We start from the raw sequence: 57,671 nt of genomic DNA, 5'->3' as shown, positions 1-57,671 counted from the left end.
CATGCTTATCCATTAATTTTTCTAAAACTTCTTGATTAGTTGAATATCCTGTCTTTGTCTTTTTAATCACTGGTAAATCTAACTTTTCAAATAATATCTTACCTAACTGCTTAGGTGAACTTATATTAAACTCTTCTTCTGCTAATTTATATATATCACTCTGAGTTTCTTCAATTTCTTTTTTAAATTTTATCTGTAATTCATCTAACATACCTTCATTTATGTTAAATCCAATACTCTCCATGGATGATAGCACATAAATAAGAGGATGTTCAACTTCATAATAAAGTTTATCCATATTTTCTTTATGAAGGCTTTCTTTTAATTCTTCATAAATCACTGGTAAATAGCTGCAAAGAACTCCTTTTATATTTGGATCATTTTCATTTGGATTTTCTCCAATATAATGATTAACAAGTTCTAATATTTCATACTTACTCTTAGATGAATCAATTAAATAAGCCGCTATTGCAGTATCAAAATCAAAGCCTTTAATTTCAATATTATTTTTATTTAAAAAGGTAACTAAATTTTTTCCGTTATGTATTACCTTTTTAATACTTTCATCTTCCATTAAAGCTTTTAATACATCTAATGCTTCTTCTTTATTTTTAGAACTTATTTCTTTAAAATTTATTATATTTCCAATGTTCTCTTCTCCAAGAATCAAAAGATCAAGTTCTAATTTTGAAAATACAGATGCATCACTTAAAGAATAATCAATATAAATTCTATCCTTTTTCTTTGAAAATAATTCCTTCATATTTTCAATTGTATCTATAGTTTTTACTTCAACCTTTGATTCTTCTGAAACTGTATCATCTTTAAACTTATTTAAAATTGATTTCATTTCCAGCTTCATAAGCATCTTTTTTATTTCTAATATATTTTCTTTTCCATTAGAATTTATATCTTCTATGGTCAATTCAATTGGAACTTCCCTCATTATTGTAGCAAGCCTTTTAGAGAATACTGCCTGCTCAGTATTACTTTCCAAATTTTCCTTTAGTTTTTTTCCTGCAATATTATCTATATTCTTTAGAACTTCCTCTATAGAACCATATTCCTTAATTAACTTAAAGGCAGTCTTTTCTCCTACACCTGGAACTCCTGGAATATTATCTGATTTATCTCCCATAAGCCCTTTAACATCTATAAATTGATGTGGAGTTACTTCAAACTCATTTATAAATGCTTCTTCATCATATACGGCTGTCTCACTAACTCCCTTTTTAGTAATTACAATCTTAGTTCTCCCAGATGCCAGTTGAAGTGCATCTTTATCTCCTGTAACTACAAATACTTCTGAATCATTATCTTCAGCGAATTTAGAAACTGTACCTATAATATCGTCTGCCTCAAAACCTTCTATTTCAAAAATCTTTATTCCCATAAGCTTAAATAATTCTTTAATAATCGGAAATTGTTCAGCAAGCTCTGGAGGCATTTTATTCCTTCCTGCCTTGTATTCCGAATACTCTTTATGCCTAAAAGTTGGTGCCTTTAAATCAAAGGCAGCAATTATGCTGTCTGGATTAATTTCTTCCTTCATTTTAAATAACATATTCATAAAGCCATAAATGGCATTAGTATTTATTCCATCGCTATTTGTAAGAGGAGGCAAGGCATAAAACGCCCTATTCATAAGTGAATTTGAATCTAAAAGTAATAATTTTTTCATTAAAAACCTCCTTGATTTATCATAAAATTTATTTAAACAAAAGATATGTTCTCTTTATTTCAAACATCATTTAGATTTATTATACTATATTGTTTAACTTAAAGTATACCTATATCCCTTGTAATATGGAATTTCTCTAATATTATTTCCTTATGTTCTTTTGTGCATTCTTACTTTAACATATATTTGAAATTTTTATGTTAGGTGCATGAAAATACATTATAGATGCAAAATTTTCTTGGATATTTTCATCATACAAAAAGGCAAATGGAATTATTATTTTTTTAATTGTGCCTTAATCACTTATAAATATATTAAAAATAAATAATGCAGGATTATCCTAAAATAAAATATCTCAAAATAATCCTGCATTATTTATTTTCGTGTATTATTTCTTTGCCTTACTTCGTTCTAAATTGTTAAAATAATTCTTTAACTCATTATCTAAAGATTCAATAATACCATTATATCTCGCTTTAAAGTTACGTCTAAACATAAACCTTTGAACTAATAATGACATATATCCAAAAAACTTTTCTGATGTTTGAGTTTCTTCCACTTGCATTTTAGTTGTTCCATCTTTTTGACCTTTAAAAGTATATGTTGAAACACATTTTGAAAAGCTCGTTATGGTAGTAATTTGATATTTCCCGTTTTTCTCATAATCCGTTATTTCAACAGTGCATTTTACTGGAGTTGGTCTTCCAGTATCTATATTTTTTTCAATCTTACATCCTATAGCATTTTCTTCATTAAAATCTGAAAAATCTCTTCCAGCACTTTTTATAAAAATACGAAACACATCTTCAACTGGATAATTTAATACGCCAATAGCCTTCATTTCGGTTTCCCCCTTAGCGAACTTCTCTTATTTTCCTGTGAAATACTCTATTCCTATTGCCTGACGAACATCCTTTAAAGTATTCGCTGCTACTGCCCTAGCTTTATCACTGCCATCTTTTAACATCTTATATACGGCATCAATGTCCTTTTCAAACTCTAATCTTCTGTTTCTTATTGGTTCTAATTCAGCTTGTAAAACTTCATTTAAATATTTTTTTACTTTTACGTCTCCAAGTCCACCACGTTTGTAGTGCTCCTTCATTTCTTCAACTGCCTTTTTATCAGTTGCAAAAACATCTAAATAAGTAAATACTGTATTTCCTTCTATCTGTCCTGGATCTTCCACTCTTATATGATTAGGATCTGTATACATTGACATGACTTTCTTCTTAATTGTATCTGCATCATCAGATAAATATATACAATTTCCTATTGATTTACTCATTTTAGCTTTACCATCAGTTCCTGGTAATCTCCCAGCATTAGAACTTGGCAATACTGCTTCAGGTTCAACTAAAACCTCTCCATATATTGAATTAAAACTTCTAACAATTTCCCTAGTTTGTTCAATCATAGGCAATTGATCTTCTCCAACTGGAACTGTATCTGCCTTAAATGCAGTAATATCAGCAGCCTGGCTTACAGGATAGATAAGAAATCCTGCTGGGATGCTGTTTTCAAAGTTTTTTTGCTGTATTTCTGCTTTAACTGTTGGATTTCTCTCTAATCTAGATAAAGTAACAAGATTTAAATAATGCATAGTAAGTTCATTTAACTCAGGTATTTGCGATTGTACAAATATAGTAGATTTACTTGGATCAATTCCAACTGCTAAGTAATCTAAAGCAACTTCTGTTAAGCTATTTCTTATTTTTTCTGGATTTCTTGCATTATCAGTTAATGCCTGCTGATCTGCAATCATTATAAAGCTTTCATATAATCCTGATTCCTGTAGTGCTACTCTATTTTTCAAAGAACCTATATAATGTCCTATATGTAACTTTCCAGTTGGCCTATCTCCTGTTAATATTATTTTTTTGCCCATTAAATTTTCACTCCTAAACTATATAAAGCAAATTAAGATTCTAATTTTGCTTTACTTTCAACTACGTTGTTAATGATTTCTGCTCTTCTTTCACCTAAGACATTAGCTATTTTTACTGACATACTTTTATCCTTGTAAATCGAATCCCTATTTGCATCGACAATTTTTATGATTCTTTCTTCCATTTTTTCATATGAAATTAAATCATCATAATATGTATCCACAATATCCTTTAAACATGTTGCTAATTCTCTTGGGTTTCTATAAACTGCTCTCATCTCTTACTCCTTAATATTAAAAAATAATTTTTATCTGTTGTTCAGCTTTTCTAAATTCTAACTACGAGTATTTATACACAAAAAATAGCAAGAATCTAAAAAGCTTAACTGAATTCAGCTGGAATATTAATTTCCACTGATAAATTTAGATTTTTAAAACTTATTCTTTTCTTATTATTGCCTATTTACTGAAATAATAGCAAATAATCCTCGTTTTATTATATCATTATATAATATAAAATTCTATATTCAGAAATATAGACTATCTCAAAATATCACTTTAAGATAATCTATAAAAAATTCATATTATACTTATAATTACTTAATACTAATTGTGAAATCATTTGGAACTATCATTACAATGCATTTAGCACGTTTTACAACATTAGTTGTTACCGATCCTATAATCCTATTCAATCCCTTTCTTGTGGATTTCGTCATAACGATTACACCAATATTTTCTTCTTGAGCTTTCTTTACAATTTCATCTCCCGGATATCCAAAAGTAAAGAATGTCTCAACTTTATAGTCTTTCATCTTTTCTTTTGCTGCCTCTAATATTTCTTCGCCTAGTTCTTCAGCAAATTTTATTTCATCAGCAACAATCATTTCATTGACCAATATCAATTCTTTTACATTCATTATCATGATTTCAATTGAGTCTTTGGGAAATATCTCTTTTACAAAATCTAAAGAATGCATACTGCTCTCTGTTCCATCTACTGGTATTAATACTTTTCTCTTGTTCATAATATACTCCCCCTCTTAACCTATCTTTTATATTATATAGTATTCTACACAATGCTATTAATATCCTCTTTTATCAGTGTTTAATCTATGATTTTTACTATATATATTCTAATTAACAATGAATGTTGAAAGCTCACAAGGAAAATCCTACTAATTAAATACAAAATGTACACAAGTTGAAAGTTCGAGAACCCAAATAATATAAAAAAGATAGGGTATATTCATATATAAATTTATATACAAATACACCCTAATAATTTCATTTCTACTCAAGAATTTCTCCATCTCTTGAAATAGTCACTATCTGCCATGGAATCATTTTATCACTAAGCTTTAATGCATTTTTGACTGCATTTTCTATTCCTCCGCAGCAAGGTACCTCCATTCTTACTACTGTGACACTTTTTATATCATTCATCTTTAGGATTGCTGTAAGCTTTTCTGAATAATCAACTTCGTCAAGTTTTGGACAGCCTATTACTGTAATTCTATTTTTAATAAATTTATTATGGAAATCCCCATATGCATAAGCTGTGCAGTCTGCTGCTACAAGTAAGTTGGCATTCTTAAAATATGGAGCATTTGGTGGCACAAGTTTAATCTGCACTGGCCATTGATTCAATTGTGAGGTTACTTCTCCATTATTTGTATCTCTCTTAATTTCCATTGGGCCACGCTTTATTGCTCCGCCTTGTGTTCCTGGACATGTAAACTGCATATTCCCCTTCTTATTTTCTTCTGCTTTTTGCTGCTCTATCTTTCTTTTCTCCATATTTATCTTTACAGCTTCTTCATCATAAGCCGCTGCTTCACGTTCTTCAAAAGCAATAGCACCTGCTGGACATGAAGGAAGGCAGTCTCCAAATCCATCACAATAATCATCACGCAATAATTTTGCTTTTCCGTTTACCATTCCAATTGCACCTTCATGGCAAGCTGCTGCACAAAGTCCACATCCGTTACATTTTTCCTCATCAATTTTAATAACTTTTCTTATCATAAAGTTCACCATCCCTATTATTTTCATACTTAAATTATGTTCATGCTCAAATAAGCTTGTCTTCTTAAATAATTTATCTTATGATGTCATTATACTAAAATTACAGTTTCCATTCTGTTTCATTTGTAACAGACTTGAAACTATAAAAAAATATTTTTAACCTGCTAAGTAAAATTGGCTTATAAAACATTAAACATCAGTATTTTCTCTAAAGTACCTCTATGATTTTTTAAAGTATCAATCTGAACAAAACCATATTTCTCATATAGATTTTCTTCTTGTGTTGAAATATATACTTTCTTAAAATCTTTCGTTTTGGCATATTTTAATGCTTTCTCAATCATTTTCTGACTTGTTCTATTACCACGATATTTTTCATCAACAAACACAAAGCCAATCCATGGTGTATATAAGCAATTTGGTATGCAGTCTGTTTTTGTAATCGTGCAAAAACCAACAACCTTATCAATTTCTACAGCCGCAAATACACATTCAAAATCCTCAAATTTATTTGAACGCATCTTATATCCAAGGTTTGCCCCTGCATGCCATGAGCAATTTTCAGACATTTCAATTGTTTTATTCCAATAGTCATCATGAATATCTAAAATTCTTACTTCCATTAATCCCTCCTGAATACTGAATTATCTCCCAGCCCTTGATCCAAAAAGAATAACTTTATTAATATATTCATGTTTTCTTGATATCTCTATTATTTCATCAATTATTCTCTTTTCTAAATTCAAGTTATTTCCTCCTAATAAATCTAGACTTACAATCTACTCTTCTCTTATTAATTCAACCTCTGAAAGATCGATTTCTAACGCCTCAAATCTGATAGATCTAAGTCTATTATTTACATTTTAAATTCAAAGCTAAATTTATTTTTATTATAGCATCTCCATATATAAAATGAAATCAAACTAATTTATGCTCTTATATTCTTATATTCTTATATTCTTATATTCTTATATTCTTATATTCTTATATTCTTATATTCTTATATTCTGGGCATTTTAACTTATCCTTAATCAAAGTAAATGTATATAACTTCAGTATTTGCATGTATTATTTTTTACATAAATACAATTATGGTATAATATGCATAATCGTAGATTAAGAGGATGTTTATAGATATTAAGTATATGTGGAGGTAACTTTATGAGTAGTGTTATATATAGAAAATTAACATTAGAAGAGTGTCAGTGTATAAATGAAATAAACCCATCTCAATATATAGGAAAAGCGTGGAGAGAAGTAGATGGAAAATGCCAATTAGTAGAAATAAATTACCAAGATTGCGACTGGCCGAATGGTTATGAATATCACATCAGCCATTTAAAAGAAACTGTTTTAAATAAGGGAAGTGCAATTGGTGCTTTTAATAGCAATAATAAATTATTAGGCTTTGCAACAATTAATCGCCAGTTCTTTGGTGAAATGCATAATTATGTTTTATTAGACCAATTGTTTATAACATTAGAATGTAGAAATGAAGGAATAGGCAAAAAATTATTTATGCTTTCTGCAAATGTAGCAAGAGAATGGAACGCAGATAAAATTTACATTTGTGCTGGTTCTGCTGAGGAAACAATTGCATTTTACTTTGCAATAGGATGTAAAGAGGCCGAAGAAATAAACAAAGAACTATATGAATGTGACACAAGAGATTATCAATTGGAATTCTCTTTATAAACATAATTAGTATTTAAATGTAGTTCACAACATTCCTAACTGGTGTATTATATATATAAATTAATGAATAATATATTCTTCTTAAACTTTTCTATCCATCTATACTAGAAATCACATACATATTTGTACAATCTGAATTTGAAATTGAGCTGTTTCAAAGTTTCTTAACGAGAGATTGTTCCAATTGTTGCTTATCCTTAACCTGTGTGAGTAACATGCATAAATGGATGCGAGCTCCCATTTATGACTTTCCAGCGAAAATTTCATAAGTCCGCTAAAACAAATATGTATGTAATTTCGGTAATTGTTGCATAAATCTAATTCTTGTTTTGGATATATATTAAACCAAAGTCAAATTCTTCATACTTAAATCAAGTATTTTTGCAGAATGCGTTAAAGCCCCAACTGATATATAATCTACTCCTAATTCTGCTATTTTTTTAATATTACTTAATTCCACGTTTCCTGAAAACTCTATTAAAGCCCTTTTATTTATAAGCTCTATTGCTTCTTTTGCTAAACTTAAACTCATATTATCAAGCATTATTATATCAGCTTTTGCTTCCAATGCTTCCTTTACCATTTCAAGATTCTCAGTTTCAACTTCAATCTTTCTTACAAATGAAGAATTCTCTCTTGCAAGCTCTACAGCATTTTTTATTCCTCCAGCTGCACTTATATGATTATCCTTAAGCATCACTCCATCAGATAAATTAAATCTGTGATTGCAGCCTCCCCCAACTTTCACTGAATATTTTTCTAAAATTCTAAGATTAGGTATTGTTTTTCTTGTATCTAATAATTTCGTATTTGTTTTACATATCTCTTGAACAAATTTATTTGTCAAGGTAGCTATTCCACTCATTCTTTGCAGCAGATTTAATGCTAATCTTTCTCCCATCAATAAATTTCTAGTGCTTCCCTTTAAAAAAGCTACCTTTTCTTTTGGAAAGACTTTATCTCCATCGCCTTTGTAAAATTCTACTTCTACATTCCCTAATATCTCAAATACCCGTTTAAATACCTCAAGCCCTGCAATTATGCCTTCTTCTTTGCATAACAATTCCACAGTCGCTATGCTTTCTTCGTTTATAATTGAATTAGTTGTTATATCTTCATTTGGAATATCCTCAATAAGTGCAGCTTTTATTATCTTATCTACAACTAAGTAATTGATCATCTAATATGCCACCTCTTTCTCTTATAACTGCTTTTACAAGCTCTTTATTCTCAATAGATATTTCTTCTACAGATTTATTTAAGTTATCCACAGTTAAAACTTTATTTTCCATTTTATCCACAATATTGTTGATAAATTTTGCAGCTCTTCTTGAAAATACAAGTCCTTCAAGGAGTGAATTACTCGCAAGCCTGTTAGCTCCATGTACTCCTGTACAGCTTGCTTCACCTACTGCAAATAAATTTTCCATGGAGGTTTTCGAATTCAGATCTACCTTTATTCCTCCCATAAAAAAATGTTGAGCAGGTGAAACCTTAATATAATCCTTGGTAATATCAGTACCTCTCTTTAAACATTCTTTATAAATAGTAGTAAATCTATTTTTTATATAATCCTCTCCTAAAAATCTTATATCTAAATTCACATAAGGCGTCTCGGTTTCCTTAATTTGCTCATATACAGCTTGAGATACCACATCTCTTGGCAAAAGTTCATTTATAAACCTTTTTCCATATACATTAGTAAGGATTCCACCTTCCCCTCTCAAAGATTCAGATATCAAGAATCTTCTTTGATTTTTTTCTTCCTCATAAAAGGCAGTTGGGTGAATTTGAATATAATTTATATCTTCTAATTCTATATCATGTTTTACTGCAGCTGCTATTCCATCTCCAGTTAAAATTCTTTGGTTTGTTGAATTATTATATAAGCCACCTATGCCTCCAGTAGCAAGTACTACAGCCTTTGCATAAATGTTTATCTGCTCATTTTCTCTTATAAGCACTGCACCAATGCATATACCTTCTTTTTCTATAATATCTACGAAATAAGTATTTTCATAAACATTTATATTATCCTCTTGTTTTACTTTTTCAATTAAAATTTTCGCAGTGCTCTCTCCTGTATTATCCTTTGTGTGAACTATCCTATTTAAGGAATGAGCGCCTTCCTTTGTATAATTTAAACTTCCATCCTCATCTCTATCAAAATAAAGCCCCATTTCTATCAGCTTATTTATATTTACTCTTGATTCAGCTGCTAGAACTTTAACAGCTTCTAAATTATTCTTATACTGTCCTGCTTTTAATGTATCTTCAATATATAAAGGAATGTCCTCTTCATCCCTGGCAACTGATATTCCTCCTTGTGCCAAATAAGTATTGCTGCAATCTATTTTATCCTTGCATACAACTAAGACATTTAAATTATTATTTAAGTTTAATGCACAATAAAGGCCTGATACCCCTGAACCTACTATTAATACATCAACAAATTTATTCATATATAACCTTCTTACTTATTTACAGCCTCTAAAGATCCTAGTTTATGCATATTTTCTAAAGATCTTAGAGCCTTTATTCTAGTTTCTTCATCTAAGGTTATTTCGTTATTCATGTTTAATAGGGCATCATATATGTTCTCAAGGGTTGTCTTCTTCATATCCTGGCAACATATTCTATCTCCAGGAATGAAAAAACTTTTGTTTGGATTTTTCTTCTTTAGTTCATGTAAAATCCCTTCTTCTGTTCCTATGATAAATTCACTTCCCGTATCTTTAGTTGCATAATCTATTATTCCGCTAGTACTTCCTATATAATCTGCCATATCCCTAATTCCTTTTGGACATTCAGGATGAACTAGTACCTTAGCATCCTTATGCTCTGCTTTTACTTTTAATATGTCTTCCCTGCTTATTTTGTTATGGCATCTGCAGAATCCATCCCATAATATAAATTCTTTATCTGGAAAAAACTCCGAAACATATTGTCCTAAATTTCTATCTGGTAAAAACATTATCTGTTTATTTTCAACATTTTTTAATATCTTTAAGGCACTTGAAGAAGTTACTGCTACATCACAATGTGCTTTTACGTTGTAAGTTGAATTTATATAACATACAACATAGGCATCAGGATATTTTTCTTTAAGTTCTAGTAACGCCTTACCACTAGCCATATCTGCCATAGAACAGCCAGCACTAGGACATGGCATTAAAACTGTTTTCTGCGGAGATAGTATCTTTGCACTTTCTGCCATAAATCTTACTCCACAAAACATTATAACTTCCTCGCTGCAATCTCTGGCTACTTCACTTAAATAATACGAGTCCCCTACAAAATCTGCTAATTCTTGTATGATTCCTGGCTGATAATAATGAGCAAGAATAACTGCATTCTTCTCTTTTTTCAGTTTTAATATTTCGTTTACTAAGTCTGCCTTCATATTTACACTTCTTTCCGATTCGTATTACAAGTGTATATACACCTGTAACTTTAATTATATCAGAATTTTTTTTATCTTCAACTTAATTAATTACTTAATGCCATATACAATAAAAAGTCTCTATGCTACTTCTCAATTGTTCATTGTAAATTGTCAATAAAAACCTGCCTAGCTCCTTATTTTATGAATTTTCCAGTCTAATATAATTCTATAACTTTCCATGCAAATAAAAAAAAGGTACTGTGCTAATTTCTGGCACAACACCTCTAATACTTATATATATTTAATGATTCTTTAATCTCTTTACAATCATATTTTATTTTTCTTCAAATAAAGCAGTTGATAAGTAACGTTCTCCTGTATCAGGTAATAATGCTACTATTGTCTTTCCAGCGTTTTCTGGACGTTTTGCAAGTTCAGTTGCGGCAAATATAGCAGCTCCTGAAGAAATTCCAACAAGTAATCCTTCTTTTTTAGATAACTCTCTAGATCCTGTAAATGCATCTTCATTTTTTACTGTTATTATTTCATCATATATTTTAGTGTTTAAAACATCTGGAACAAATCCTGCACCAATGCCTTGTATTTTGTGTGGGCCTGATTTACCTTCAGATAATACTGGTGAATCTGCTGGCTCTACTGCTACAATCTTAACGTTCGGATTTTGAGATTTTAAATATTCTCCAACACCTGTTACAGTTCCACCTGTTCCTACACCTGCAACAAATATATCAACTTTTCCATCTGTATCTTCCCAAATTTCAGGTCCTGTTGTATTTTTGTGTATTTCAGGATTAGCTGGATTTACGAATTGTCCTGGTATAAATGAATTTGGAGTTTCACTTGCTAATTCATCAGCTTTAGCAATTGCTCCTTTCATTCCTTTAGCTCCTTCTGTTAAAACTATTTCTGCACCATAAGCTTTTATAAGACTACGTCTTTCTACACTCATTGTTTCCGGCATAACAATTATAACTTTATAACCTTTTGCAGTACCTACAGATGCAACTCCGATTCCTGTGTTACCACTAGTTGGTTCAATTATTACTGATCCTGGCTTTAGTACGCCTTTCTTTTCAGCGTCTTCAATCATAGCCTTTGCAATTCTATCTTTAACGCTTCCTGCTGGATTAAAATATTCTAATTTAGTTAATATAGTTGCTTTCAAATCTTTTCCTGCACTATAGTTTGCTACTTCTAATAATGGTGTTCTTCCTACTAATTCAGCTAAATTCTTATATATCTTTGACATTTAAACCACTCCTTCAGTTTCCGTATAATTCTTATCTGTTTACTATGTTATTAGTATATTCCTCCATATTCACATAGTCAAGACTTTTTTAGATAATTCTTATAATTTTTATACGAATTAATTCTTATATGATTTAGAAAATCTATTATAAGAAGCTTACTATAAAATCCTATTATCTTTAGTATTATAACCAGCAATTTTATTTTGTATGAAAAATTAGCAGCCCTAATGCAAAAATAGTAGCCTTGTGCCAGTATTACTTTTAAAATATAGCTGTAAACTTCTGTATCCCTAAAGTTTACAACCATATTCTATAGTAATTTAGCAGAAAAACTACTATCCTTGTTAATCTATAGCTTACATATAATTTCTTACAAATTTAAATAACATATTTAATTTCCTTATTTATAAATAGTCTGTCTATCTCACTTATAAAAAATTCTTTCATCTCGTCTAAATTCTCTTTTTGATATACATACTTTCCATATCCAAACTGCCCATATTTAAACTTGCGCTCCTCATCCTTCATTGGTAACTTAGTTTCTGGAAACACCTTAAGGATTATATTTTTAGCTGTAGTCGTGTATCTATGAGATATTATTTCAAAGGTAACAGGAAAATTCAAATCCTTTGGAAGTCTCTTACTTAATTTTAGTAATAAATCATGATATTCTTCCTTCCAATTTGGATATATAAATATAGGTGCAATTAAGAAGCCTATAGGATATCCAGCCTTGGCTGCTTTAATGCTTGCTTCTATCCTTAAATCACGTGAAGCCGTTGCATGCTCATATTGATCTATAACATATGAAGTATTAATAGTAAATCTCATTTCTGTATGACCATTATGTTTTAAGTTAAGTAAAGAATCCACATCATCATATTTAGTAACAAATCTAAACCTAGCATTGTCATTGCTTCCAAAAAACTCTATAGCTCTTTCTAAGGAATGAGTATATGGCTCCACAGGAATAGGATCTGATGTAGCAGCTCCTTCAAATATGGTTATATCTTTACCTCTTTCACTCATATACCTTTGAGCCTGAGCAAGGATCTCCTCAATATTAACATGAACTTTTACAAAGGGCTTATCACCAAGCTTTGTATTCAAATAACAATATTCACATTGTCCAATGCATCCAGATACTAATGGTAACTGATAATGAGCTGATGGCTTGCAGGATTGAAATTTTAAGCTTTTTTTTATTCCAACCACTAATGTCTTTTTCCCTTCCCTATATTGAGAATAAAAATCCTCTCCTGGAATGTGCTGCTTCAATTTATTAGAAGTCAAATTAATAATTTCAATATCATTTCTATCTTTAAACTTATTTAAAATATTCTGAGCTGTTTCATAATTCAATGAATCCTTTTCAAATATAATTCTTTTAGGTATAAACATCTTTTCATAAAAATCCGCATAAAATATGCTGATTTTAACTCCTTCCTTTGCTTTATTATGTATTTCATATAAAGCTAGTATTTGCTAAAAATCATGCTGTCTATACTAAAAATTTATTTTTAATATTATTTAAGCTATTTAATATTGTTTTTTTGTTCTATACTTATTAATTTGCTCTTTAAGCTTATTTATATTTGGTTTTCTATCAACATATATCTGCTTTTTATCATTGATATTGTAGATAATAGGAATTGGTTCCCCCTCTTTAAGAAATTCTAATTCGCCTGAATGAACAGTTGCTATTACTTCTCCATTGAACTCAGCACCATCTTCTTCTAAAACAGTAAGCTCAAATTTTACTTCTGGTCGTTTTCTTATATAATTTCCTGTCTGTGTTGATTTTTTTATAATTCCAACGCTTTTTACTCCATCAGCAAGAAGCTTTCCATACTTAACTTCTCTAACTATCATCATTATAAGCAGTGCCATTAAAGGAATAATTAAAATTAATGCTGGAATCAGAAGTGGTAAAGCTGTTTTAATCCCTCCCTGATCTACCTGAGAAAAAAAGTTTTTCCCTATAATATAAAAACTAAATACAGTAGTTACCAGAATTAAAATTGTTGATAAATAATTATTCTTTTTCATATTCGTTCTCCCTTTTTTATGTTAACGTTAAACATTCTATGTATTCTACATCTCTTTTATAAAAAAAGTATCTAGAATTTTAATTAATTATATCATAAATACAAGAATCGAGTACTGTTATTTATTAGCTAGTGTATCAATATGAGTAACATCCTATTCTTATACTTAAATAGTATTTCTAAAAGTATCGTTTAATTTTTACTTTTTCTACTACTATAGTTATCCGTAAAAAAATAAACGTCATAATTTAATTAAATTTTTCATTATAATCAGAAAAGACTAACAAATAAAAATAAGGTAGTCTTTTTCTAAACCACCTTATAAATTCTATATTTTAGCCTTGAGTAACCTTAATTTCTTTTCCTTTAAATACAATGGCAAGCTTTAGTATATTATTTATACCTTTTTGCACTAACTCTGTTTCATATCTTTTTTCATCAATTTGCTTTAATGCTTCTTTTGTTGCTTTTTCTATAGTGTCATCCAAGAAATAATCGATTTTCTTAAATTCAATAATAATTCCTATTTTAGAAATATCTTTAGGTATTATAATAACATCATATCTTCCATATCCACTTTCTTTGTTAGAGTTAACTTCATATTCATTAGAAAGTGATACAAGCATTCCAAGTACAAAAGCATGATATACTCTTTCAGGTTCTTTTCCTGATATATCAAAATAGCTTAAATTATTAATTACAAATTCTTTAAATATACCTTCGAACACTTTTATATTTCCATTTGTTAATGTATCCAGCATTGTATTATAATATTCATTATTACTCGCTTCTTTGAACCACTTTTCAATTAAATTTTTATAGAATATTAAAACTTCCTTATTAGGAATTTTGAGCTTACAATTTAGCATCCCCTCTATATTTTCCGTTTTTAAAGCTTTTAAATACCCACTCATAAGTAAAAAGCTCCAAATATTTTCATTAGAATCTTCAACTTCTGACATAACTATGTTATCATCAATTGTTTTACTTATTGTATTTCCTTTAATTAGTGCCTCAAGTTCAAGCTTCATACTCCTATTTCCTTTAAGAAGTAACCTCTTTACTAAATCATTGCTACTGCTGTTAATCCAATATGGCATAAAACCAACTTCATAGTTATCAATATAATTTAAAACTGACCAAGGATTATATATTACTTGACCACCAAAAATATATCCATTGTACCAATTTTTTATTTCTTCATTTTTATCACTTAAATCATAATAACCTAAGAACTCTTTTACTTCTGCTTCTGTAAATCCAAATTTATCATTAAATTTAAAGCCTAATATAGTATTTACCTGCAAATTATTAAGTCCTGAAAAAATGCTTTTTTTTGCAACTCGAAGTATACCTGTTATCATTGCCTTTTCTAAATATATATTATCTTTAAGTGCAGATGTTAATAAATTTCTCATTAATACAATCATATCATCATAAAATCCACGTATATACGCTTCTTGAATAGGTACATCATATTCATCTATAAATAGCATTACCTTTTTCCCATAATGCTTATTCATGTACATCATAAGATTGCTTATACCCTCAGAAAAAATTCCTACTGGAGCTTTTCTAGATATTATTTCTTTAAAATCTGCTTTATCAAACTCGGATAATTTATCGCTTTCTAGTAGATATTCATGTTCTTTATATAGATTAGATAGCAACATCTGTATTCCAGTTTTAAAATCTTCATAAGACAAATGTTTTTGGTTCTTAAATGTAATAAAAATTACCGGATACTCTCCTTGAAGTTCCATTATCTTTTTTTCATTTTCTATCTTCAGTCCTCTAAATAAATCCTTAGAATCTTTCTTACTTCCTATATCGAAGAAGTATCTTAACATGCTTAAATTTAATGTTTTTCCAAATCTTCTTGGTCTAGGCGTTAATACTATATCTGCACCATTTTCTATAAATTCTTGTATTAATAAACTTTTATCTACGAAATAATAGTTTTCCTCTATTAGTTTCTTAAAATCTGATATTCCTATTTGTATTCCTTTTCTCAATCATCCCACCTGCTCCCTTAGGTTAGCTTTACTATCATTATATATTATTATAGACAATTTCTATCTCATTTAAAATAATTATTATTGCATATGGACTAAAGGCTATATGAAATACCTATAGCCTTACAATTTTTACAACTAAATATTTTTAATATCTTCAAACTCAAATCGTGGAAATAAATATATTGGAATTGTATATATTTTATTTGCTACTCCACCTTCTGTTAACCCTTTAAGATAAATAACAAAATTTATTTTCCCATTATTTAATGACTTAGTTATAGTTTTTCCTGGTTTTTTTCCTGCTTTGACTTCTATACCGTAAACATATCCATTTTCTCTATTCCTATAAACAAAATCTAATTCTCCATCACCATATACAGCAAACATTGGAACAGTTGATATTTTATCAATCAAACATTGATAAACAAAAGTTTCGTTCAATACACCATTTGATTCTGATAATAATATATTGGATTTATTTAAGACATAACTTGCCATTCCTATATCTGACAGAAAATATCTTTGACGCTTTTTTATGTTAGTAAAATCGAATTCCACTAATTTATCACAATCTTTAACAAACTTTGAAGTATAAAACCATTGGTATATATTTATTATAACCAATTTGTAAGTCTCTTCAAACTTTTACCCAAAGTGTAGAATTTATTCTTCCATCTGTTAATTTGTTTAATCCTCTTTCAATATCATAAACATTCTTCATATATTTTACTAATTTATCAAAGTAATTTTTTCTCAAAAATAAAACCTCATTTCTGGTAATAATTTAACAAAAATGAGGTCTCATTTATAAATTAATTTAATTCTTTCTTTATTTTCTGAACTTCCTCAACACTTAATCCTGTTCCCTTAGCAACCATCTCAACATCTAATCCCATAATTAAAAAGTTCTTAGCATTTTTTATTGTTGCTTCTTTTAATCCTTCTTTTATCCCCTCTTCCTTCGCACTTTTTAGTCTTGTCATTTGATCATGAAGATCTGCTTCTCTAGATTCATATGCTGCCCTTGCTTTATCATCTTTACTTATGACCTCAAGAATATTATAGGCTTTTCTTATTTTCTCATTTTTTTCTGCTAACATTTCAAATGCCTCCTTATTTCTTGCTTGTAAAAACATCATCCATTGGATAATTGGCTCATCTTCATCTTTGGGAATATTGTCATCAAATAATTTTGGTAGTTCTAGATAATGAATCTCTAATACATCCGTCAATTTTTTATTTGTCTCATCTTCTGTTATATGAAAACTTGTATGAAGTTTATTTATTTCTATGCATTTAAAATCTACTATATTTATTGTTATGCATTTTTTTAGCTTATCATATGTATCTCCTGATTTTATCTGTCCGTTATACATCTTACTCCAGTAAAACAAAGTTCTTTCAGCCATATACTCCGTATACAAAACTTGAATTTCTATATCTATATGCTCACCATCTTTAGTTTTAGCTCTAACATCTAATATTCCTTTTCTATCTTCTGCAAACTCTCTTAATAATTCTGTATTAATGAGTTCTATATCTTCTAATTCATCCTGTGGCATTTTAAGTATAGCATTTAATAATTCTATTAATAAATCCTTATTTTTCACATCTCCAAATAATAATTTAAACACAAAATCATTCTTCGGTGACATTATAAATCCATCATCTAAAACTTCTCTTCTTATCACTCTACTCACCACACCTTACTCTGCTTATTTATACTTTTATTATATACCATAAAATTCTTTTCTTAAACTGAAAACTACGTTTAATTTAATTCATTAAAACTTTTTATTCTAAGTAAAAAGCCTAAAAGTACAAGTGTTACAACCTTTGTGGTATCATATGTAGGATTAATTCTTCCATCTGTTAATTCATTTAATCCATCATTAATATTATAAACATTCTTCATATATTTTACTAATTTTGCAAAGTAATTTTTTCTCAATTACAAAACCTCATTTCAGTTAATAGCTTAACAAAAATGAGGCTTCATTTATAGTGAAAATTCTCCGAATTTGATACACTTTTTAAATTTCTAAAAACACTAGTGATATCAATGGATTTAAAATTTAGAAGCTAAACTGCTGGCAAACTTACTACAGAATTAATATTATGCAGTGAAAATTATTCTACTGAGTTTTTGATAGATATTTAGAATAAAGATTTTACTATTAATTCTATATTCTTATTAATATATTGCAGTCACTATACTTACTTTTTTGCAGTGAGTACAATATTTTAAAAATAACAATTATTTTTTTACATTTCTATATATAGTTAACATCTCATAAATTTCTTCTTTTCTTGCCAAGTTTTGCACCCAATTATCAGGAATAGATTGAAAACCATAATATGTTCCTGCTATTCCGCCAACAATTGCCGCAATAGTATCTGTATCACCTCCCAAATTAATTGCTTTAAGAACAGCTTCATTATAACTGTCTGTTGTTAAAAATGACCATAATGCTGCTTCAAGTGTATCTATTACATATCCAGATGAGTTTATTTGCTCTTCATCACAAGCCGCTATTGTCCCATCCAATATTCTTCTGTAATTATCTATTTCCTCAGAATAACTTTCTATACAATATTTCTTTACAAATTCAATAGTCTTCTTGTATGCTTCATCCTTTTTATTTCCATTCAGTAAATTTATCACAAACTCTATATAGAAAATACAAGCAAACTTAGAACGTTTATGTGAATGAGTCAATGATGATACTTCTTCAATCATTTCTATTCGTTTAATTGGCAACATATTTTTTGCAAAATATGCTAATGGCAAAACTCTCATTAATGAACCATTACCATTATCTTGTTCAGTTTTCCCACCACATTCTACAGCATTTATCCCATGTATCATTCTATCAATAGCATCCTTAGTAGAATTTCCAATATCGAAAATCTCACAGTATGGTGTTAAATATCCATATCTGTAATACTTTATAAAATTATCTGCTACTCTTTGCACAGAATAATCGTTATTAATACTTTCAATTAAGCATAATGTTAATGAAGTATCATCTGACCATGTACCAAATGGTTGATGATATGTTCCATATGCCCGCATCTCTTTTACAGGGTCCATTTTCCTTTCATCTCTAGTGGAAAACTCTACTGGGACTCCCAAAGCATCTCCCACACAAAATCCAAATAGTCCACCAAACATTTTACTATCATACTGGTTATTTATCTTAACATCTAATAATTCAATATTCTCATACTTTGGACATTCCTTGCTTGTAAACATAACATATTCAGGTTTCCTTTCATCATCATAAATTTTGCAATGCAATGCATTTCCTTTTACAAAATGCTTGCATTTTTCACATTGTGGTGTAGATGTCAAAATATTTCCTCCACTTCCGTACATTTTATAAGATTCTATATCCAATTTCCAACGTTCACTAATTGAAAGTTGTTTTTTTTCTTTACTCATAAATATATTCTCCTTTATTTTATTATTGCTTTAATATAAAGTATACCACCCTTAGTTTCAGCATCTGTAATAAACATCTTTTGACCTGCATTAAATAGCACTTCTGCTTCATCACTTCCATATTCACTAATTGATGATACATCTAATCCATGTGCTCCTTGTGAGGCTTCTATTTCTATTTGCATATTTCCTGAAAAAGTTCCTGTAGCTACAGAATTTTCAGTTGATGTACTCAAAAAACTTGGCTGCGTAAAAGTTTTTCCTATCAACTCATCAGGTGGTAAATTTTTCAAAGAACCTAATTCTTCTATAGAAGTTCCTCTATAAAGAATCATGTCTTCTGGCAATGATGCATTACTAAGAGTCGACTTCATTATATCCACTGCTTCCGCATTATCTGCACTCAAAGTCTCAAATCCTCGTAAAGAATTATTAATGTTTACATAATCATCTCCTGTATACTTAATCAATGCTTCGATTTGTGATTTATCTAAATCACTAACACTTTTAATAATCTTACTGCCAGCTTCTCTTACCCCCTCAATCAAATGAAATTTTATTAAAGATTAAGGTGATAGACTTACCTACCACCTTTTAAACTTGATTTTATCTATATTCCATAACATATTATGTCTTGTTTTTCATCATTCCAAAAATTATATTCACTAGTCTTCTCATAATACATATCAACGCTTGTACTTTTGTTTTTCCTTCTGTTAATTTTTTTTGATAATATTCATAAAGTATTGGATTTCTTGGCTGTTTAGTGCATTTTGTTATCTGAATTTGTTGCATTGCAAGGAAATATAAAACTCCATTTAAATTTCTATTACCTTGTTTGCTCTTTTTATCCTTCCCTTTTCCAGCAGAACTAAATCTAGTTGGTGCAATACCAGAATATTGAGCCAATTTATCTGGATTTTTAAACCTATTTATGTCGCCTATCTCTGCTATAAGTTGTCCAGCCGTAACTGTTCCAACTCCTGTCAAAGTTTCTAATTTGTAATTTAACTTTGATAAAATAGTTTTAATTCCTTTATTAAGATTTTCTATTTCTTTTTTATAGAATTTTATGTTTCTTACATAACTTTTAACTAATTCATCCCTATCTTTTTGATATTCTCTAAAAGTATCTCCATCTCCTTCTATAAATTCTAAAATACTTTCTGCTTTTTTCATAGAACAAGCATTATTACTTACTTTTAATAAAAATAATCTTAAATCTTTTGCTTCTACCCCACTTATTTTTGAAGGTGAAGGGTACTTTTCCCAAAATGCTAAAACAGTATTACCATCTATTTCACTAAAAAACTTCTTATAACTTGTGTAATTTTTCACTAATTGTTCGTGAAGTTGAATTTTAGTTGTAGTTAATGCCTTTACCATTGACTCTCTTCTATAAACATACTGTTTTAATGTCCAATATAAATCACTTGGATTTGCATCTGGTAATTCATTTACTTTTTTAACCAATACATTTGCAATGCATTCTGCATCCCAAGTATCATTTTTCTTTGTTGTAGGATGATTTTTTCTTTCAGATGATGAATAAGAAGGATTTACTTCTTTAACTATATATCCATTTTCCTTTAGAAAAACGGCTAATGACCTCCCATTTCCTCCCACATCTTCTAATCCCCATATTGGAATTAGACCTTTTGGTATAATTTTTTCTATTTCTTCCATTACTTTAGGATATTCAGAGATTTTACTTGCAAAAGTAAAATCTCCTAGTACCTCTGTCCAACAATTAATTACTACTGCTGTATGTTGCTCCTTGTGAACATCTGCACCTATATAAATATAATTTTGTCTTTCTTTCATAGAATCTTTTGACCTTTTTAATTACTCCCGGGAGTATATCCAAGGGAATTATATCTATAATATCTTTTCAAGAAAAAGTGGCAACCTCAATCACAGCGTTAATTACAAATAGTTCGCAAGGGGCAACAGCCTATCAATCTCTTGAAAAGTTATTATCTAATTCATTGATGTATTATATAAATGTTTTTTCTACTTTCAAGAAATCAGTAGGTTTTTTTATTAAATTTTCTAATTTAAATAAATATCTGTTATTTCAACCCTAAAATGACCTAATTCTTTGGACACTTTTAGCCTTGCACTATAATCATTTAATCCGTTTTCCATAAACTGTCTATATCAATTTTGAGCATAAGCATGTCTTAACCCATGAAATGTCAGATTCTTATTTCCAGCCCTAAAGTCATTATTATGATTATAAATAAATACTTGTAAGTTATTTATAACCTTATGTGTTTTTTCTTCTTTATTTATAAATACCTTTTCACCAGACTTTGTTTCTATATACAGTCTCTTAACTAGTTCCTTATTACTTAAAGGAATGCTCCTTATTAACCCACCCTTACCCTTTACAGTTAGAAATCCTACTTCTAATGCAACTCCTAATTGACTCTTATCAAGCCTTGCAACTTCATGAATCCTTAATCCATGAGAATATGCAATACTTACCATGTCAGCATATCTGACTTCGCTTTTGCTATTGGCATATTCAATAAATTTTTTAACTTCTGTATCACTCCAAGCCTTATTAGTACCTATTCTATCTTCCTTAGTTCTAGGTAATACGCCTAATTGTCTATTAGTAGGCAGTTTTTTACTATTGCCACCTTTTATATCTACAAAAAATCTTATAGCAGATAAATTAGTAGTAACATAAGATTTAGAATATCCAGTTTCTTGCATTTGTTCACTATATGCTTGTAAATGCTTACTTGCAATTTTATTTAAGTTTTGCTTTTTAAAATTTTCTGCTAAAAACTTAGCAAAATGATTCATGCCATCTTCATAGCGATACCTCGTCTTTATACTTCCTTGACAAGTATGCCTAAATACCTTATCTATTTGTTCATTTAAATTCCTATATATGTTTGTTGTTTTTTCATCCATATTAAAATCCCATTTATCATTCATAAATACCACACCCTTTCTAGGTTTAGAAATATTATGTTTAATGATATTAATGAGTTTCAAGTTTTTTTATAAATTATTTTTATCAATAGATATTTTATAATGTTTCATTAATTTTTCTTTTACTAAAATTATTTCACATTAGTAAAATCAATACTTTAAGTGAAATATACCCCATAGTCTCAATTAATATATTGAGACTATGGGGCGTATACTTTTCATATTAGTTTAGCAATGATGCTGCATTCTTATAAACAAAATAAGTGAAGTCATTCCTTCTGTAGCAGTAATGTCATAACAGTTTTCCTGTTGGCTTTTGACCTGACATTCTTTCTTTTTTCTATAAATAAATTTTGTTCTTAATACCTAATTAAATTTATTATAAATTCCATAGTTCTAAATACCTTCTTAAATAATTAGTTAATTCCAACTATCTATTTATATTTTATATAAACTTTATTATAGGTTTCAAGAAAAAATACTTCTGAAATTATCTAAAAGTATTTTTTTCTGACCTTTAAAATATTTATATACTGACTTTATTACTTTCCAATATCTCGTTTCTCAATATTCCCATTTAAAGGATTAATAAAATATCTTCTAGCATAAAAATCTGTTACTGTTATTTCATTTTCTTTAACATTCATTTGCTCATACGGAAGATTATTTTGATTTGGAAATACTTTATTCAACCCTTGAACTCTCCATACTGTTTTTCCATACTTAGAAATTGCATATAAGTTATCTAATTCTGTTTCATTAAAAGGTATTGCTAATAATACAATTATTAACTCCCCACATATTTTAACATCTCTAATATTATGGTCAAACCTAACATCAATAGTATTAATAGTTAATATATTTTCATTTATTTTTATTTGTTCATTCATATAACTTTACCTCCTTATGGTAATGGTCTTGGATTAACGAATTCACCAGTTCTTTGTCCCATTAAATCAAATTGTATTCCACCACCATTTCCCCATCCGTCAAGTGGATTTACAACTCCTGTACGAAGATGAGTACCTGCTTCTAAATTAACATCTGCGACATATTTAGGTGTACTAGGAAGTGCAAATTTATCTTGTATTTGTGCAGGTGTTAATCCTTCTATATCTTCTGCTTTCATCACCCAACCACCATACATTCCTGAAGTATCTCCATCATATACCCTTACAAATGTTGTTTTTTCAGTTAACTCTATTTCATTAACTGTAGTGCCTGGCTTATATGGTGGGTTATCATAATTCATAACATCTTTCCACCAATTATTAGTTTCTTCCGCAGATGTTTCATTAATTATTTTGAAATTATTAGGATTACTTACCCCCTTAGCAGTATCTTCTCCTGCATCTTTAATAGCAGCTTCACTTGCATCCTTAGCAGCATCTTTTCCTGCAATCTTAATAGCAGTTTTAACAACTCCTCCAATAACAGCTTTACCTATTTTTGCGCCGATTGCTATTACGTCTCTAGCACCTGATGCTAACATAATAGCGTTTGTAACATCATCATTCTCTTGAGCATCCCCACCATCATAATCAAATTCAAATGCTGTACCATCTTGATGGAAATAAATTTTTCTACCATTGCCATATTCTATGTAGTCTGTTGTCTTCATCTTGCCATCAGAATCTACATAGTACCAATTATTACCATCGCTGCTTTGTATCCACGTATTTGTTAATTTTTTACCATTATCATTAAAGTAATACCAATCATCCCCAATTTTCATCCAACCAGTCTTTGTATCAGGTACCCATTCCCCATCATTATTTAAATAATATCCATCAATTGTTGTTCCCCATGCCATAGATCCATTATCACCATATAAATAGTACCAGTTGTCTCCATCTTTTAACCAACCTGTTGCTTCCTTATCATTGTTAAGATAATACCAGTCGCCATTTAAGCTCTTCCAGCCAGTACCTGTAACCATTTTACCGCCATTATCTAAAAGATATCCATCAACTGTTTTTCCCCATGCCATAGATCCATTTCCATCACCATACAAGTAATAACAGCCAGTACCATCATTCACCCAACCTGTTGCCATTGTACCATCTGAATGAAAATAATACCAGTCACCATTTATATTCTTCCATCCAGTTGCCATTGAGCCATCAGCATTAAGATAATACCAATTATCACCATCCTGTATCCAGCCCGTTGCCATTGAGCCTTCTGAAAAGTAGTACCAATTTCCACTATATTCATCTTGTATCCAGCCTGTACCGCTGACTATGTTCCCATACTCATCTATCTGAAATCCATCAATTGTATTTTCATATGTCATAGATCCACCAGGATAATTATAATAATGAAAGTTATCTCCTATCTTGTTCCATCCTGTAACCACTTTTCCTTCCGGACCCACATAATACCAAAAATCATTACCATCATTATCTGTTATTTTTCTCGAGCCTTCATCTTTTGTCCATTGACCATCATCATTAACATAATATCCTTCAACCATTGTGTCCCATGCCATTGACCCATCGCTATAAAAATAGTACCAGTAACCATCTAGCTCCTGCCACCCTGTAGCCATTGTACCATCAGAATCGTAATAATAATAGCTTCCATTGTCTTTTACCCATTCGCTCATATTATCTATCCCTCCCCTCATTCTCCTAAAGGAGCATAAGCTTCTCTATTACTTCCATCCATTATTACATTATTTCCTTTGATATAGAAATCACCTTCTATTGAAACTTTATGTAAGTTATTTCTTTTCATCAGCAATATCTGACTTTGAGCTTTTATTTTTACTCTTTTTTGTGTTTTGATTGTTATTTCTCCGTCTGCATTTAATTTCAATTTCTTTGGACTTTTAATATGAACTCCTTTTTTGTCGTTAAAGCTTATACTTATATTTTTTCTATTTCCAGCCTTTATACTCAATTCTTCTGTAAGCATTGCTATCTCATTTCCGCTTTCAGTCTGAAAGTATCTATTTGCTGGATCTGCTGTTTCTGTGCAGGTATCTCCATCTATTCAGAAGTTTAAATGATTTTCTAAATAATATATAGATAATTCATCTATCAAAGTATACCAATCTTAGACATTATATAAATTGCAATTAGATCCAAGCACAAAAAAATAAGTGTACCGAACCAAGCATAAGCACCATATCGTTTTTCTGGGATCTTCCTCATTCTCCATGCCATAATCGTCATATGTATTGCCACTCCTGCAATAGAGATAAAAAATAAATTTCTAAATAGAACTCCACTTATGCCGCTAACTTTCCATAAAAACAGCAATATCCCAGTAATAGAAAATAATATTGCAAGTATTTTCAAGTAAATATCCTTTTTTACAACAAAAATTGCATAGTATATAAGTGATATTGATATCCCTAATACCAAAAAATATTTAATTGTATTAATCACTCTATCCAACTCTCCTTCCAAAATTCACCTGCTGCCGAAATAGCTATATTCGCAGCAATTCCTACTGCGAAGGCCCATCCTACACCAGGAATGAATGCAGCTATAGCTATAGCAGTCCCAGTTGAAACCAAAGTAGTTGATATATCAACTACTACCGCTTTCTTTTTGCCTTCATTATCATAATTTGTATTATTTAAATCATTGAAAATGTTTATTCCTCCAGCGATAACTGTACCTCCAACACCTATTTTTGTACTTAACGACTTCCACCCTCCAGAATCAATTGTTCTAGAAACCATTCTTATATCATCAGCTCTATTCGCAATATCGAACATCTTCTTATATGCTTCTTTTCTACTTGAGCTATTTGTTAAAACACTATTATTATAAACATATTTGGCCATATATTTTGATACTGAAGATACAATTATTGTTCCCTCCGAAGTTACAGTATCTACTCCTGTTACGCTTCCCCAAACTACATTTCTCCAATCAAATTCATTTGCATGTACAATTTGAAAATAAGTTCCCTGTGACTTTGCCTCTGCAACTTTTTCATCATAGGCCTCCTTTGTTAATGGCCCCCATCCACGTTCTAAACACTCTTGCTTCCATGAGTTATCTCCTTCCGTATTACTCACCTCATCAGCTAAATCACCATCACTTGTCTCATGAGAATTACTGCTATCAATATTTTCAGGTGTATTATTGTCCTCACTAGGTTCCCAGTCACCATTAGCATTTACATAATATTGACCGATCATGGTATCATGTGCCATAGATCCATTGTCATCCTTATAAAAATAATGCCAGTTATCACCATATTGTACCCAACCGGTTGCCATTTCTCCAGTAGAATAGAAATAGTACGTGTTACCATCTATATCATTCTGGCCAGTTTCCATTGCACCACTTGAATTTAAATAATACCAATTACCGTTGTCTTCTATCCACCCTGTTTTCATTTTTCCATCTTCATCAAAATAATACCATTTACTATCTATCTCTTTCCAGCCTGTAACTGCTATTTCAGAATCGACATAATAGTAAGTTACATTACCATTATTGTCTTTTTCTGTTTTCCAGCCTTTATCTTTTACCCAATCACCATTATCATTTAAATAATATCCATCAACTGTTCTCCCCCATGCCATAGTTCCATTGTCATATAAATAGGACCAATTATCACCATCTTCATATACCCAACCAGTCCCTGTAACCATTTTGCCATTCTTATCTAAAAGATATCCATTAACTGTTCTTCCCCATGCCATGGATCCATTATCATACAAATAGTACCAACCGTTACCAGAATCTATCCAACCTGTTGCCATTTCACCAGTAGAATAAAAATAGTACGTGTCACCATCTATATTTCTCCAGCCTGTGGCCATCTTTCCACTCTCATCAAAGTAATACCAGTAATCACCACATTGCATCCAACCTGTTGCCATTGTTCCATCAGAATAGTAATAATAATAGCTGCCATCATCTTCTTCTACCCATCTTGCTTCATTATCATCCATGTTACTATCCCTCCCCTCATTCTTCAAAAGGAGCATAAGCTTCTCTGCTACTTCCATCCATTATTACATTATTTCCTTTGATATAGAAATCACCTTCTATTGAAACTTTATGTGAGTTATTTCTCTTCATCAGCAATATCTGGCTTTGAGCTTTTATTTTTACTCTTTTTTGTGTTTTGATTGTTATTTCTCCATCTGCATTTAATTTCAATTTCTTTGGACTTTTAATATGAACTCCTTTTTTGTCATCAAAGCTTATACTTATATTTTTTCTGCTTCCAGCTTCTATACTTAATTCCTCTGGAAGCATTGCTATTTCATTTCCGCTTTCAGTTTGAAAATATCTATTTGCTGGCTCTGAGGTTTGTGTGCAGGTATCTCCATTTTTCCTTACACAGCCTATAACTATTGGAGTCTCGGTTTCTTCATTTGGAAAATAAAGCCTTGCACTTTCTCCTTCTAATGGCATTGAATACATTATGTTTACTGAAGGTGGGGCATAATTAAACCAGTAAGCTGTACCTTTATCTTGATTTCCGTCTATGTTTAAATTAAGCTTTACCTGCTCCTTTTGTGTTGCAATGACTTTACCTTCTAAAGTTGCTCCTTTTAGAAGTTTATTGTAAATTATTCTTTGCCATACTCCATCTTTTCTGCACAGCTTGTACTTATAAAAGATTTCTTCTTTATCTCTATAAGCTTCATATTCTCTTACATATAAATTCTTTTGCTTATAATTAATTTTTGAACCTATTTCAAAAATATCTTTTTTCTCTATTTCATAATAGAAAAAGTCTGTATCATCATAGCCTGCATTACTTCCACCTGCTTCATGAAAGCTCTTAATATCTTTATAAACATCATAATCTATATTATCTTCTAATTCATAGCTTTGATTATCGGTAATTCCAAAATTAAACATGCAGTTTAAATTTATTATATTACAGTATAGTTCTGAATTTAATTCACTGACAATCCTCTTTAAAAATTCCCAATCTGTTTCCTTATATTGAAATAATGGCTTATTAATTTTTTCTCCTTTTCCTACATTCTGACTGAAGGAGAAACCTGAGTACCATTTTAGACATGAAAAAGGAAATACAGGAGTTTTCCTTCCATGTTGCCATTTTGCTTTTAATTAATTATTTAGTTGTACTTACTGCAGAATTATTATCATGTGGTAAGTCTTGTTCTTCACAAAGTACCACTATTGTTCCATTTCGAACACATCTGATCTGTAGGTTTGTTCATCCATTCTTAAGCAGTCAGCTTGCATTTCTTTTTGCAGTGAGGAACCTACCCACTGCCGTTCATACTATACAACTGATTTATTTGGTGAATGCTTTACTTATTCCATATCCTACATACCAATGGTCGTCAATATTATCAAAATGAAGATACATTTGGCTATAATAAGCCCTATCTGTTTGAGCGTTACTAAAATAATAAATACCTATATTCTTTTGCTTATCGCTAGTTCTATAATCAAAAATTATAACGGAATCACCTCTTCGTGAAATAGAATATGGTCTTGTGTTATTAAAAAATTTGTTTATTTTATCCCACTCTTCCTTCGAGAAATATTTCTTTTCCTCACCGTCCAAGAAATACATATCTGCTACAGTTCCGGTTTCCTTGTCTTTTACATTTTGCCAAAAAGATTCATTTGATAAAAGTATTTTAGCAATCTCATCAAATTCTTTTCTTTCGTCATCAAACATATTTAACGCTTCATCTTTGGTATAAACCTTGGGTTTACCGCTTATAGAATTTATGGAGATGGAAGCATCCAAATGTGATATTACCAAAAATATAAGTAAAAATATAAGTAAAGATATAGCTAAAACCTTCTTTACAATATTGATTTTCAACATTCAACATCCCCGTTTCTATAATTAAATTGAATTACCAGACAGAATTTGCCCACGCATATCCTTCTCTTATCCAATCGTTATCGCCTTTCTTATCACAATAACCCGGTGGTCCTGCATTCTGATTCTGAGCTTCTTCTAATGCTTCTGGTAAGGAAACTTTGCTATTATCACGTATATTAGCTGCTCCGGCTGCTAGACTCAAAAATTCAACAGTGAAATTCTCTGCATTCCCGACATAGCCATAGTGTAAATTTCCCAGATCATCAGCACACATTATTTGTCCATACACAACAAATGTTCCCGATCGACCAAGATAGAGTGTATTAGGCATAGCATTCACCCAATTTTTTTTGTAACTTAATATCCCATGGTGCTCCGCCTTTCTCTTATTATTGAACCAAATCGGATCACCAGTATGTTTGCTGGCTTCGTTGGCATCCTCTGATATAGCAACGTTGTATACATTAGTTAACGCAAGTAATACTTGACTCTTCTTGGTATTATCATCTGCCTTCTTTATTTGCATATTCATCTTTACTTATACTTGTAAAACACTGTCTATTCAGTAGTTCACAACCGATTTACTCCCCCATATATGGATAATTCATCTATCCGTATACGCCCATTTTTGACATTATATAAATTGCAATTAAGGCTACACATAAGAAAATAAGTGTACCGAACCAAATATATGCACCACCTCTCTTCTCTGGAATTTTTCTTGCTTTCCATGCCATAACTGTCATATCGATTGCTAATCCTGCGGTACAGATGAAAAATAAATTTCTAAATAAAACTCCATTTATACCAATAACTTTGAATAAAAACATCAGCATCCCAGTAGTTGAAATTAATATTGCAAATATTTTTAAATAAATATCTTTTTTCTTTCTAATTCGTTTACTATTTACAATATATAAATAACCTAAGTGTCACAATTTTTAGTATCAATTATCTATCTAATTTATACATTTCAATTCACTTTATAGAACTATTTGTATTTTCACTCAGTCTGCCCCTAGCATACTTTTGTAATCTTTATTTATAGAAGCATTTTATTTCGAATATATCATCACTGCCACTATGCCAAGCAGATGCTGAATTTGCATCCTCTTTACGAATAATCGCAAGCCGACAAATTCCTATATCATTAGGATTCTTTTCACTACTAACCACATCAGTACAAGCTATTACATATGTATCTTTATCATTCATAATAGCTATACTAAAATAGAAAGACTTTTCGTGATCACCATTTTCAAATTTATCTCCTATTGAGCAACTGTATTTGCTTGAAACATATTCTCCAGAATAAAAATCAAGAAATTCTTTAAGCTTTCCATCAATGTTATCTATTTTTCCAAGAGCATTTTTTGAAAATAATCCTTTGATCTTTGAAATATCTCTGGTGTTTATAGTATCAAGCACTAATTTTTCTTGTTGTTCAACTTGCTACTCTTCATTTGGTGGACTATATATAAATGGTAGCTATATTGGTAAAGAACATGAAGTTAATCCCAAAACCATTGTTATAATCAACATAAACTTATATATAACAAATATTTCTCTTTTTAGTTTACTTAACAAAAATCTTTCTGACTTCATTTGGTCTGCTGTCCCTTTTCATCATTTTCATAAAAACATTTTATTTCTGGAACATCCTTACTTACACTGTGCCAAGCAGATGATAAATTTGCACTCGCTTTATGTATAATTTCAAGCTGACTAATTCCTACATCATCTAAATTCTTTGGATTACTAACCACATCAGTACAGGATATTAAATACAAATCTTTATCAGTAGTAATAGTAATGAGTAAATCAAAAGTCTTTTTGTGATTTCCATTTTCATATATGTCATCTATTGAACTACCATCTTTACTTGAAACATATTCTCCCGAATAGAAATCAAGAAATTCTTTAAGCTTTCCATCAATATCATCTATTTGAGAAATAGCATTTTTTGAAAATAATCCTTTAATAGCAGAAATATCTCTTGAATTTATTGTATCAAGCACTAATTTTTCTTGTTGTTCAATTTGCTGCTTTTCATCAGGTGGACTATACATAAATGGTGGCTGCATTAGCAAAGAGCATGAAGTTAATCCTAAAGCAATTGTTATAATCAATATAAATTTACATAAAACAGATATTTTTCTTTTTAGCTTATTTAATAAAAATCTTTCTAATTTCACTTTGTCTACTGCTCTTTTTCATCATTTTTATAAAAGCATTTTACTTCAGGAACATCCTTACTGCCACTATGATGCCAAGCATATGATGAATCAGCGTCAGCATCACGTATAATTTTAAGTTGGCAAATTCCAACATCATCCGGATTCTTTGGGCTGCTAATTACATCAGTGCAAGCTATTACATACGAGTCCTTATCAGTGGTAATAGAAATAATCAAATAAAAAGATTTTTTATGATTTCCGTTTTCAAAATTATCATCTATTGGACAACTATATTTGCTGGAAACATATTCTCCAGAATAAAAATTAAAGAATTCCTTAAGATTCCCATCAATATCATCTATTTGGGTAAGAGCACTTTTGGAAAATAAACTTTTTATTGCTGAAACATCTCTTTTATTTATTGTATCAAGCACTAATTTTTCCTGTTGTTCTACCTGTTGCTCTTCATTGGGAGGACTGTACATAAATTGTGGCGGTATTGGCAAAGAACATGAAGTTAATCCTAAAATCATTGTTATTATCAACATGAGCTTACCTAAAATATATATTTTGTTTTTTTTCTTCATAATATCACCATACCTTCAACATTTATTGCCATTCAAAATCTACAATATGTGTATCTGTATTAAAAGTTAAATACTCATCTTTTTCATATTCATCATAAAACTCTTCCCATAAATCATCATAACCAGAAAAATCTATTGTACCTGAAAGTACTATATTTTCTTGAGCTATATTTTGAAATTTGGGATTCCATCCTGTAATCCACCAGTTTGGTTCTCCTGGATCCCAATCAAAAATAGTTGTTATACCATCTATACTTGCATGTAAAGTCATATTTAGGACATTATCCTTTGAAGGTTCATATAGCCCTGGAATATTATCGATTGACGGTGTATTTATACCAGCAATGTCCACTGATGGTATACTGTGTTCATTGTCATATATTCCAACTTCTCCACCAGCACCCAAATTTAAATAATCGCCTTTCCACATCCAAATTATATACTCTATGTCCCCCACTTTAAACGGATATTTTAACTTATTCATACTTGTCGCTGCATTAAATACGTAATCATAAAAATCACAATAGCCTCCTATGTATTGCCAACAATCTGGTTGACTAGCGTGATAAACTCCATTTTCATCCTTTTCAAAATTCATTGCTGCAAAAGCATCTTTTGTTTCATCAGATTGAGTTAATGATACAGCTGTCTGGTTATCCAAAAGTTCCTTTGCATCTTTCTGAGTAGAACTTAGATTTTCTGGAACAAAATTAGGTATCCATTTGCCAGTTGCATCTAAATAATATCTATCGATTGTGGTATCCTTTGCCATGGAACCATCATCATTCAAATAGTACCAGCTTCCAGCATCTTTTATCCATCCTGTTTCCATTTCACCACTAGAATTTAAATAATACCAATTACCATTGTCTTGTACCCATCCTGTTTCCATTTCGCCACTAGAATTTAAATAATACCACTCACCATTAACTTGAATCCATCCCTCTGCCATAGATCCTTGTGGATACAAATAATACCAATTGCCTTGATCATAAAGCCAACCTGTTACAACCTTTCCAGTGTCATCAAGATAATACCACCAGCTATCTACAGGATCCCATCCTGTTCCTGTAACCATTTTTCCACTAGAATTTAAATGATATCCATCTTCTGTATCATTACTTTGCATTTCTCCATCTGAAAAATAATACCAATCTTTAGTGATTCCATCTTGCAGCCAGCCTGTACCACTGACCATTTTACCACTATTATCTAAATAAAATCCATCAATTGTATTATCCCATGTCATAGATCCACCAGGATAATTGAAATAGTAGAAATCACCGTCTATCCTATTCCACCCCTTGACCACTTCTCCATTAGAGCCTCCTACATAATACCAGGTACCGCTATTGTCCTCTTTAGTATTTACCCATCCTTCACTTGTTACCATTCGCCCATCAGGACCTAGATAATATCCATCAACTTCGTTGCTCCAGGTCATCGATCCATCATCATAAAAATAGTACCAGTAACCATCTAGTTCCTGCCACCCTGTAGCCATTGTACCATCAGAATAGTAATAATAATAGCTTCCATTGTCTTTTACCCATTCGCTCATATATATTATCTATCCTCCCCTCATTCTTCAAGAGAAACATAAGTTTCTCTACTGCTTCCGTCCATTATTACATTATTTCCTTTGATATAGAAATCACCTTCTATTGAAACTTTATGTGAGTTATTTCTTTTCATCAGCAATATCTGACTTTGAGCTTTTATTTTTACTCTTTTTTGTGTTTTGATTGTTATTTCTCCGTCTGCATTTAAGCTTAGTTTCTTTGGACTTTTAATATGAACTCCTTTTTTGTCATCAAAGCTTATGCTCATATTTTTTCTATTTCCAGCCTTTATACTCAATTCTTCTGGAAGCATTGCTATTTCATTTCCCCTTTCAGTCTGAAAGTATTTATTTTCTGGATCTGCTGTTTGTTTGCAGCTATCTCCATTTTTCCTTACGCAGCCTGTAACTATTGGATTTTCAGTCTCTTCATTTGGGAAATAAAGCCTTGCACTTTCTCCAACTAATGGCATTGAATACATTATGTTTACTGAAGGTGGGGCATAATCAAACCAGTAGGCTGTACCTTTATCTTGATTTTCATCTATGTTTAAATTAAGCTTTACCTGCTCCTTTTGTGTTGCAATGACTTTACCTTCTAAAGTTGCTCCTTTTAGGAGTTTATTGTAAATTATCCTTTGCCAAACTCCATCTTTTCTGCATAGCTTGTACTTATAAAAGATTTCTTCTTTATCTCTATAGGCTTCATATTCTCTGACATATAAATCCTTTTGCTTATAATTAATTTTTGAGCCTATTTCAAAAATATCTTTTTTCTCTATTTCATAATAAAAGAAATCTGTATCATCATAGCCTGCATCATATCCTCCTGCTTCATGAAATCCCTTAATATCTTTATAGACATCATAATCTATATTATCGTCTAATTCATAGCTTTGATTATTGACAATTCCAAAATTAAACATGCAGTTTAAATTTATTATATTACAGTATAGTTCTGAATTTAATTCACTGACAATTCTCTTTAAAAACTCCCAGTCTGTTTCTTTATATTGAAATAATGGCTTATTAATTTTTTCTCCATTTCCTACATTCTGACTGAAGGAGAAACCTGAGTAATCTTCTAATATTTTTCCTATAACAGCATCATAGGTCATATTAACATTTTGAAAGGATCTGCTATTTTTCTTTATGTCTAGTTTTGAGCTTGAAGTTAAGGCTTGAATTTCTAAATAATAAACAGAATTTACATTTGTTGTTTTAACACTTTTAACTATTCCATAAAATAATCTTGTGCTGTTATTTTCATCAACTTCGTTTATATCAACGGTTTCTTCATCCTTTGTATTTTCTGTTTCCTCATAAACACATATTTCATCTTCTGTGGAAGCTTTTATAGCAGAATCAAAATTTATACTTTCATCTATTAAACATTTTAAGTATAGATAACCATGTTCATTAGGCTTATTCTCGATTTTTATATCTACTATTTTCATTAACTTATATGGTGACTTTACCCTTAGTTTATGAATCTCTCCCATCTATTTACCTCCCTTTAATCTCTTAAGTTTTTACTCCTGACCATCTGTAATGAATCCTATTACTCCTCCATAGGCACATATTAAAACTGAAGCTGTAGTTAATGCTCCTGCTCCTTCAATTAAGGTATCTTCCTTAGAGTTCATCCACTTGTTTAATATCATAATCTGACACTTTTTTGTTCTTTCATCGCTGCCATTTGAAGGGCAGCTTCCTCTGCATATTCCAAAAGTTCCTATATTTGAACCTATTATATTATCATTTTCATTCATTATTGGATTTCCATTTGAATAAGCTCCATGACTTACAGGCAGATTTATTCTTTTTATCTCATTTCCTTTATTACATATCATCTGTGCTCCTCTGACTACATAGGCTGTACCAATTTCCAACTTTATCATCTCCTATTTTCATTATGCATTATCATAAACTTCTAATCTTTTTAGACTCATTCCCTTAAATTCTCTTCTAAGCAGACTTTCTGCAACCTCTAATCTTACTACTACAAGAGTTTTTTCACTTTCCTTTATTTTAAAAATCTTCTTATTCTTAATTTTTTCTTTGTCTAATATAACTTTTTTTACTATCGTCTTATTTAAATTTAATTCTGCTTTTTCACTCAAGCATTCTAGCTCTTCAAATATTGGCATATAATAGTTGCCTTGTTTCTTATACTGCAAATCTATAAGCGGAACAGTTTTAAACAGAATTCCCGGATCATACTTTTCAATTATTTTCTTCATTTCTTCTGAGATCAGGAATAAGTTTCTATCTAAAATGTCTAAAAACTCTGTTTCCTCATGACATTTAACATTAAATATAAGAATATCATCAATCTTATGAGCATTTAATAAATTTATATTTCTAACATCTAATTTACTAAACACATCTATTAGCACTGGTGCATTTGTATATTCTTCATCCTGCTTTAATAAAAAATAATCCATGTTTTTTCCTTTCTGATAAAATTCAGTTATGATTTTTTAGCATTTATTTGAATTCCAGCATCCATATATTCACCTGCCATAATGACTATATCTTCTTTCTTTTTCATTTCTCTATATGAAGCGCATTCTAAAAAGCTTTTAAGTATTCCTCTGATTATGTTTAAGGCTACGTTGTTATATTTATTTGCTTCTTTAAGCTTTATATCTTCTATATCCTTTTCCTTAATGGTTCTTAAGTATTCTTTTTTCTTTTCTGAAAGCTCTTTCATATGTTCAAAAAGAGGTTCATAAATGAAGTTTAAATCTATATTTATTGAACATTCTTCTTTATCTAAAAACCACTTTTCATCATATAAATCGATTCTCCATTCTGCTTTATTTTCAAGAAGGTTGGTTCTAAGCATTGAAAAATAAATATACTTTATTTCTCCTTTTAAATCTTTTTCTTGAAATAAAATGGCTTCTTTACATACAGAATCAAATTTTGAAGTTAGCTCTTCTTTTATACTGTCTTTATGCTCATTATAATTTTCCAGAATATTTTTTAATTCTTCCTTATATCTATTCTCTACATATTTCTCCTGAAATTCTTTTAATACTTTATCTTTATCAACTCTTATTATCATCTCTTTAGCACCTGTGAAGTTTTTTACTCTTGAACGTTCACCTTTCCTCCACTCATTGTTATATCATCTTTTATTAGCATACTTGCGCCTGCCTGAGTCAGCTTAATTCCTTTATGCCCTTTAATTTCCACCTTAGCTCCGCCATTTATTTCTATGTCATCTTTAGCATCTAGTACTATTTTTTTATTACTATTTACTTCTATGCCACCGTCATCAGTCATTCTCATAAGAAGACTTCCATTTCCTATTATTTCAACGGAACCTGGACTCATAACAATTTCTTTTCCATACTTTGTGCTTATGCTCTTTACAGATGGATCGCTTCGTTTACTATCATCAATTCCGTCATAATGCATTGAGCTTATTACATACGCATGTTTTTCTTCATTGTCCGGGAAATATAATCTAACTACATCTTCAATTTCAGGCATGCAATACCAGCCTGTACCATCTGGCTGTGAAAATATAGTTGAAAATTCAAACCATCGTGCAGAATTTTTATCTGTTGGACTTCCATCTATTTCTAGTGAAACTTTAACCTTATCCTTTTGAGTATCTAAAACTCTTCCTTGAAGTGATAGACCTACCATTTTGTCGTTATATACTCTATTTACCTTCATTCCATCTTCATCTCTTAATATGTATTTACTAGTGATTACTCCACCTTCAAGCTCTGTTTCATCTCTATATACTAAAAGTGTTCTACCTTTAAAATTAACTTTGTTATATAACTTCATTAACTTATTAGTTGTTATTTCATAACTTACTAAGTTTAAATCATTTATTTCATAAGCTTCATTAGCTGTTTTCTTATTATATTCCTGCAAGCCTTTTTCTATGGAATAGTTAAATTCGTCAATATCATAAACTACACTTTCTCCTGCTCCGCCTATGGAATATTTTATTCCTGTCATTCTGCATTCTGGCACTAGTGCAACATTGAAATAAGATGCTATTCTCTTTAAGAATTCCCAATCTGTTTCCTTATATTGAACTATTAGTCCATCTATTTTAGTTCCATTAGTGATGTTATCTACCATTACTAAATCACCATAGCTGGCATTTTTCTTCTTAAAAATCTCACCATAAGTAAGCTTGGTATCTTGATATGAACCGCTGACTTTTCTTACGTCCATTAAAAAAGTCTTACTTAACGCTTCCACCTCTAAGGTTCTTACGTCATTTTGAGCTTTTATGCCGATCTTAGTTACATATCCATTAAATAAAACTGTTGTATTTCCATCATCATCCTTTAGTGACACATTAATAGTTTCCTCTGCTTCTGCATTTTCAACATATTTATCTGTATTTTCATCACTTATAATTCCGCTAAGCCAAAGCTTTGAGTGTTCATTTAATTCATTAATTATTTTAAGCTTTGTTAACTTTTGAAATTTATAAGGTTCAACTATAATATCCCCTTGACCATATACATATTCTTCACTCATTAATTTTCCTCTCCTTTATCTTCTTTTATTACTTTTATAGTTTTAATAAATTGAAAAGCAATGTCTCTCCATTCTCCGTATCCAGCATATGGACACATAAATGTCCCTATTAGTGCTTTACCTTCAAATTCAAGAAGAAACACTAAACTGCATATAGGCTCATCTATCGTATAGCTTTTAAATTCAAAAAAGCCTATATTTTTAGAATCAACTTCTATTACACCATCTTCATAAAAGACATTTATAGGATTAGAATTCTTCGCTCCATCTTTTATTTTATCTTTTACTTTCTCAACACTTCCTTCATCTAAGGGTTTATCAATAATTTTAAAAGTTATACGAGTATCTCCCTTTTCATCGCATTTTATTATGTCAGGTTCATCTTCTTGTGGATAATTTAGTTTTCTTGCTTCATCTGGCATGTCCTCAAAATCCTTTGGGATATACATCTTTAGCTTTCCTTCAAAAAAGTCTGTTTCTTCAAATTCATAATACCTATTTCCAATTTTAATTGGCTTATCTTTAATATCTTTTCTTGCTTCTTTGGCTTCCACTGCATTTATGAAATCCAAAATTTTTTCGTCAACCCATTCTGCCATATATCCTCTCCTCCTTTTATCTTTTACTGAAAAAATCCATAGGCTTTTCTCATTAATTACTAATTGTCAATTGTTAATCGTATATTAATCAATAAGTATCTTCTTAAATCTTCCATTCCCTCTATGTCCATGGCTTCCCATACCATCTTTTGCACCTTTTAATATGTCTGAAAGATAATAATATAGATCTATATTGCTGTAATATCCTATCTCAATACTTAATTTATAAGCTAAATAACTCTGTATTATCTCCTTTTGAATAGCATCTTTACTTTGAACACACATCATAGCAAAAGAAATATCCCAAGGCTCATTTAAATTGCATTCTAACATTTCTCTTCCAAATCTTCTTAGGATTTCAGGATTTAAGCTGCTTTCTCCATAAGCTGCATATGGTGCATGTATTGTATTTACAGTATCGTATTCCGTACCCAAATCTATAAAGTCTGTATGATTACTTCTAAGCTTTGCACCATTTCTTAACTTAAATCTGCATATTTCAATTTCATTTTCTTCAAGATTTAATTCTTCTGTTAAACTTATTTCTGTAGAGTTTATTTTAAAGTCGCTATCCTGCATTTCAGGCAGAAATTTTACTTTTAAAATCGTAAGCTTATTATTGCAGGTGTATTCAAGTTCGTTATCTTCCTGCAAAATATAAATCACATCATGGTACTTTATTATTCCTTTTGATATTTTTATGTAATTATCAAAAACCTCTAAATCACATCCAGAAATTATCCCTTCAGAATATCCCTTAAACTGTGCATCAAAAAACTCCCTCGGAAAATCCCTAAGCTCCTCAAGCATTTCAATTTTCAAAAGCCGTCCACTATTAAAAAGCGGATATCTATTTTCAAACACCTTTCTCCCTCCTTTTCCTCAAAACCCTCTCAGTTTTCATTTCACAAACAAATTCTGAAGAATATATATTCTAATATTCTCAAGAATAAATATTCTTCAGAATACTTATTCTTTGCCATATATATGGCTCAAAATTTCTTAAAATAAATATAATAATCCTACACGAATTTATCATCTAAACTATAACTCTATAAAATTAAGTTCATACTAAACCAGAAATCTTATACATTTTTCTGCAACAGGCATTTGAAATTGAGCTGATGAAGGTTCTTAAGCAGAGAACCCAAATCTATGATTTGGTATGAATCGCTTACTCAGTGAACGAACGTGAGTCGAGTTTCCTCTGGAGCTTGTTCTATTTGTTGCGAACTTGCTTCAGGAGCATGCAGAAATGGTTGCAAGCTCTCATTTAGAACTTTCCAGCGAAAATTTCATAAGTCCTGTGGAAGAACAATGTATCAGATTTCGGTATTCAGTCATGAACTTAATTACTTAAGTCCATCAAAGAAGTTTCTCTCCCACTTGTCATTTTCAAAATAGAAGAAGGTTTCTTTTCCTATATATAGTTCTTCTTCTTTTCTTAAGATAGCTAGTACATAAAATCCCCACAGTTCTTCTTCTTCCCATACAAAAAATTTCACTTCATTATTTTCTATGTTATCTGTTTCGTGCTGGCTTATATTTGAATATCTCTGACCAATTATCTTTGCATCTGTCTTTTCTAATTCTTCTTCATTAAACTGATAATTGTATTCGTATTTTACATTATCATTATTATCCTTTAGATATAATTTAAGAAGAATTCTATCCATAAATCTTGATATGAAGCCTTTATTTATTTCTCTGCCTTTAATTAAAGTCTTTTGTTCTCCTGTATGAGTATAGGCTGTTAAAACATATGGAAGGGTTGGAGTCTTGCTTTCTATATTTATATCTGCATAGCCAAAGTTTCTTGCATATAGATATTTTAGTGAACCTTTAAGACATGCAAGCTTTAACTCGTATTCTTCCTTAGTCTCTTTTTTACTTTTATTAACTTCAATTATTCTGCCTGGTATAAATTCTTTTAAAGCATCTCTAAATATATCTACCTTACAGGATTGTCCTGTTAATTTAATAAGGGAATAGTCATATAACTCATCATTTTCATATAATTTTTCTAAGAATTTCTTTATTATGTTATAGACATCGCCCTTTATTAAGGTAGTTATCTCATATATGCTAAGTGAAAGACTTGGTGCTTCTTTCACTACCTGCAGGCTGCCTTTATTCATATAGGAAAGTTTCCATTTATCAAAGTTAATTATATTTTCGCCCTTTAATTTTTCATCTTTTGGTGTTAGTTTTACCTCCAAAAGCTCAGGATTTGCAAAGAATATTTTTTTAACTTCTTCTGCTAAATCAAATAAGAAATAATAATTGTTTCTAACCTTGCAGTAATCTTCTTTACTTCTTGTCTCATATAATTGAAATTTTGTTGGAATTATAACTTCTGCTCTTTCATATTCTTCATTTAAGGTCTCATATAATTCATTTATTCCGTTCTTATCTACAAATCTGAATACATCTATTTTAAATTCATCTATTATAGCTTTTTTTATGCCGTCTTCTCCACCTATTAAAGCATTTGCCATTAATATTTTTATAAACTGAAGAATTCTAAAGGTTAAATTATTTCCTCCAAAATCTGTATCACCATTCTTATAGGAGGTTTCTATATCCAGCTTATAAGCTACCCTGCTATTGGTTATGCTGAAGCTGCAGCCTGAAAGATCCGTAGTTCCTCCACCGCAGTCTATAATAAGCGCTTTATACCACTCACCTTGGACATATTTCTTCTTTTCTATTAATTCAGATATGGTGTTATAAAGCACAGCAACACTTTCTTCTAATATATTTGCATTTTCAACTGTATAATCGCTTAAGATATCCTTAAATAAAGTATGAAATTTATATTTCTGCTTTGATGGACAGGATATATAAATATTCTTGAATTTACATTTAAATCTCTGCTGTGCTAAAGATATAATGTAATTTAAATAAGCTTTTATGATATCTTTTCTTTTTATAAAAGTAGTTTTTTCTTTTATATCAATTACTTTTTCTTCTTTTTCAAAATCACTTATCCATCTTTTTATGTCATAAAATAAGCTCATACCATCATCTATATATCTTCTTCTCGATTCAATAATGGCATCATATCCAAAGGCATATTCTATCTCATCTTCTTTTATATTTTTAACTCCTACAATACTCGGTATAAGAGGAGTTATTTCCATATCCTTTTTAGTTCCATTGATTATTTTTACAAATTTTACTTTGTCCTCTTCATAATCTGAGTATTCACGACTTTCGGTTAAGTTCTCATTTAATCCTGGAAATATTTCTTTATCTATATAAATACCAGCTGTTGTATTTGACGTACCAAAATCAATAGCCAGCGGCATCTTTGTCTCTTTCAATTCCTTTACTTCAAATTGTAGTATTGGTAAAGCTGTAAATTTAATTAAATAATCTACTTCGATAGTATCACCTTCATAGGTGTCATAAAGAAGCTCTGAAGTTTTTTCTGAAAAGAATAAAAGGCTATAGTTCCTGCTTTCTGCTTCCTTTGCTTCTACTGTTTCACCCTTTGTTAAGAAATACTTTTCCTCATTATTTTTCACTATTTTTTTTACATTAAATACAGTGCAGATTTTATAGTGATTATCAACTAAAAGTACATTTCCTTCTTCTATTTCTTCCTTACTCTTTAAAACATAATTATCATAAATATCGAGGGCTAAATTTTCATAAAGTGTAATTTTCCCTGGATAGTCTATATCATTATTTGTAACTATTTCTTTTTTACTTCTCTCTAAAAGCCTTTCTATTCTTTCAATTCCACCAACTAAGTAATTATTTATTAGTTTACTTTCTTTTTCCCCTCTGTACTTCATTATGAGCCTTATTAATTCTTCTTTATCAAGAGGATTTATTATGCTCTTAACGAGCTTTTCTTTGTTACATATTTCTCTTAGCTGAAAAGTATTCATAAGTCTTAAGTCTTTTTCCTTATACTTATTCTTTTTATTTTCCTCTTCATTCACCTTATGTAGCTTGTATGAATATAAACTCATCTTGTCCTCCCATTTACAAATGCTTTTCTGGCATTTTAATTAATACTAAAATCAAAAGTATTACTCAATCATAACTATTTCATTTATCTTCATGGTATTCTCTAATCCTATAATTCCAAAATGCTTGTCCCAAAATATCAGCGGCTTCATGTTTATAGGTAAAAAGGTTTCAACTATAACATTAATTTTAGTTTCAAGTTTCTTCTCTTGGTATTCATCTAAGTAAATATAAACATTTTTAGGTCTTTCCTTACTTATATAGATCACACTATTTACAAAAATTTTTCTTAAAACTTCTTTAAATAATTGAAGAGATATTCCAGCTCTGTATATAGTGATAAAACCATTTAATAAAACATCTAATTCTTCTTTTTCAAAGCATAGTATATCTTTTGCAAGTTTCTCTCCAAATACTGAATTTAAAATATCCTTAAACAAGAATTTCTTATAAAATTCTGTCTTGCATAATCCCATTTTTAAGTCTAATTCTCCTAAATAATGTAACAATACATCTAAGAGAACCTCTCTGAGTTCTTGGTTTTCTTCTATATTAATATTGAATAAATCTTTAAAAATCTCATAAAATCTATAGTATTCATTTACTTCTATTACATTATCTTCTGGAAGGGAAGTTAAATTAAGGTCGTTAAGAGAAATCTCCATATAAGGACTACTCATTTTTGCATGTACAAACTTTATATCTTCTCTTTTCATGTTTTGCTTATCTGCCTTTAACAGCATCTCCCAAATATAATTCATATTAATCTTCCTTCACACTTATATTCTGGATAAAGCAATTGAATTTCTGATACTAGGAAACTTAGAATATCCTTGTTTAAATAGTTTTCTTTGTTTACCGGTTCAAAATATAAAACAAGAAATTTTTTTATATTTTCTTCTCTTATTTCATCTATTATAAAATCATTTACCTCATAGGTCTGTTTTGATTCCTCTGGATAATTTTCTATAAGCTTAACCTCATTAAACACTAAATCTTTAGAAACCTTATACGAATTTATGAGTCTTGCGAGTTCCGTTTTAGTTTTTATTGTATAAGGCTTTTCAAAAGCTAATTTATTTGTAAAATTTACTTTTACTTCATTAGTCATAACCTCGTACTTGTATTTCTTATTCTTATTTTTATGTGAATCCACAACGCATAAAAGTCTCCAATCAACTGGCTTGTCTGCATTTGCACATATTATTACAGCTTCCTTGGTAAAGGTAACATAATTAAAATAATCATTTTCTTCATCTACTAGGTACCCATTTTTTGTTCCTTCCTTTACAATAGAAATTTCATGTTCATGACTTACTTTATCTATACATGGCACTGGAAAGCCTTCACACTTTAAGCTGAGTTCTTTTATATTCCAGAGTGGCAACATATCATATTCTATGAATTTAGCATATTCTCCAAAGTCAACTTCAATAGAACTTATGTTTTCATCCTTAGTAATATTTCCTTCTACTCTTGTTAAAACTACATCTGCAAATTTATAAATATATGGATTATTTAACGTAGTCCAAGGAATATTATTCTTTATAAAGCTTTTATATAGCTTGCTTATTTTGTTAATATATTGTCTGTTTTCTATTATTTTAAAATCAGCTTCATAAATTTTCTTGTTTGTTGTTATACGGCCATTTATATTAAAATCTTTCTCTATAAATTCTTTAAATATTAAATAATCACATTTAAGAAAAACCTTAAAAATATTTTTAGTTTCATTATTTTCAAGTGCCTCTAGAATCTCCGCAACATCATAAGTCTTTTCTTCTACATCTTCAGCTGTCATTGGATATAAGAAATCATCAGTTGCATCTAACTTATCCCTTTTAACTATTGTTGAATAAATATTATACTTTTCTTTTATATAAGGAACTTCATTAAATACTCTTTTTTCTATAGCATTAAGTCTATCCTTTGAATGTTCTTCCAGAGCTTCAAATACACTGCTCATTATTTTTTTTAATAAGACTCTATCCTTTAAATCCTTTATATCATTTAATTTCTCATAAATTCTCTCATCCATTTTTTCACCTGCGTTTAATTATTTATTTTGTTGCAGTTTGAGCTTGATTTGAACCCGAAGCTGCCGCTGAAGCCTGATCTATAGCTTTTAATTTTTCAGTTACTTGTGATACATCATCAGTATCTCCTATACTTGTATAAGCATCCTTAGCTAAACCATATAATACTTTTGCTGATGTATTATCACCTGCTGCATATTTTTTATCAGCTTCTGCCTTATATTGATCGGCTTCACTTTTTTTATCTGAAGTTTCACTGATTTTTTTATCCATAAGCGCTATTTTATCTACTAATTCATCAGCTAAGCTGTTATCTTTTGCTGTTTCAAAGGCTTCTTTAGCTAATTCATAATACATTTTTGCACTTACATAATCACCAGCTGTATATTTTAAATCTCCATTTTTTCTTAAATCTATGGCTTTAGCCTCACTATCATCTGCTGCCTTCTTATCATCTGCTGCCTTTTTTGCTGCATCATCATCTGCCTGCTTTTGATCTGCTGCTGCTTTATCTGCATCAGCCTTTTGCTGCTTTGCATCTGCTGCTTTTTGATCATAAATCTTTTGGATTTTATCCATAGCTTCTTTCTTTTCATCTTTTAAATTAGAATCCAAAGCCAAATCTTTAGCATCTAAGTAATTTTGAAGAGCGCCATCTAAATCTCCATCATCAAATTGTTTATCAGCTAAGGTTAATAGGTCTGAAATCTTGATGCATTGTTTTGCTATATCTATTTTATTTAATATATAATCTCTTGCTGCATCTTCTGAGTCTCCTGCCTTTTCTAAGGCCAGGGTATATTTATCTAAGGCATCATCATATTTTTTATCATCTAGAGCTTTATCACCATCAAGTATTATTCCTGTGTATTTATAATCAGCATCTAAAGTTTTTTCATCATCAGGAAGCTTGTACTTTTCTGCTATATCTAGAGCACTCTTATATGATGCATTGGCTTTTTCCATATTGTCCTCTTGAATGTATTCTTCTGCATCCTGTTTATCTTTATTCATTACGGCAATGTCATTAGCTTTCTTATGTTTATATATCATAAATGCCCCTACTCCTATTGCTATGATTAAGAGTAAGAGTATTGAAACTATTATTGCTATTTTTATTTTTTTGCTTCTCTTTGGATCTAGATATGCTTTTTCTACAAAAGTCATAGCTAAAGTATAGTTTTCTATTTCTTTTCCCTGTCTTGATAAAATCATATCTTCAACATTATCAATTACTTCTTTAGGCTCTTTTGCACCTTCTAAAGAATCTTCTATTTCTTTAGGATCACAATTCTCCCATATTCCCTTTGTTAAAAGTGCAAACACATCACCATCAAAGAGCTTTATTTTCTTTGACACATATGGCCTTTTAAAATCACTTTTTCCTAAATATGCAGAAAGGTTATTCCTCTCAGTATGCTTTGCCATTGCATCTAGAGGAATCATTTCATCATCTACTAATTGTTGTGCTAAAGATTGATCCTTACTTCTCTGCTTTAGATATCCATCTCTAAAATAATAAAATCTTGTATTTCCTATAACTGAATAAACTAATTTGCTATAGTTAGTTACAACCACTGTCATTGATGCCTTTAACCTGACATTTCTGCTGCTTTTTATAAGTTCATCATTTACATTTTTTAAGTATTTCCTTAAAATGAATCTGTTCATAGTAGGTTTTGCTGTAAAATTCTTTATAAAATTTGTTACTGCTATTTTTGCACTTTCTAATTCTTTATCTTTATCTATTCCATCAGCTATTACATAACATGCATAATTATCTAATTCAACAAAAGCAAAATAATCTTTATTTTGTAGATAAGTTCCTTCTTCTGATATGAAACTTGTATTAAATTTTGAGTTTAGCTTCCTCATTTTATTCACCCTAACTTAGCTTTATTAGTTATAACTTATTTTTTATTAACAGTTTCTATTTTTTCCGTTGTATTTCATAAGTATAATGCTTCCATTACAATTGTCCTTATCGTTATTCTTAACTCTTTCAATTATTTCTGTGCAAAGTTCATTTAGCTTTGCCCTTTTGTTACTTAAAATTTCTTCGAATTCTACCCATCTTAAGCCTTCATATATACCTCTGCTCATAAGTAAAATTATGTCGTTCTTGTAAAGCTCAATTGGCGGCTCAGAAATTTCTATATTTTTAAAGGTTTCTTGTCCAACATAATATAAAAGCTTCTTATCATTTAACGCATATATAGCTTCCTGTTTTTGAAGTTTGCCATTATAATATTCTTTTTTAGCTACCTCACTTATAGAATGTCCTTCACTTAATCTGACAAGCTCCTTATTTCTAAAGACTGCAACCATTGCATCTCCTACTAAAGCATAGGATAATAAATTTTTATTTATTATTACACTTATTACGCTTGCTCCGCCCTTATCTTTTTCAACCCTATTTATAATTTCATGATTTGCCTTATTAAAGGCTTTAGTAAAGAAATAAGTTAACTTTTCTTTGCTGCCTTCCTCTATAAACATTTTTATTATTGTTTTAACTGCCGTAAGACTTGAAATTCTTCCTGCTTCATTCTTCCCTAAGCCATCGGCTAAAACTGCCACGGTTCCATTAGAAGTATTTATAGCATCTACATAATCTTCCTGAATTTCTTCATATCCAATGCTTACTTCTTTTGCTATTTCTAAATTTCTTCTATATATCTTTTTTAATAAAAGACTTCTTATTGCTAATAAAAGTATTAATATGCCTAAGAGTAAAAGAATAAGTTTAAAATTTTCATAATAATTAACCTTTAGCATTTATCTCATACCTATTCTTTTGCATTATCTTGCCATTCAAAGTGTTCTCCACAAAATGGTACAAACAGAAATTTACTCTTTCCTAGTTCAATTACATCGTAGGCAGATAATTCTGATGGCATATAAGCAGGTTCCCCATTTAGATAAGCAATTCCTGAAGAGTCTCCTGGCAATAATACATTGTTCTTTTTCTTTGGATCATATACGATTATTGCATGATTTCTTGCAGCAATTTCGTTGTCCCCTATTATTTGAATATCCATATCATCTGCTCTGCCTATGAAGTTTTTCCCACTCTTTACTTTATAGTCCTTGCCAACCCTTGTCCCTTGAATGCATACAAGCCATCCGCATACTGGGTCAACTTCCTGATATAAAAGATTAGTTTCTATATCCATTTGTTCTTGTACTGGTTCTTGTTTTTCTTTTTTTGAAGTATCAATATTGCAGTATGGACATATACTTCCATAACGCCTTTCACTAAACATATGTCCATTTGGACATCTAATAAGTCCCATTATTATCACTCCATTCTCAAATCAATACAGCTCATGATAAAATCCCTATACGGGATTTTTTAATATCTTTTAGAAAAGCCATATGCTTTTCTTAATTATTTATTTAAGCAATAATTTTACTTTGGAAATAAATAAAACATCTCCTTTTTTTAATTCACAAGGAGCATCTTTTATAATTCCATATTTTATTTCATCGTCAGCCTTTTGTATGCTTATCCCACTTTCTTCTGACAAATCTTCTACATACCACTTTCCTGCTGCAAAATTTAAAACTGCATGATTATCTTCAATAAATTCTGAATATATTGAACAGCTTAAATCTACAAGTACGTTATTATCTCTTCCATTTTTACCAATAATAAAAGACACTTTTTCTCCTATATCCCAAGCTTTTATTATTTCATTTTCCTCATTAACCAGTTCAATTCTGCTTATATTGCTTTTATCCTCAATTATTTCCTCTTTATTAAGTCTTTTGTGAAGTTTAATAAAACCTGCTGCACCTAAACATATTACTGCTGCTATGATTATTCCTCTTATATAAATTGATTCTATTGTAATGTAGGCAACTACACATATAAGTGTAATTATGACTCCTATAAATACATTTATTAACTGCAGACTCATTAACAATCTGCTATCATAATTTAGATTATTTTCTTCATTCAAAGTAATCACTCCATTCAGTACATATAATAATTAATGCACCACATATGCCTGCATATTGGCATATTACTTTATATTAAAAAAGCTCTCAAACATTTTACTTGTATCTATTGGATTTTTTTCATTCTTTAATTTATCTTTATTTATATCATTAGTATTTGCATTGAATCCAAAAAAACTTTCAAAATATTTATTTAAGTTCTCTATATTTTCACCTTTAGCTTGATATTTTTTATCATTTCTACTATTATTGTTATTCTCGTTATTTGTATCTTTATTGGTTTTTCGATTAAATTTTGATCTTTCGTCATCATATTTTTTTCTTGAAGTTTCATTACTTAAAACTTCATAAGCTTCGTTTACTTCTTGAAATTTTCTTAATGTATCTTTATCATCTTTATTTCTATCTGGATGGTATTTTTTTGCTAAGCTTCTAAAAGCCTTTTTTATCTCATCATTGGTTGCTTTCATGGATATATTTAATATCTTATAATAATCTTTCATCTTACCCCCAACTTTATCAGTTTAAAGTTTATAATTAACAATTTACAGTTAATATTCCACAATTTATAGTTAACGATGGAATTTCTTATAACATTTCTTTAAATCATTTGCCACATAAATTTAGTATTAATATTTATGAAAATTTATGTGGGTATCTATACCAGAAATAAGGCACATGAAAATAAATACCAAGTCCAAAGTTGCCATGGATATTTTTCATCAGGCAAGAAGGCAAATTGCCCTCATAGCGGGCTATTAGGTTAATTTATCGCCGTAGGATGATGGAAAATAGGCTGGCAAATGGACTTATTATTTATTTGATTGTGCCTAAGTAACATGTTATGTGGAGTGTTTCATTGAAATTTTGATAGTAATGGTTCTTGACTAGAAGTTGTTCTAAACAGCTTGTTCAAAGCTTAAGTGAGAGTCCAAATCTTTGATTTGGTTTCTCGAACTTACTCAGCGAACGAATGTAAGTCGAGTTTCCTCTATTGAAGCAAGCTGTTTGGGTACAACATTTAGTCTTAGAATCATCCATCAAAATTTTAGAGAAACCGGAACATAATCTGTTACTTATTTCGGCTTATTACCCACATAGGTCTAGGAATTACTAAGCGCTGTATCCGCCTTCTACTGTAACTGTGCTTAGCTTGTCTTTCTTTTGTCTTACAACAAGTTCAAAAGTACCTATTCCTTCAGTATCTCCAAAATTTTCTCTGTAGTCTACCACAAATGCATTTGGATAAGTTATTTTTCTTATAACTTGATCTGCTGAAATCACTTCTACAGTCACTTTTCTATAGCAGTCTGCTTTTTCTGCTGGTACTAATGACCATATACCCATTTTACTTGTACTATCAAATGGATCTCCATCTACTGCTGTTAGTATCTTACCTGTAATAACCATTGTACTTCCTACATCCTTTGATCTTGCATTTGAATCTTCTGGAGTATCTGTAGTAAGTTTTACAGTTTCAACACTTTCTATACTAAGATCTATAGTTTCTGCACCTTCAATTTTTACTTTAAATCCCATTTTTATGTTTCCTCCTTATTTTAATTTTTACTCAGCAAAGCCGCCTTCAAATTTAACTCCGGCAATTTTATCCTTCTTTTGTTTAGCATACAACTTAAATGTACCTACACCTTCTGTATCACCATACTCTTCTTCATAGTTAACTACGAATGCATTAGGTAAAGTAAATTGTCTTACTACTTGAGAAGCTGAAATAACATCTATAGTTATTTTTCTATAACAATCAGCCTTTTCTGCTGGCACTAATGACCATTGTGCTAGCTTAATTGTGCTATCTGCTGCCTCTCCACCTACTGGTGTTAAAATTTTACCAGCAATTACTAATGTTGTTCCTAAATCTGTTGAACGTGCGTTAGAATCATCTGGAGTATCTGTTTTAAATTCTACAGTTTCAACACTTTCGATGTCTAAATCAATAGTTTCTGCGCCCTCAACTTTTACTTTAAATCCCATTTTTTGTCCTCCCTTTACTTTTTTATTTATAATTAAAATAGATTTTTAGAATCTATTGTAATTAGCTTATACTACGTGCATCATTACGTGTAATTTCTACTTCTAAGTTTTTAACATTACCGTTAAATACTAGATCAATATTACATGTTCCATTCTTTTCATTTATTACGAAGTTAATATCATCACCATCTCGTACGATAGCATTTGTATATTCTTTATGCGCCATCCATTTGCTCTTAACACTTGTTGGATTATTGCTAAAGAATTTTATAATATTATCTTCTTTAAAATCATTAGTATAGAATCTTAAGATTCTCTCAATATATGTTGTTACTAATGTCTTATAGATTGATTCAAAATCATTTTCATTAGCCTGCAGACTTCTAGCTTTATATACTGTTATCTGCTTTATATCTTTACCTTGAATTTTTGCATTTTCAGATGAAAAGACAAATCCAAAGTTTCTCCTATTTATAGAATTTTTAATTTCATTTGTAAATCCAGATATTTCTTTTGCTAATGTTGTTGTAATCTGTAAAGCATTCGATCCTGCTTCTATATCAAATCTAACTCCTGGATATTCGCTATAAACATCTTTAAAGTTTTCTTTCAAATATTCTGGACATTGATATGCTGCTACAATACCAGCTGCTATATATGAACTTCCAATATAAACTCCTTCTATCCAAAGCTTCAAGATATCTTCTTTCTCTTTAGATAATTCTACTGCTCCATTATCTGTAAGTATCATTCGTTTATCTAAAACAATTCCTGACTTTTCCTTTGGAATAACTGTAAAATTAGGAACACATGGAATTGCAAATTCACTATATGAGTTGTTCATTAACGACTCACACTTGTCCATAAATTTATCAATTCCGGCAGTTGCTACATGATTAAAGGTTGTATCTTCTCTTGGCTCAAAACTAAAGAAAACTTGTATGCGATACTTTTGTACTGCGTCTAGCAGCATTGCTAAATCTTCCATAGAATTTGAATCTGTCTTCTCCACCTGTTTATTTGCTTTGAATCTCTCTCTCTTAACTCTATTTTTAGCTTGTGCCTCAAGTTCAATTGATGGAACAATTCCAAACCATATTGTATTATCAAAATCATTTTTATCATTCACTGAACTTAAAAATGTACTTAATCTTGGTAGATTTTGAGCATTTACTAATCTTGAAAGTTTAGTATTAGTAACTAATAAGCTTGGTTTCATTCCTTTGCTCTTTGTTTTATATTGATCAAAGAACATTTTAACTCCTAATATTTTTTCTATTAGAGGTTTTACTGTCTTTATAAAATCATCTTTGGAACTTTTGTAAAATTCCAAGTAAGTATTGTAGTTACTTACTTCTAGCTCTGTATCCACAGAACTTTCCATAGTTGATGAAAGCGGACAGAAGGTTCTTACCACTAAGCTCTTTACATAATCTGATTTTGTCTCATTGACTTCCTCATAATCTTCTTCAAAGGCTTCAATTAGTCCAAGATTGGCTTTATCATCTATTGCTACTAATGAAGTTTCCTCTACCTTTGGAGCTTCCAAAACCTTTAACTCTCCATTTTCTCCCATGCTCAACACACCAAGCTGAAATGATTCATTAGAATTTTTATTGTCATCTCCGCCAAGAAGCAATCTTGTTTTTATATCTTCAATTGCAAGTGGCAGCATTGCCATTATATTGTTATAATTTGCACTTGCTTCCTCAAACATTACGTTAAGCTTGTCCCCAAAATCCAGCTTACTTGGATCTTCATCATCTAAGGCATCATATTTACCGTATGTATACTGAATTTCCTTTCTAGTCTGCCTTATATCATCCATTACTTTTTTAGGTGATATCATATCTAGTAAATTTTCAAACTTAAAGTCTACATTTGCAATTCCTTATGCTCTTTTAGTATCAATTAAAGTAAATAACATCTTTAAAAAGTCATTAGATTTATTAATTGGAATTTCTGTTATTAACTCACTTGGAAAGTTTTCTGGTTTCTTTAATGTGTAGATTACCTTTTGATTTGTTGCATTATAAAATGAATACACTACAGGTGAAAATCTATCTAAGAATTCATCAAAGCTGTTAACTAAGAAATTTTCATTTATTTCTTTAATTTTGTCATCATTTAAGCTATTTAATCCTTTTGTATCACCTATTACAGTAATTAAATCTAATTTTTCCGGATTAATTTCCTCGAATAATATTGTCCTATTGGTTTGCTTTATTACATCCACTTTTCCATCCCCCTGTTTTAATGATTTTCTTCTCAATTTTAAGTTAAAATTCCACTACCCTTATTTTTACATTTCATAAAAATTATAGTATTTATTCAAAAATTGTCAAGTGTATAATTAAATACTTAACCATTTTATGAAATTTATTGAATTTTATATACTTTAAGTAAAATATAACTACAATAAATTATATATTAATCCAATATTTTTCATATTATACTAAAGTATAATATGAATTATAAAAACATATTTTTACCTAATGCTCTATACCCCTTAAACACTGATAATTTTAGATTTATTAACTATATATTAATTTTATGCAATGTAATAAAACGTACAAAATTGGGAATAAAACGGAACTTTATTTTTATTTTATTATTTATTACAAATTATATACGTTTTATATCTTTTGTATTGATATATTGTATTTTTTATTCTATAATTTAGTTTTATGTTTTCAGATAAAAAAATAAGCATCCTCTATTAAGCTTTTCTTTCTACCCTTGATAATCTCTACTATTATCAAAATAAAATTATAGAAAAGTATAATAAAACATGCTTATTACGATTTTATTTATATGTTGCAATTAAAAATTTACAATGTCCAATTAACAATTGTAAACTATGATTGCGAATTGCAATATGTATTAAAAATTGCTTTTTACTAATTAATTGTGAATGTATAAAATTTAGATAGCAAATTACGATAATCGCCTTTTAAAATCCTCGTATCCAAATTCTCTTATTACTTCTATTCCCTTTTCCTCGCTATACTTTACAATTGCAGGAAGGTTTACACCATTAAAGGTGTTATTCTTAACCATTGAATAAATAGCCATATCACAAAATATTAATTTATCTCCAGGTTTTAACGGTTCCTTAAATGAATAATCTCCTATAATATCTCCAGCAAGGCAGGTTGGTCCTCCAAATCTATATGTATATTCATATTCATTTGGCTTTCCAGCACCTATAATATTAGGCCTATATGGCATTGCAAGTACATCTGGCATATGACACTCAGCAGAGGTATCTAAGATAGCTATATCCATTCCATTTTTCATAGTATCTAAAACTGTTGATACAAGAAAACCTGTATTTAACGCAATTGCTTCACCTGGTTCTAGATATACATCTACTCCATACTTATCTTTTATGAAGTTAATAGATTTAATTAAGGTTTCTATATCGTAATCTTCTCTTGTAATATGGTGACCGCCACCAAAGTTAACCCATTTTACTTTCTTAATATATTTACCAAATTTTTCATCAACAACTTTTATTGTACGTTCAAGTGTATCAGAATTTTGCTCACACATTGTATGAAAATGCAATCCGTCAATTCCTTCAAGCTCATCTTCCTCAAAGTTAGCTAAAGTAACTCCCATTCTTGAATTTTCGAAACATGGATTATATATATCTGTTTCTATTTCTGAATACTCAGGATTTATACGAATACCGCATTCTATCTTTTTATCTTTATTACTCTTAACTTTATCTTTGTATTTTCTCCATTGGCTAAATGAGTTAAATACTATATGATCACTATATTTCATTATTTCATCAAATTCATCATCTCTATAAGCTGGAGAATATATATGCACTTCCTTGCCCATTTCCTCATATCCAAGTCTCGCTTCATGCAAAGAACTTGAAGTAACTCCCTTTAAATACTTTCCTATTAAAGGAAACGTTGAAAACATTGAGAAAGCCTTTGTTGCTAAAATAATCTTAGCTCCAGTCCTCTCCTGTACCTGATTTAAAATCTCCAAATTCCTCTTAAGAAGTCTTTCATCCACCAAATAGCATGGTGATGGTAATTTACTTATATCTATATCTTTCATTAGTTGACCTCCTTACTAAGTTTTTACCATTAACTTTTTGGTAAAAAACACAACTCATATATTTATTTTTACTTATTGCATTTTTCTTATACCTTCACTTTTCTAATATTATGGTCAAGCAGCGATTTAAAGATAGACAAATGTAACTTTATAAGTATATCATCGAAATTCTAACTTATACTCTGAAGTATGCTTATATCAGAAAGAAAGGGTACTCTTTTGTGCAGTGTTGCATCTGAGAATATAGTTGTAGGATTTCTTCATTATGAGTTGTTCCATTTCAGCTTGTCAAAACCTATGGTTTGGAGCAAGCTGAAATGGGTACAACTCATAATGTTAAGTGAGAGTCCAAATCTTGCATTTGGTTCCTCGAACTTACTCAGCGAACTTAGTGAGTCGAGTTTCACTTTTCCACAACTATATTATCTAAGCAACCGAAACAACAGAGTACCCTTTCTTTCGGTAAGCTATCACATAAGTTCAAGTTACATACTTTCTACTCTACTAGTGTTGGAGAAAAACTTTCTTTCCATGGTAAGCCCCACTTATTTAGTTCTTCCATGAATGGATCTGGATCAAATTCTTCAACATTATATACACCTGGCTTCTTCCATAAACCTTTTAAGATTAAGCTTGCACCAATCATAGCTGGAACTCCAGTTGTGTAAGAAATTGCTTGTGAACCAACTTCTTTATAACATTCTTCATGATCACAAACATTATATACATAATAAGTTTTATCTTTTCCATCTTTTTTACCTTGGAAGATACATCCTATATTTGTTTTACCTTTTGTTCTTGGTCCTAAAGATGCTGGATCTGGTAATACAGCTTTTAAAAATTGTAGTGGTACTATTTGTTTTCCTTCAAATTCAATTGGTTCAATTGAAGTCATACCAACATTTTCAAGCACATGTAAATGTGTTATATATTTTTGTGAGAAAGTCATCCAGAATCTTATTCTCTTGATTCCTTTAATATTTAAACCTAAAGATTCTAATTCTTCATGATGAAGTAAATACATGTCCTTTGGTCCTATTTCTGGAAAATCATAAACTCTTTTTAGTTCAAGAGGTTCTGTTTCAACCCATTTTCCTTCTTCCCAGTAGCTTCCCTTAGCTGTTATTTCACGAATATTTATTTCTGGGTTAAAGTTTGTTGCAAATGGATATCCATGATCACCTGCATTAGCATCTAATATATCTATATAATTAATTTCATCAAATTGATGCTTTTGCGCATAAGCACTAAATACTCCTGTAACACCTGGATCAAAACCGCTTCCAAGTAATGCTGTTATTCCTGCCTTTTCGAACTTTTCTCTGTATTCCCATTGCCATTTATATTCAAACTTAGCTGTATCAAGAGGTTCATAATTAGCTGTATCTACATAATCAACCTTTGTTTCTAAGCATGCATCCATAATAGTTAAATCTTGATATGGAAGTGCAAGATTTATAACAACATCTGGTTTAAACTTATTAATAAGTTCTACTAATTCTGGTACATTATCAGCGTCTACTTTAGTTGTCTGTATCTTAGTTTTAGTTTTTCCTTCTAATGAAGCCTTTATTGCGTCACATTTTGATAATGTTCTGCTCGCTATACAAATTTCTTCAAATACTTCTGAGTTTTGGCAGCATTTATGAATTGCTACACTTGCAACTCCACCTGCACCAATAATTAAAGCTTTTCCCATTCTAATTCCTCCAGTTTCTTCATAAATTTATCTAATCGACAATTTATCATACGATATATAATCCTTAATATTCTTAATTGTACCTTACAAATGTTAATTCTTAATATTAAATTTCTAGCTAATCTGTAAGTCCATTTAACATTTCTTTAACATAATTAGGTAAAGCGAAACATCCTACATGAAGATCTGTATTATAGTATTTTGTTTTTATTCCTAAACTATTCCAAGCTTCTGCATTTAAATCTCTAACAGGATGATACTTTTTCGAAGCAAAGCCAAATAACCAATGTCCTGATGGATATGTTGGAATATGTGCTTGATACACCCTTATAATTGGAAAGAACTTTGTGATTTTTTCATGAGCATCCTTCATTGCTGCTGCATCATTATCATAATATGGACTTTCATGTTGATTAACTAAAATTCCATCTTCCTTTAATGCTTTGTAGCAGTTTCCATAAAACTCTTTAGTAAATAGTCCTTCTCCTGGTCCAAATGGATCAGTAGAATCTACTATTATTAAATCATATTCATCGTTCTTATCACGTACAAATTTCAAGCCATCTTCATAAAATAGATTAACTCGTGGCTCATCAAGCTTACATGCTGTTATAGGAAAGTATTCTCTACATATATCTACAACTCTTTTATCGATTTCCACCATATCTATTCTTTCGATTGTGTTATATCTTGTAAGTTCTCTTATTGTTCCGCCATCTCCAGCACCTATAACTAGAACTTTTTTAATATTAGGGTTAGTTGCCATTGGTACATGAACTATCATATCATGATAAATAAATTCATCTTTTTCCGTTACCATCATTAGACCATCTAACGTAAAAAATCTACCGAATTCCTTAGCTTCCAGCACATCTATTCTTTGAAACTCGGTTTGTTCAGTATGAATTTCCTTCTCAACCTTAATTGAAAATCTTACATTTTCAGTATGTTGTTCTGTATACCATAACTCCATTTATTTTTCCTCCACAATATTAATATTTTCAATCTTAGGATCTTCCGTTCCAGTTAAAAAACATCCTTTTTCTTTTGCATAATTTATATAATCTAATATTTCCTTAGTTATCTTTTCTCCTGGTGCAAGAATTGGAATTCCTGGTGGATAACACATTACAGATTCAGCACATATTTTCCCGTGACTTTCATTCATAGGTATAGATTTCTTTGCTGAATAAAATGCCTCTTCAGGTGTAAGGACAACCTCCGGATTTATATATTCATGATCAAACATTCCTGCCTTGTCCCTTGAATTAA

55 protein-coding genes and 2 pseudogenes (2 of these 57 cut by a window edge) are annotated in these 57,671 nt (G+C 30.1%); 1 reads left to right on the top strand and 56 read right to left on the bottom strand.

What is annotated here, in order from left to right:
• The 7 genes from polA to CDLVIII_RS06500 all read right to left on the bottom strand — a co-directional run.
• Positions 1-1,681, bottom strand: partial view of a DNA polymerase I gene (polA, locus tag CDLVIII_RS06530; protein WP_009168642.1) — the 5' portion only. 923 nt of this gene lie to the left of the window's left edge; the window shows 1,681 of its 2,604 coding nt (coding positions 1-1,681); it begins with the start codon at positions 1,679-1,681; the stop codon falls past the left edge of the window.
• A 388-nt stretch (positions 1,682-2,069) separates the two neighbouring features.
• On the bottom strand, positions 2,070-2,522 hold the full coding sequence (locus CDLVIII_RS06525) for a DUF3284 domain-containing protein (RefSeq protein ID WP_009168641.1): 453 nt from the start codon (positions 2,520-2,522) through the stop codon (positions 2,070-2,072).
• A gap of 27 nt (positions 2,523-2,549) precedes the next feature.
• Positions 2,550-3,569: a tryptophan--tRNA ligase gene (gene trpS, locus CDLVIII_RS06520; RefSeq protein WP_009168640.1), complete on the bottom strand. Its 1,020-nt coding sequence runs from the start codon at positions 3,567-3,569 to the stop codon at positions 2,550-2,552.
• 32 nt (positions 3,570-3,601) lie between these two features.
• Positions 3,602-3,847: a TIGR04540 family protein gene (locus CDLVIII_RS06515; protein WP_009168639.1), complete on the bottom strand. Its 246-nt coding sequence runs from the start codon at positions 3,845-3,847 to the stop codon at positions 3,602-3,604.
• A 318-nt stretch (positions 3,848-4,165) separates the two neighbouring features.
• Positions 4,166-4,597, bottom strand: a complete 432-nt coding sequence (locus tag CDLVIII_RS06510) for a universal stress protein (RefSeq protein WP_009168638.1) — start codon at positions 4,595-4,597, stop codon at positions 4,166-4,168.
• A gap of 265 nt (positions 4,598-4,862) precedes the next feature.
• Entirely contained in the window at positions 4,863-5,597 is a 735-nt protein-coding gene (locus CDLVIII_RS06505; RefSeq protein ID WP_009168637.1) for a 4Fe-4S dicluster domain-containing protein, read from the bottom strand.
• 179 nt (positions 5,598-5,776) lie between these two features.
• Positions 5,777-6,220 (bottom strand): GNAT family N-acetyltransferase, encoded by a 444-nt coding sequence (locus CDLVIII_RS06500; RefSeq protein WP_009168636.1) that lies wholly within the window; start codon positions 6,218-6,220, stop codon positions 5,777-5,779.
• Between the two features lie 538 nt (positions 6,221-6,758).
• On the opposite strand from CDLVIII_RS06500, the gene CDLVIII_RS06495 reads away from it, so the two are divergent.
• Entirely contained in the window at positions 6,759-7,292 is a 534-nt protein-coding gene (locus CDLVIII_RS06495) for a GNAT family N-acetyltransferase (protein ID WP_009168635.1), read from the top strand.
• Positions 7,293-7,632: 340 nt separating this feature from the next.
• Here the strand turns inward: CDLVIII_RS06495 and nadC are convergent, their stop codons facing one another.
• From nadC to CDLVIII_RS06250, 49 genes and pseudogenes are all read right to left on the bottom strand, one after another.
• Entirely contained in the window at positions 7,633-8,469 is an 837-nt protein-coding gene (nadC, locus tag CDLVIII_RS06490; RefSeq protein ID WP_347462523.1) for a carboxylating nicotinate-nucleotide diphosphorylase, read from the bottom strand.
• Positions 8,447-9,754 (bottom strand): L-aspartate oxidase, encoded by a 1,308-nt coding sequence (locus CDLVIII_RS06485; protein WP_009168633.1) that lies wholly within the window; start codon positions 9,752-9,754, stop codon positions 8,447-8,449. Before CDLVIII_RS06485 ends, nadC begins: the two co-directional genes overlap by 23 nt.
• 11 nt (positions 9,755-9,765) lie before the next feature.
• Complete coding sequence (gene nadA / locus CDLVIII_RS06480) at positions 9,766-10,695, bottom strand: quinolinate synthase NadA (protein WP_009168632.1); 930 nt, start codon at positions 10,693-10,695, stop codon at positions 9,766-9,768.
• Positions 10,696-11,011: 316 nt separating this feature from the next.
• Positions 11,012-11,947, bottom strand: a complete 936-nt coding sequence (gene cysK, locus CDLVIII_RS06475) for a cysteine synthase A (protein WP_009168631.1) — start codon at positions 11,945-11,947, stop codon at positions 11,012-11,014.
• Positions 11,948-12,326: 379 nt separating this feature from the next.
• Positions 12,327-13,349: a spore photoproduct lyase gene (gene splB, locus CDLVIII_RS06470; RefSeq protein WP_009168630.1), complete on the bottom strand. Its 1,023-nt coding sequence runs from the start codon at positions 13,347-13,349 to the stop codon at positions 12,327-12,329.
• 138 nt (positions 13,350-13,487) lie between these two features.
• Positions 13,488-13,997 carry a hypothetical protein gene (locus tag CDLVIII_RS06465; protein ID WP_009168629.1) on the bottom strand — a complete coding sequence of 170 codons (510 nt, stop codon included), beginning with the start codon at positions 13,995-13,997 and terminating at the stop codon, positions 13,488-13,490.
• Positions 13,998-14,331: 334 nt separating this feature from the next.
• The gene (locus tag CDLVIII_RS06460; RefSeq protein WP_009168628.1) at positions 14,332-16,011 is read right to left on the bottom strand and encodes an AAA family ATPase; all 1,680 of its coding nucleotides are present in this window, start codon (positions 16,009-16,011) and stop codon (positions 14,332-14,334) included.
• Positions 16,012-16,149: 138 nt separating this feature from the next.
• Complete coding sequence (locus CDLVIII_RS06455) at positions 16,150-16,638, bottom strand: DUF4143 domain-containing protein (protein WP_009168627.1); 489 nt, start codon at positions 16,636-16,638, stop codon at positions 16,150-16,152.
• A 188-nt stretch (positions 16,639-16,826) separates the two neighbouring features.
• On the bottom strand, positions 16,827-17,705 hold the full coding sequence (locus tag CDLVIII_RS06450; protein ID WP_347462170.1) for an Rpn family recombination-promoting nuclease/putative transposase: 879 nt from the start codon (positions 17,703-17,705) through the stop codon (positions 16,827-16,829).
• Between the two features lie 80 nt (positions 17,706-17,785).
• The gene (locus CDLVIII_RS06445) at positions 17,786-17,965 is read right to left on the bottom strand and encodes a hypothetical protein (protein ID WP_009168625.1); all 180 of its coding nucleotides are present in this window, start codon (positions 17,963-17,965) and stop codon (positions 17,786-17,788) included.
• 306 nt (positions 17,966-18,271) lie between these two features.
• A complete protein-coding gene (locus CDLVIII_RS06440) occupies positions 18,272-19,459 on the bottom strand; it encodes an ADP-ribosylglycohydrolase family protein (RefSeq protein ID WP_009168624.1) in 1,188 nt (395 codons plus the stop codon).
• 14 nt (positions 19,460-19,473) lie between these two features.
• A complete protein-coding gene (locus tag CDLVIII_RS29180; protein ID WP_009168623.1) occupies positions 19,474-20,007 on the bottom strand; it encodes an ADP-ribosyltransferase in 534 nt (177 codons plus the stop codon).
• Between the two features lie 79 nt (positions 20,008-20,086).
• On the bottom strand, positions 20,087-21,283 hold the full coding sequence (locus CDLVIII_RS06430; protein ID WP_009168622.1) for an IS110 family transposase: 1,197 nt from the start codon (positions 21,281-21,283) through the stop codon (positions 20,087-20,089).
• Positions 21,284-21,619: 336 nt separating this feature from the next.
• Entirely contained in the window at positions 21,620-22,411 is a 792-nt protein-coding gene (locus CDLVIII_RS06425; protein WP_009168621.1) for a tyrosine-type recombinase/integrase, read from the bottom strand.
• A 539-nt stretch (positions 22,412-22,950) separates the two neighbouring features.
• Positions 22,951-23,298 carry a hypothetical protein gene (locus CDLVIII_RS06420; protein ID WP_009168620.1) on the bottom strand — a complete coding sequence of 116 codons (348 nt, stop codon included), beginning with the start codon at positions 23,296-23,298 and terminating at the stop codon, positions 22,951-22,953.
• Positions 23,299-23,312: 14 nt separating this feature from the next.
• A complete protein-coding gene (locus tag CDLVIII_RS29175; RefSeq protein ID WP_009168619.1) occupies positions 23,313-25,016 on the bottom strand; it encodes a cell wall binding repeat-containing protein in 1,704 nt (567 codons plus the stop codon).
• Positions 25,017-25,033: 17 nt separating this feature from the next.
• On the bottom strand, positions 25,034-25,327 hold the full coding sequence (locus CDLVIII_RS06410) for a hypothetical protein (RefSeq protein WP_009168618.1): 294 nt from the start codon (positions 25,325-25,327) through the stop codon (positions 25,034-25,036).
• A gap of 125 nt (positions 25,328-25,452) precedes the next feature.
• Positions 25,453-25,803, bottom strand: a complete 351-nt coding sequence (locus CDLVIII_RS06405) for a hypothetical protein (RefSeq protein WP_035301686.1) — start codon at positions 25,801-25,803, stop codon at positions 25,453-25,455.
• Positions 25,800-27,329: an N-acetylmuramoyl-L-alanine amidase family protein gene (locus CDLVIII_RS29170; RefSeq protein WP_009168616.1), complete on the bottom strand. Its 1,530-nt coding sequence runs from the start codon at positions 27,327-27,329 to the stop codon at positions 25,800-25,802. Before CDLVIII_RS29170 ends, CDLVIII_RS06405 begins: the two co-directional genes overlap by 4 nt.
• A gap of 16 nt (positions 27,330-27,345) precedes the next feature.
• Positions 27,346-28,413: pseudogene (locus CDLVIII_RS06395) on the bottom strand (late control protein D); the annotation flags it as partial.
• A 244-nt stretch (positions 28,414-28,657) separates the two neighbouring features.
• On the bottom strand, positions 28,658-29,203 hold the full coding sequence (locus CDLVIII_RS06390; RefSeq protein ID WP_009168615.1) for a hypothetical protein: 546 nt from the start codon (positions 29,201-29,203) through the stop codon (positions 28,658-28,660).
• 31 nt (positions 29,204-29,234) lie between these two features.
• The gene (locus CDLVIII_RS32715; RefSeq protein ID WP_009168614.1) at positions 29,235-29,729 is read right to left on the bottom strand and encodes a polymorphic toxin type 44 domain-containing protein; all 495 of its coding nucleotides are present in this window, start codon (positions 29,727-29,729) and stop codon (positions 29,235-29,237) included.
• A gap of 82 nt (positions 29,730-29,811) precedes the next feature.
• Complete coding sequence (locus CDLVIII_RS06380; RefSeq protein WP_186005548.1) at positions 29,812-30,039, bottom strand: hypothetical protein; 228 nt, start codon at positions 30,037-30,039, stop codon at positions 29,812-29,814.
• A gap of 202 nt (positions 30,040-30,241) precedes the next feature.
• A complete protein-coding gene (locus CDLVIII_RS06375) occupies positions 30,242-30,631 on the bottom strand; it encodes a DUF5104 domain-containing protein (protein ID WP_035301685.1) in 390 nt (129 codons plus the stop codon).
• Positions 30,632-30,804: 173 nt separating this feature from the next.
• On the bottom strand, positions 30,805-31,398 hold the full coding sequence (locus CDLVIII_RS06370) for a DUF5104 domain-containing protein (RefSeq protein ID WP_009168612.1): 594 nt from the start codon (positions 31,396-31,398) through the stop codon (positions 30,805-30,807).
• A 5-nt stretch (positions 31,399-31,403) separates the two neighbouring features.
• Complete coding sequence (locus CDLVIII_RS06365; protein ID WP_009168611.1) at positions 31,404-31,967, bottom strand: DUF5104 domain-containing protein; 564 nt, start codon at positions 31,965-31,967, stop codon at positions 31,404-31,406.
• A 22-nt stretch (positions 31,968-31,989) separates the two neighbouring features.
• A complete protein-coding gene (locus CDLVIII_RS29165) occupies positions 31,990-33,528 on the bottom strand; it encodes a DUF4474 domain-containing protein (RefSeq protein WP_009168610.1) in 1,539 nt (512 codons plus the stop codon).
• Between the two features lie 20 nt (positions 33,529-33,548).
• Positions 33,549-35,030, bottom strand: a complete 1,482-nt coding sequence (locus CDLVIII_RS06355; protein WP_009168609.1) for a hypothetical protein — start codon at positions 35,028-35,030, stop codon at positions 33,549-33,551.
• Between the two features lie 30 nt (positions 35,031-35,060).
• The gene (locus CDLVIII_RS06350) at positions 35,061-35,429 is read right to left on the bottom strand and encodes a DUF4280 domain-containing protein (protein ID WP_035301684.1); all 369 of its coding nucleotides are present in this window, start codon (positions 35,427-35,429) and stop codon (positions 35,061-35,063) included.
• Between the two features lie 12 nt (positions 35,430-35,441).
• Entirely contained in the window at positions 35,442-35,975 is a 534-nt protein-coding gene (locus tag CDLVIII_RS06345; RefSeq protein WP_009168607.1) for a DUF1629 domain-containing protein, read from the bottom strand.
• A 26-nt stretch (positions 35,976-36,001) separates the two neighbouring features.
• Positions 36,002-36,601, bottom strand: a complete 600-nt coding sequence (locus tag CDLVIII_RS06340) for a hypothetical protein (protein ID WP_009168606.1) — start codon at positions 36,599-36,601, stop codon at positions 36,002-36,004.
• 23 nt (positions 36,602-36,624) lie between these two features.
• Complete coding sequence (locus CDLVIII_RS06335; protein WP_009168605.1) at positions 36,625-38,049, bottom strand: phage baseplate assembly protein V; 1,425 nt, start codon at positions 38,047-38,049, stop codon at positions 36,625-36,627.
• Positions 38,049-38,648, bottom strand: coding sequence for a hypothetical protein (locus CDLVIII_RS06330; protein WP_009168604.1), 600 nt, complete (start codon positions 38,646-38,648; stop codon positions 38,049-38,051). The genes CDLVIII_RS06335 and CDLVIII_RS06330 overlap by 1 nt, the downstream gene beginning before the upstream one ends.
• An 84-nt stretch (positions 38,649-38,732) precedes the next feature.
• Complete coding sequence (locus CDLVIII_RS06325; protein ID WP_009168603.1) at positions 38,733-39,512, bottom strand: hypothetical protein; 780 nt, start codon at positions 39,510-39,512, stop codon at positions 38,733-38,735.
• 488 nt (positions 39,513-40,000) lie between these two features.
• On the bottom strand, positions 40,001-42,631 hold the full coding sequence (locus tag CDLVIII_RS06320; protein WP_009168602.1) for a molecular chaperone: 2,631 nt from the start codon (positions 42,629-42,631) through the stop codon (positions 40,001-40,003).
• 60 nt (positions 42,632-42,691) lie between these two features.
• Positions 42,692-43,390 (bottom strand): hypothetical protein, encoded by a 699-nt coding sequence (locus tag CDLVIII_RS06315; RefSeq protein ID WP_009168601.1) that lies wholly within the window; start codon positions 43,388-43,390, stop codon positions 42,692-42,694.
• Positions 43,387-44,667: a hypothetical protein gene (locus CDLVIII_RS06310; RefSeq protein ID WP_009168600.1), complete on the bottom strand. Its 1,281-nt coding sequence runs from the start codon at positions 44,665-44,667 to the stop codon at positions 43,387-43,389. The genes CDLVIII_RS06315 and CDLVIII_RS06310 overlap by 4 nt, the downstream gene beginning before the upstream one ends.
• Before the next feature lie 22 nt (positions 44,668-44,689).
• Complete coding sequence (locus tag CDLVIII_RS06305; protein ID WP_009168599.1) at positions 44,690-46,540, bottom strand: serine/threonine protein phosphatase; 1,851 nt, start codon at positions 46,538-46,540, stop codon at positions 44,690-44,692.
• A 45-nt stretch (positions 46,541-46,585) separates the two neighbouring features.
• Positions 46,586-47,443, bottom strand: coding sequence for a protein phosphatase 2C domain-containing protein (locus CDLVIII_RS06300; protein ID WP_009168598.1), 858 nt, complete (start codon positions 47,441-47,443; stop codon positions 46,586-46,588).
• Positions 47,444-47,454: 11 nt separating this feature from the next.
• Positions 47,455-47,961 carry an FHA domain-containing protein gene (locus CDLVIII_RS06295; protein WP_009168597.1) on the bottom strand — a complete coding sequence of 169 codons (507 nt, stop codon included), beginning with the start codon at positions 47,959-47,961 and terminating at the stop codon, positions 47,455-47,457.
• A 99-nt stretch (positions 47,962-48,060) separates the two neighbouring features.
• Positions 48,061-48,639, bottom strand: a complete 579-nt coding sequence (locus tag CDLVIII_RS06290) for an FHA domain-containing protein (protein ID WP_242835846.1) — start codon at positions 48,637-48,639, stop codon at positions 48,061-48,063.
• 54 nt (positions 48,640-48,693) lie between these two features.
• Positions 48,694-49,131: a DnaJ domain-containing protein gene (locus CDLVIII_RS06285; protein ID WP_009168595.1), complete on the bottom strand. Its 438-nt coding sequence runs from the start codon at positions 49,129-49,131 to the stop codon at positions 48,694-48,696.
• Positions 49,132-49,741: 610 nt separating this feature from the next.
• Positions 49,742-50,167 (bottom strand): hypothetical protein, encoded by a 426-nt coding sequence (locus CDLVIII_RS06280; RefSeq protein ID WP_009168594.1) that lies wholly within the window; start codon positions 50,165-50,167, stop codon positions 49,742-49,744.
• A 27-nt stretch (positions 50,168-50,194) separates the two neighbouring features.
• Positions 50,195-50,620, bottom strand: a complete 426-nt coding sequence (locus CDLVIII_RS06275; RefSeq protein WP_009168593.1) for a hypothetical protein — start codon at positions 50,618-50,620, stop codon at positions 50,195-50,197.
• A 61-nt stretch (positions 50,621-50,681) separates the two neighbouring features.
• A pseudogene (locus CDLVIII_RS06270) lies at positions 50,682-52,856 on the bottom strand (transcriptional regulator).
• A 701-nt stretch (positions 52,857-53,557) separates the two neighbouring features.
• A complete protein-coding gene (nspC, locus tag CDLVIII_RS06265; RefSeq protein WP_009168592.1) occupies positions 53,558-54,700 on the bottom strand; it encodes a carboxynorspermidine decarboxylase in 1,143 nt (380 codons plus the stop codon).
• Between the two features lie 496 nt (positions 54,701-55,196).
• Positions 55,197-56,399 (bottom strand): saccharopine dehydrogenase family protein, encoded by a 1,203-nt coding sequence (locus CDLVIII_RS06260; RefSeq protein WP_009168591.1) that lies wholly within the window; start codon positions 56,397-56,399, stop codon positions 55,197-55,199.
• Between the two features lie 118 nt (positions 56,400-56,517).
• Positions 56,518-57,372, bottom strand: a complete 855-nt coding sequence (speE, locus tag CDLVIII_RS06255) for a polyamine aminopropyltransferase (protein WP_009168590.1) — start codon at positions 57,370-57,372, stop codon at positions 56,518-56,520.
• Positions 57,373-57,671, bottom strand: partial view of an aminotransferase class I/II-fold pyridoxal phosphate-dependent enzyme gene (locus tag CDLVIII_RS06250; protein WP_009168589.1) — the 3' end only. It continues 1,159 nt past the right edge of the window; 299 of the gene's 1,458 nt are visible here — the last part of the coding sequence; its start codon lies beyond the right edge, outside the window; its stop codon occupies positions 57,373-57,375.

Origin of the sequence: Clostridium sp. DL-VIII (assembly GCF_000230835.1) — a bacterium.
Classification (GTDB): domain Bacteria; phylum Bacillota; class Clostridia; order Clostridiales; family Clostridiaceae; genus Clostridium.
This window is presented reverse-complemented; position numbering and strand designations above follow the sequence as displayed.

What these genes read in the sequence shown, in the direction of transcription:
- CDLVIII_RS06525 (WP_009168641.1), bottom strand. Translation starts at nt 2,522, where the DNA reads ATGAAGGCTATTGGCGTATTAAATTATCCAGTTGAAGATGTGTTTCGT.
- trpS (WP_009168640.1), bottom strand. Translation starts at nt 3,569, where the DNA reads ATGGGCAAAAAAATAATATTAACAGGAGATAGGCCAACTGGAAAGTTA.
- CDLVIII_RS06515 (WP_009168639.1), bottom strand. Translation starts at nt 3,847, where the DNA reads ATGAGAGCAGTTTATAGAAACCCAAGAGAATTAGCAACATGTTTAAAG.
- CDLVIII_RS06510 (WP_009168638.1), bottom strand. Translation starts at nt 4,597, where the DNA reads ATGAACAAGAGAAAAGTATTAATACCAGTAGATGGAACAGAGAGCAGT.
- CDLVIII_RS06505 (WP_009168637.1), bottom strand. Translation starts at nt 5,597, where the DNA reads ATGATAAGAAAAGTTATTAAAATTGATGAGGAAAAATGTAACGGATGT.
- CDLVIII_RS06500 (WP_009168636.1), bottom strand. Translation starts at nt 6,220, where the DNA reads ATGGAAGTAAGAATTTTAGATATTCATGATGACTATTGGAATAAAACA.
- CDLVIII_RS06495 (WP_009168635.1), top strand. Translation starts at nt 6,759, where the DNA reads ATGAGTAGTGTTATATATAGAAAATTAACATTAGAAGAGTGTCAGTGT.
- CDLVIII_RS06485 (WP_009168633.1), bottom strand. Translation starts at nt 9,754, where the DNA reads ATGAATAAATTTGTTGATGTATTAATAGTAGGTTCAGGGGTATCAGGC.
- nadA (WP_009168632.1), bottom strand. Translation starts at nt 10,695, where the DNA reads ATGAAGGCAGACTTAGTAAACGAAATATTAAAACTGAAAAAAGAGAAG.
- cysK (WP_009168631.1), bottom strand. Translation starts at nt 11,947, where the DNA reads ATGTCAAAGATATATAAGAATTTAGCTGAATTAGTAGGAAGAACACCA.
- splB (WP_009168630.1), bottom strand. Translation starts at nt 13,349, where the DNA reads ATGTTTATACCTAAAAGAATTATATTTGAAAAGGATTCATTGAATTAT.
- CDLVIII_RS06465 (WP_009168629.1), bottom strand. Translation starts at nt 13,997, where the DNA reads ATGAAAAAGAATAATTATTTATCAACAATTTTAATTCTGGTAACTACT.
- CDLVIII_RS06440 (WP_009168624.1), bottom strand. Translation starts at nt 19,459, where the DNA reads ATGAGTAAAGAAAAAAAACAACTTTCAATTAGTGAACGTTGGAAATTG.
- CDLVIII_RS06430 (WP_009168622.1), bottom strand. Translation starts at nt 21,283, where the DNA reads ATGAAAGAAAGACAAAATTATATTTATATAGGTGCAGATGTTCACAAG.
- CDLVIII_RS06425 (WP_009168621.1), bottom strand. Translation starts at nt 22,411, where the DNA reads ATGAATGATAAATGGGATTTTAATATGGATGAAAAAACAACAAACATA.
- CDLVIII_RS06420 (WP_009168620.1), bottom strand. Translation starts at nt 23,298, where the DNA reads ATGAATGAACAAATAAAAATAAATGAAAATATATTAACTATTAATACT.
- CDLVIII_RS29175 (WP_009168619.1), bottom strand. Translation starts at nt 25,016, where the DNA reads ATGAGCGAATGGGTAAAAGACAATGGAAGCTATTATTATTACGATTCT.
- CDLVIII_RS06410 (WP_009168618.1), bottom strand. Translation starts at nt 25,327, where the DNA reads ATGCTTACAGAAGAATTGAGTATAAAGGCTGGAAATAGAAAAAATATA.
- CDLVIII_RS29170 (WP_009168616.1), bottom strand. Translation starts at nt 27,329, where the DNA reads ATGGATGATAATGAAGCAAGATGGGTAGAAGAAGATGATGGCAGCTAT.
- CDLVIII_RS06390 (WP_009168615.1), bottom strand. Translation starts at nt 29,203, where the DNA reads ATGTTGAAAATCAATATTGTAAAGAAGGTTTTAGCTATATCTTTACTT.
- CDLVIII_RS32715 (WP_009168614.1), bottom strand. Translation starts at nt 29,729, where the DNA reads ATGCAAATAAAGAAGGCAGATGATAATACCAAGAAGAGTCAAGTATTA.
- CDLVIII_RS06380 (WP_186005548.1), bottom strand. Translation starts at nt 30,039, where the DNA reads ATGCTGATGTTTTTATTCAAAGTTATTGGTATAAATGGAGTTTTATTT.
- CDLVIII_RS06365 (WP_009168611.1), bottom strand. Translation starts at nt 31,967, where the DNA reads ATGAAGAAAAAAAACAAAATATATATTTTAGGTAAGCTCATGTTGATA.
- CDLVIII_RS29165 (WP_009168610.1), bottom strand. Translation starts at nt 33,528, where the DNA reads ATGAGCGAATGGGTAAAAGACAATGGAAGCTATTATTATTACTATTCT.
- CDLVIII_RS06355 (WP_009168609.1), bottom strand. Translation starts at nt 35,030, where the DNA reads ATGGGAGAGATTCATAAACTAAGGGTAAAGTCACCATATAAGTTAATG.
- CDLVIII_RS06350 (WP_035301684.1), bottom strand. Translation starts at nt 35,429, where the DNA reads ATGATAAAGTTGGAAATTGGTACAGCCTATGTAGTCAGAGGAGCACAG.
- CDLVIII_RS06345 (WP_009168607.1), bottom strand. Translation starts at nt 35,975, where the DNA reads ATGGATTATTTTTTATTAAAGCAGGATGAAGAATATACAAATGCACCA.
- CDLVIII_RS06340 (WP_009168606.1), bottom strand. Translation starts at nt 36,601, where the DNA reads ATGATAATAAGAGTTGATAAAGATAAAGTATTAAAAGAATTTCAGGAG.
- CDLVIII_RS06335 (WP_009168605.1), bottom strand. Translation starts at nt 38,049, where the DNA reads ATGAGTGAAGAATATGTATATGGTCAAGGGGATATTATAGTTGAACCT.
- CDLVIII_RS06330 (WP_009168604.1), bottom strand. Translation starts at nt 38,648, where the DNA reads ATGGCAGAATGGGTTGACGAAAAAATTTTGGATTTCATAAATGCAGTG.
- CDLVIII_RS06320 (WP_009168602.1), bottom strand. Translation starts at nt 42,631, where the DNA reads ATGAGTTTATATTCATACAAGCTACATAAGGTGAATGAAGAGGAAAAT.
- CDLVIII_RS06315 (WP_009168601.1), bottom strand. Translation starts at nt 43,390, where the DNA reads ATGAATTATATTTGGGAGATGCTGTTAAAGGCAGATAAGCAAAACATG.
- CDLVIII_RS06310 (WP_009168600.1), bottom strand. Translation starts at nt 44,667, where the DNA reads ATGGATGAGAGAATTTATGAGAAATTAAATGATATAAAGGATTTAAAG.
- CDLVIII_RS06305 (WP_009168599.1), bottom strand. Translation starts at nt 46,540, where the DNA reads ATGAGGAAGCTAAACTCAAAATTTAATACAAGTTTCATATCAGAAGAA.
- CDLVIII_RS06300 (WP_009168598.1), bottom strand. Translation starts at nt 47,443, where the DNA reads ATGCTAAAGGTTAATTATTATGAAAATTTTAAACTTATTCTTTTACTC.
- CDLVIII_RS06295 (WP_009168597.1), bottom strand. Translation starts at nt 47,961, where the DNA reads ATGGGACTTATTAGATGTCCAAATGGACATATGTTTAGTGAAAGGCGT.
- CDLVIII_RS06285 (WP_009168595.1), bottom strand. Translation starts at nt 49,131, where the DNA reads ATGAAAGATTATTATAAGATATTAAATATATCCATGAAAGCAACCAAT.
- CDLVIII_RS06280 (WP_009168594.1), bottom strand. Translation starts at nt 50,167, where the DNA reads ATGGGATTTAAAGTAAAAATTGAAGGTGCAGAAACTATAGATCTTAGT.
- CDLVIII_RS06275 (WP_009168593.1), bottom strand. Translation starts at nt 50,620, where the DNA reads ATGGGATTTAAAGTAAAAGTTGAGGGCGCAGAAACTATTGATTTAGAC.
- nspC (WP_009168592.1), bottom strand. Translation starts at nt 54,700, where the DNA reads ATGAAAGATATAGATATAAGTAAATTACCATCACCATGCTATTTGGTG.
- CDLVIII_RS06260 (WP_009168591.1), bottom strand. Translation starts at nt 56,399, where the DNA reads ATGGGAAAAGCTTTAATTATTGGTGCAGGTGGAGTTGCAAGTGTAGCA.
- speE (WP_009168590.1), bottom strand. Translation starts at nt 57,372, where the DNA reads ATGGAGTTATGGTATACAGAACAACATACTGAAAATGTAAGATTTTCA.